The sequence below is a fragment of the Pseudomonas sp. NPDC086278 genome (assembly GCF_050280905.1).
In the GTDB taxonomy this organism is placed as follows: domain Bacteria; phylum Pseudomonadota; class Gammaproteobacteria; order Pseudomonadales; family Pseudomonadaceae; genus Aquipseudomonas.
In genome coordinates this window covers 1-57,195 of sequence record NZ_JBNNWE010000021.1, presented here as the reverse complement: position 1 = coordinate 57,195, position 57,195 = coordinate 1, and the positions used below count along the sequence as shown (strand labels likewise).

The 57,195-nt window shown below is 60.4% G+C and carries 47 protein-coding genes and 2 pseudogenes (1 of these 49 only partly in view); 28 read left to right on the top strand and 21 right to left on the bottom strand.

The annotated features are described in order from the left end of the window. Positions 1–118, top strand: the 3' portion of a protein-coding gene (locus ACQKP4_RS09220; RefSeq protein ID WP_427632407.1) for a hypothetical protein. Its footprint begins 68 nt before the window's first position; only the last 118 of its 186 coding nucleotides appear in the window; its start codon lies off the left edge, out of view; it ends in the stop codon at positions 116–118. Positions 119–229: 111 nt separating this feature from the next. Here the strand turns inward: ACQKP4_RS09220 and ACQKP4_RS09215 are convergent, their stop codons facing one another. The 8 genes from ACQKP4_RS09215 to ACQKP4_RS09180 all read right to left on the bottom strand — a co-directional run bounded on the left by ACQKP4_RS09215 (position 230) and on the right by ACQKP4_RS09180 (position 10,561). After that, complete coding sequence (locus tag ACQKP4_RS09215; protein ID WP_427632405.1) at positions 230–1,714, bottom strand: APC family permease; 1,485 nt, start codon at positions 1,712–1,714, stop codon at positions 230–232. Between the two features lie 262 nt (positions 1,715–1,976). Then, positions 1,977–3,401 (bottom strand): gamma-aminobutyraldehyde dehydrogenase, encoded by a 1,425-nt coding sequence (locus tag ACQKP4_RS09210; RefSeq protein ID WP_427632403.1) that lies wholly within the window; start codon positions 3,399–3,401, stop codon positions 1,977–1,979. A 160-nt stretch (positions 3,402–3,561) separates the two neighbouring features. Further along, complete coding sequence (locus tag ACQKP4_RS09205; protein WP_427632401.1) at positions 3,562–4,389, bottom strand: ABC transporter permease; 828 nt, start codon at positions 4,387–4,389, stop codon at positions 3,562–3,564. After that, entirely contained in the window at positions 4,379–5,326 is a 948-nt protein-coding gene (locus ACQKP4_RS09200) for an ABC transporter permease (RefSeq protein WP_427632399.1), read from the bottom strand. Before ACQKP4_RS09200 ends, ACQKP4_RS09205 begins: the two co-directional genes overlap by 11 nt. A 1-nt stretch (position 5,327) precedes the next feature. Next, entirely contained in the window at positions 5,328–6,365 is a 1,038-nt protein-coding gene (locus ACQKP4_RS09195) for an ABC transporter ATP-binding protein (RefSeq protein ID WP_427632397.1), read from the bottom strand. Between the two features lie 457 nt (positions 6,366–6,822). Next, the gene (gene ydcS / locus ACQKP4_RS09190) at positions 6,823–7,974 is read right to left on the bottom strand and encodes a putative ABC transporter substrate-binding protein YdcS (RefSeq protein ID WP_427632395.1); all 1,152 of its coding nucleotides are present in this window, start codon (positions 7,972–7,974) and stop codon (positions 6,823–6,825) included. A gap of 82 nt (positions 7,975–8,056) precedes the next feature. Continuing rightward, positions 8,057–9,544 (bottom strand): gamma-aminobutyraldehyde dehydrogenase, encoded by a 1,488-nt coding sequence (locus ACQKP4_RS09185; protein ID WP_427632393.1) that lies wholly within the window; start codon positions 9,542–9,544, stop codon positions 8,057–8,059. A gap of 102 nt (positions 9,545–9,646) precedes the next feature. Next, on the bottom strand, positions 9,647–10,561 hold the full coding sequence (locus ACQKP4_RS09180; protein ID WP_427632391.1) for a LysR family transcriptional regulator: 915 nt from the start codon (positions 10,559–10,561) through the stop codon (positions 9,647–9,649). Positions 10,562–10,748: 187 nt separating this feature from the next. On the opposite strand from ACQKP4_RS09180, the gene ACQKP4_RS09175 reads away from it, so the two are divergent. The 8 genes from ACQKP4_RS09175 to ACQKP4_RS09140 all read left to right on the top strand — a co-directional run bounded on the left by ACQKP4_RS09175 (position 10,749) and on the right by ACQKP4_RS09140 (position 20,157). After that, on the top strand, positions 10,749–11,471 hold the full coding sequence (locus ACQKP4_RS09175) for a tellurite resistance TerB family protein (RefSeq protein WP_427632389.1): 723 nt from the start codon (positions 10,749–10,751) through the stop codon (positions 11,469–11,471). A gap of 240 nt (positions 11,472–11,711) precedes the next feature. After that, positions 11,712–13,334 carry a methyl-accepting chemotaxis protein gene (locus tag ACQKP4_RS09170; protein ID WP_427632387.1) on the top strand — a complete coding sequence of 541 codons (1,623 nt, stop codon included), beginning with the start codon at positions 11,712–11,714 and terminating at the stop codon, positions 13,332–13,334. Further along, positions 13,334–13,870, top strand: a complete 537-nt coding sequence (locus ACQKP4_RS09165; RefSeq protein WP_427632385.1) for a chemotaxis protein CheW — start codon at positions 13,334–13,336, stop codon at positions 13,868–13,870. The genes ACQKP4_RS09170 and ACQKP4_RS09165 overlap by 1 nt, the downstream gene beginning before the upstream one ends. Continuing rightward, a complete protein-coding gene (locus tag ACQKP4_RS09160) occupies positions 13,867–15,132 on the top strand; it encodes a CheR family methyltransferase (RefSeq protein ID WP_427632383.1) in 1,266 nt (421 codons plus the stop codon). Before ACQKP4_RS09165 ends, ACQKP4_RS09160 begins: the two co-directional genes overlap by 4 nt. Then, the gene (locus ACQKP4_RS09155; protein WP_427632381.1) at positions 15,129–15,812 is read left to right on the top strand and encodes a chemotaxis protein CheW; all 684 of its coding nucleotides are present in this window, start codon (positions 15,129–15,131) and stop codon (positions 15,810–15,812) included. Before ACQKP4_RS09160 ends, ACQKP4_RS09155 begins: the two co-directional genes overlap by 4 nt. Next, positions 15,809–18,100 (top strand): hybrid sensor histidine kinase/response regulator, encoded by a 2,292-nt coding sequence (locus tag ACQKP4_RS09150; protein ID WP_427632379.1) that lies wholly within the window; start codon positions 15,809–15,811, stop codon positions 18,098–18,100. The genes ACQKP4_RS09155 and ACQKP4_RS09150 overlap by 4 nt, the downstream gene beginning before the upstream one ends. Further along, positions 18,097–19,107, top strand: a complete 1,011-nt coding sequence (locus tag ACQKP4_RS09145; RefSeq protein ID WP_427632377.1) for a chemotaxis response regulator protein-glutamate methylesterase — start codon at positions 18,097–18,099, stop codon at positions 19,105–19,107. The genes ACQKP4_RS09150 and ACQKP4_RS09145 overlap by 4 nt, the downstream gene beginning before the upstream one ends. A gap of 48 nt (positions 19,108–19,155) precedes the next feature. After that, the gene (locus ACQKP4_RS09140) at positions 19,156–20,157 is read left to right on the top strand and encodes a diguanylate cyclase domain-containing protein (protein ID WP_427632375.1); all 1,002 of its coding nucleotides are present in this window, start codon (positions 19,156–19,158) and stop codon (positions 20,155–20,157) included. Here the strand turns inward: ACQKP4_RS09140 and ACQKP4_RS09135 are convergent. The 6 genes from ACQKP4_RS09135 to ACQKP4_RS09110 form a co-directional block, all read right to left on the bottom strand. Next, entirely contained in the window at positions 20,048–20,788 is a 741-nt protein-coding gene (locus tag ACQKP4_RS09135) for an AP2/ERF family transcription factor (RefSeq protein WP_427632373.1), read from the bottom strand. The two genes, ACQKP4_RS09140 and ACQKP4_RS09135, sit on opposite strands and share 110 nt — an antisense overlap. Then, a complete protein-coding gene (locus ACQKP4_RS09130; RefSeq protein WP_427632371.1) occupies positions 20,778–21,842 on the bottom strand; it encodes a hypothetical protein in 1,065 nt (354 codons plus the stop codon). The genes ACQKP4_RS09135 and ACQKP4_RS09130 overlap by 11 nt, the downstream gene beginning before the upstream one ends. A gap of 132 nt (positions 21,843–21,974) precedes the next feature. Next, a complete protein-coding gene (locus tag ACQKP4_RS09125) occupies positions 21,975–23,036 on the bottom strand; it encodes a hypothetical protein (RefSeq protein ID WP_427632369.1) in 1,062 nt (353 codons plus the stop codon). Continuing rightward, complete coding sequence (locus ACQKP4_RS09120) at positions 23,036–26,773, bottom strand: toxin VasX (RefSeq protein WP_427632367.1); 3,738 nt, start codon at positions 26,771–26,773, stop codon at positions 23,036–23,038. The genes ACQKP4_RS09125 and ACQKP4_RS09120 overlap by 1 nt, the downstream gene beginning before the upstream one ends. Beyond that, positions 26,770–27,465 (bottom strand): DUF4123 domain-containing protein, encoded by a 696-nt coding sequence (locus ACQKP4_RS09115; RefSeq protein ID WP_427632365.1) that lies wholly within the window; start codon positions 27,463–27,465, stop codon positions 26,770–26,772. Before ACQKP4_RS09115 ends, ACQKP4_RS09120 begins: the two co-directional genes overlap by 4 nt. Continuing rightward, a complete protein-coding gene (locus tag ACQKP4_RS09110; protein WP_427632364.1) occupies positions 27,462–29,528 on the bottom strand; it encodes a type VI secretion system tip protein VgrG in 2,067 nt (688 codons plus the stop codon). The genes ACQKP4_RS09115 and ACQKP4_RS09110 overlap by 4 nt, the downstream gene beginning before the upstream one ends. A 253-nt stretch (positions 29,529–29,781) precedes the next feature. Between ACQKP4_RS09110 and prfB the strand changes: the two genes are divergently transcribed. The 7 genes from prfB (at position 29,782) to ACQKP4_RS09075 (ending at position 36,682) form a co-directional block, all read left to right on the top strand. Continuing rightward, a protein-coding gene (gene prfB / locus ACQKP4_RS09105) for a peptide chain release factor 2 (protein ID WP_150630852.1) occupies positions 29,782–30,877 on the top strand; the annotation gives its coding sequence in 2 pieces (ribosomal slippage) (positions 29,782–29,853 and positions 29,855–30,877; 1,095 coding nt in all). Between the two features lie 70 nt (positions 30,878–30,947). Continuing rightward, positions 30,948–32,450, top strand: coding sequence for a lysine--tRNA ligase (gene lysS / locus ACQKP4_RS09100; protein WP_427632362.1), 1,503 nt, complete (start codon positions 30,948–30,950; stop codon positions 32,448–32,450). A gap of 103 nt (positions 32,451–32,553) precedes the next feature. After that, a complete protein-coding gene (locus ACQKP4_RS09095; RefSeq protein ID WP_427632360.1) occupies positions 32,554–33,270 on the top strand; it encodes a TetR/AcrR family transcriptional regulator in 717 nt (238 codons plus the stop codon). A gap of 147 nt (positions 33,271–33,417) precedes the next feature. After that, positions 33,418–33,978, top strand: coding sequence for a hypothetical protein (locus ACQKP4_RS09090; RefSeq protein ID WP_427632358.1), 561 nt, complete (start codon positions 33,418–33,420; stop codon positions 33,976–33,978). Positions 33,979–34,014: 36 nt separating this feature from the next. Then, positions 34,015–35,292: a flavohemoglobin expression-modulating QEGLA motif protein gene (locus ACQKP4_RS09085; RefSeq protein WP_427632356.1), complete on the top strand. Its 1,278-nt coding sequence runs from the start codon at positions 34,015–34,017 to the stop codon at positions 35,290–35,292. Positions 35,293–35,441: 149 nt separating this feature from the next. Beyond that, on the top strand, positions 35,442–36,356 hold the full coding sequence (locus ACQKP4_RS09080; RefSeq protein WP_427632354.1) for an alpha/beta hydrolase: 915 nt from the start codon (positions 35,442–35,444) through the stop codon (positions 36,354–36,356). Further along, positions 36,353–36,682 (top strand): hypothetical protein, encoded by a 330-nt coding sequence (locus tag ACQKP4_RS09075; protein ID WP_427632352.1) that lies wholly within the window; start codon positions 36,353–36,355, stop codon positions 36,680–36,682. The genes ACQKP4_RS09080 and ACQKP4_RS09075 overlap by 4 nt, the downstream gene beginning before the upstream one ends. 213 nt (positions 36,683–36,895) lie before the next feature. Here ACQKP4_RS09075 and ACQKP4_RS09070 read toward each other — a convergent pair whose 3' ends face one another. Both ACQKP4_RS09070 and ACQKP4_RS09065 read right to left on the bottom strand, forming a co-directional pair. Next, positions 36,896–37,684, bottom strand: a complete 789-nt coding sequence (locus ACQKP4_RS09070) for an OmpA family protein (protein WP_427632350.1) — start codon at positions 37,682–37,684, stop codon at positions 36,896–36,898. A gap of 54 nt (positions 37,685–37,738) precedes the next feature. Beyond that, entirely contained in the window at positions 37,739–38,152 is a 414-nt protein-coding gene (locus ACQKP4_RS09065; RefSeq protein ID WP_427632348.1) for a DUF4398 domain-containing protein, read from the bottom strand. Here ACQKP4_RS09065 and ACQKP4_RS09060 point away from each other — a divergent pair. Further along, positions 38,124–38,351, top strand: coding sequence for a hypothetical protein (locus tag ACQKP4_RS09060; protein WP_427632427.1), 228 nt, complete (start codon positions 38,124–38,126; stop codon positions 38,349–38,351). The two genes, ACQKP4_RS09065 and ACQKP4_RS09060, sit on opposite strands and share 29 nt — an antisense overlap. A 189-nt stretch (positions 38,352–38,540) precedes the next feature. On the opposite strand, the gene ACQKP4_RS09055 is transcribed toward ACQKP4_RS09060, so the two are convergent. Next, positions 38,541–38,885: a pilin assembly protein gene (locus ACQKP4_RS09055; RefSeq protein WP_427632346.1), complete on the bottom strand. Its 345-nt coding sequence runs from the start codon at positions 38,883–38,885 to the stop codon at positions 38,541–38,543. Between the two features lie 216 nt (positions 38,886–39,101). Here ACQKP4_RS09055 and ppc point away from each other — a divergent pair, with 216 nt between their 5' ends. From ppc to ACQKP4_RS09020, 7 genes are all read left to right on the top strand, one after another. Further along, a complete protein-coding gene (ppc, locus tag ACQKP4_RS09050) occupies positions 39,102–41,732 on the top strand; it encodes a phosphoenolpyruvate carboxylase (RefSeq protein ID WP_427632344.1) in 2,631 nt (876 codons plus the stop codon). A gap of 288 nt (positions 41,733–42,020) precedes the next feature. Then, positions 42,021–42,668, top strand: coding sequence for an adenylate kinase (adk, locus tag ACQKP4_RS09045; protein ID WP_427632343.1), 648 nt, complete (start codon positions 42,021–42,023; stop codon positions 42,666–42,668). A gap of 108 nt (positions 42,669–42,776) precedes the next feature. Beyond that, positions 42,777–43,451, top strand: a complete 675-nt coding sequence (tsaB, locus tag ACQKP4_RS09040) for a tRNA (adenosine(37)-N6)-threonylcarbamoyltransferase complex dimerization subunit type 1 TsaB (RefSeq protein WP_427632341.1) — start codon at positions 42,777–42,779, stop codon at positions 43,449–43,451. 1,172 nt (positions 43,452–44,623) lie between these two features. Further along, complete coding sequence (locus ACQKP4_RS09035; protein ID WP_427632339.1) at positions 44,624–44,929, top strand: hypothetical protein; 306 nt, start codon at positions 44,624–44,626, stop codon at positions 44,927–44,929. Beyond that, positions 44,929–45,789 (top strand): DUF72 domain-containing protein, encoded by an 861-nt coding sequence (locus ACQKP4_RS09030; protein WP_427632337.1) that lies wholly within the window; start codon positions 44,929–44,931, stop codon positions 45,787–45,789. Before ACQKP4_RS09035 ends, ACQKP4_RS09030 begins: the two co-directional genes overlap by 1 nt. Before the next feature lie 30 nt (positions 45,790–45,819). Further along, positions 45,820–46,641 (top strand): isocitrate lyase/PEP mutase family protein, encoded by an 822-nt coding sequence (locus tag ACQKP4_RS09025; protein WP_427632335.1) that lies wholly within the window; start codon positions 45,820–45,822, stop codon positions 46,639–46,641. 2 nt (positions 46,642–46,643) lie between these two features. Next, positions 46,644–47,339, top strand: coding sequence for an extensin family protein (locus ACQKP4_RS09020; protein ID WP_427632333.1), 696 nt, complete (start codon positions 46,644–46,646; stop codon positions 47,337–47,339). A gap of 16 nt (positions 47,340–47,355) precedes the next feature. Here ACQKP4_RS09020 and ACQKP4_RS09015 read toward each other — a convergent pair whose 3' ends face one another. After that, positions 47,356–47,976 (bottom strand): energy transducer TonB, encoded by a 621-nt coding sequence (locus ACQKP4_RS09015; protein WP_427632331.1) that lies wholly within the window; start codon positions 47,974–47,976, stop codon positions 47,356–47,358. 93 nt (positions 47,977–48,069) lie between these two features. Here ACQKP4_RS09015 and ACQKP4_RS09010 point away from each other — a divergent pair, with 93 nt between their 5' ends. After that, positions 48,070–48,852, top strand: coding sequence for a class I SAM-dependent methyltransferase (locus ACQKP4_RS09010; protein ID WP_427632329.1), 783 nt, complete (start codon positions 48,070–48,072; stop codon positions 48,850–48,852). A 94-nt stretch (positions 48,853–48,946) separates the two neighbouring features. Here ACQKP4_RS09010 and ACQKP4_RS09005 read toward each other — a convergent pair whose 3' ends face one another. After that, positions 48,947–49,591 (bottom strand): TetR/AcrR family transcriptional regulator, encoded by a 645-nt coding sequence (locus ACQKP4_RS09005; protein WP_427632327.1) that lies wholly within the window; start codon positions 49,589–49,591, stop codon positions 48,947–48,949. Positions 49,592–49,685: 94 nt separating this feature from the next. On the opposite strand from ACQKP4_RS09005, the gene ACQKP4_RS09000 reads away from it, so the two are divergent. The 3 genes and pseudogenes from ACQKP4_RS09000 (at position 49,686) to ACQKP4_RS08990 (ending at position 55,281) form a co-directional block, all read left to right on the top strand. After that, positions 49,686–50,786, top strand: coding sequence for an efflux RND transporter periplasmic adaptor subunit (locus tag ACQKP4_RS09000; RefSeq protein WP_427632325.1), 1,101 nt, complete (start codon positions 49,686–49,688; stop codon positions 50,784–50,786). Between the two features lie 6 nt (positions 50,787–50,792). Continuing rightward, positions 50,793–53,864, top strand: a complete 3,072-nt coding sequence (locus tag ACQKP4_RS08995) for an efflux RND transporter permease subunit (protein ID WP_427632324.1) — start codon at positions 50,793–50,795, stop codon at positions 53,862–53,864. A 244-nt stretch (positions 53,865–54,108) separates the two neighbouring features. Then, a pseudogene (locus tag ACQKP4_RS08990) lies at positions 54,109–55,281 on the top strand (Fic family protein). Between the two features lie 133 nt (positions 55,282–55,414). On the opposite strand, the gene ACQKP4_RS08985 reads toward ACQKP4_RS08990, so the two are convergent. Together ACQKP4_RS08985 and ACQKP4_RS08980 are read right to left on the bottom strand one after the other, a co-directional pair. Next, complete coding sequence (locus tag ACQKP4_RS08985; protein ID WP_427632322.1) at positions 55,415–56,104, bottom strand: DUF4197 domain-containing protein; 690 nt, start codon at positions 56,102–56,104, stop codon at positions 55,415–55,417. 56 nt (positions 56,105–56,160) lie between these two features. Beyond that, positions 56,161–57,195 (bottom strand): annotated as a pseudogene (locus tag ACQKP4_RS08980) (glycerol-3-phosphate 1-O-acyltransferase PlsB); the annotation flags it as partial.

The following is a 57,195-nucleotide window of genomic DNA, read 5'->3' as shown; positions in this document are numbered from 1 at the left end:
ACGCCGGCTCAACCGGGAAGAAATGAAGTTGGTTGAGCGTTATCGCGAACTGTCGGAGAGCGACCGGATTGCGATGCGCTATCTGGTGGATGCGATGAGGAGTGTTTCGCGGTTTTGAGCGACAAAAAAGGGGCTGACTGTGAAGTCTGCCCCTTTGTCATTTACTCACCTGCGTTTTTGCTGCAAGTGCCGGCAACCCCAAATGCAGGGGATGGCGGGGCGATCTCGATTACCGACTAACCTTCCACGCATCCCCCGCCGGCGCGGTCCCGTGGTCGTAGGGTTTGGCCAGCCACATGTAGAGCAAGCCCAACCCAATCACGATGGCCGTGCTCAGCACCATTGCGTAGTTGATGTACCAAGCCGCATCCGGTGTACGCGGCCAGGCCATGTTGATGATTGCGCCAACGCCGTAAACCAGAGCGCCGATGTTGACCGGCAAGCCCCACGCGCCGAGGGTGAATTTGCCGCTGGGTTTCCAGCCTTTCATCCGGGCGTATAGGGCGGCCAGGACGATCATCTGGAACGCCAGGTAAATCCCGATGGCAGCGAAGCTGACGATAGTCGCGACCGCGTCTTGCAGGAAGAATCCGAGGGCGATGATCAATGCCGGCAGGACGCCGGACACGAACAGTGCGGCAACCGGCACTTGTGTCGTAGGAGAAATCTTTTTCAGCAAGGTGCTGCCGATGACCATTTCATCCCGCGCGTAGGAATACAGCAGACGACTCGCCGCCGCTTGCAGGCTGATGACGCAGGAGATGAAGGAAATCATGACCACGCCCATCACCACTTTCGAGCCGACCGGGCCGAAGGCGTTGTTGAGGATGGTGGTGACCGGGTCTTTGTCGGTGCCGTTGATCACGGCTTGCATGTCCGGCACGGCAAGGATCAGCGCCAGGCAGGCGAACATCGCCGAGATGCCGCCAATGTAAATGGTCATGCGCATGGCAATTGGAATCTGCTTGCTCGGGTTCGGGGTTTCTTCGGCCACATCGCCGCAGGCCTCGAAGCCGTAGTACAGGAACATCCCGGCCAACGAAGCGGTAAGGAACGCCGGCAGGTACGAGCCGTCGATGCGAATGTCGAAGGTGTTGAACAACACGCTGATCGGTTGATGACGCTCGAACAGCAGCAGGTAGACGCCGACGATCACCGCGCCGATCAGCTCGCAGAGGAAGCCGAACATGGCGATCCGTGCCAGCACTTTGGTGCCGCTGAGGTTGACCAGGGTGGCGAACAGCGTCAGCACCAGGGCGATGATGATGTTGGTGTTGTTGCTCGGTTCAAACCCCATCATTGCCGCGAGGTACGGGCCGGCACCGACGGCCACGGCGGCGATGGTCACGCACAGGGCGATGGAGTAGATCCAGCCGACCATCCACGCCCATTTCTTGCCCACCAGCCGGCGCGCCCACGGGTAGACGCCACCGGAAATCGGGAATTGCGAGACCACTTCGCCGAAGATCAGGCACACCAGCAACTGGCCGCAACCGACCAGCAGATAGGCCCAGAACATCGGCGGCCCGCCAGCGGCGAGGCACAGGCCGAACAGGGTATAAACCCCGACGACGGGGGAGAGGTAGGTGAAGCCCAGTGCGAAGTTTTCCCACAGGCTCATGCTGCGGTTGAAGTTCGAGGTGTAGCCCAGTTTGCGCAGTTGCTCGGCATCGCTGTCGGCAGCGGTTGTAGCGAGTTCGGGTGATGTACTCATGGTCTGTCAGCTCCGGAAAATCGGCAGATTTCGGATGTCCGAAACCGTGGCGGGCCGTGAAGGCGCTGCCCGGATCGGTGGTTATTGTTTTGGCGTGTTTGGGGTGCAGCCTGGTGGTGCCTGGTGCCTGGTGCCTGGTGCCTGGTGCCTGGTGCCGGTTTCTTCCTTGGATTTGCGGTGAGGCCTTCGCGAGCAAGCCCGCTCCCACAGGGGGATGCGGTCTAAATGTGGGAGCGGGCTTGCTCGCGAAGTTTTTAAGCTTTTAGTGCTTGAACATCACATGCCGAACGACGGTGTAGTCCTCCAGCCCGTACATCGACATGTCCTTGCCGTACCCGGACAATTTCTGACCGCCGTGGGGCATTTCGCTGACCAGCATGAAGTGCGTATTTACCCAGGTGCAGCCGTATTGCAAGCGTGCGGCCAGGCGATGAGCGCGACCCACGTCCGCCGTCCAGACCGACGACGCCAGGCCGTAGTCCGAATCGTTGGCCCAACCCAGCACCTGCGCTTCATCGGTGAATTGGGTCACGGAAACCACCGGCCCGAACACTTCGCGCCGGACGATCTCGTCGTCCTGCTGCGCGTCGGCCAACACCGTCGGTTCGAAGAAGAAGCCGTTGCCTTCCACCGCTTTGCCGCCGGTGATCAAGCGGATATGCGACTGCGCCACGGCCCGTTCGACAAACCCGGCGACACGGTCGCGATGTTGCGCAGTAATCAGCGGGCCCAGCTCGGTCGACGGGTCATCCTGCAAGCCGTACTTGATGGTGCTGACCGCTTCGCCCAACTTCTGGACAAATTTTTCGTAGATGCCTTGTTGCGCGTAGATGCGGCAGGCGGCGGTGCAATCCTGGCCCGCGTTGTAGAAACCGAAGGCGCGGATGCCTTCCACGGCGGCGTCGATGTCGGCGTCGTCGAAGATGATCACCGGAGCCTTGCCGCCCAGCTCCATGTGCATGCGTTTGACGCTGTCGGCGGTGCTGGAAATGATGTTCGCGCCGGTGGCAATGGAACCGGTCAGCGAGACCATGCGCACTTTCGGGTGCGTGACCAGTGGACTGCCGACCGTAGGACCGCGACCGAATACCAGGTTGAGCACGCCGGCCGGGAAGATTTCCGACGCCAATTGCGCCAAACGCAACGCGGTCAACGGGGTCTGTTCCGACGGCTTGAGCACCACGGTATTACCGGCAGCGAGGGCCGGGGCGATTTTCCAGGCAACCATCATCAACGGGTAGTTCCACGGCGCGATGGAGGCGACAACGCCGACCGGGTCGCGGCGGATCATCGAGGTGTGCCCGGCCAGGTATTCACCGCCCGCCGAACCGCTCATGCAACGGCTGGCGCCGGCGAAGAAACGGAACACGTCGGCAATCGCCGGGATCTCGTCGTTCAGCGCGGCGCTGTAGGGTTTGCCGCAGTTGTCCGATTCCAGTTTGGCCAACTCTTCGCCGTGGGCTTCGATGACGTCGGCCAGTTTGAGCAGCAGCAACGAGCGATCTTTCGGCGGCGTTTGCGACCAGGCTTCGAAGGCGTTGTCGGCAGCCCGCACCGCTGCATCGACCTGGGCTTCGCTGGCTTCGTTGATTTCCACCAGCACACGGCCGAGGGCCGGGTTGAACACCGGTTGGGCGGGGCCTTCGCCGTCGACCAGATGGCCGTTGATCAAGAGTTTGGTTTGCATGACGTTGTCCTCATCGAAACTATCGTTGTTCTTCTGTCGAAACCGCAAACCCTGTGGGAGCGGGCTTGCTCGCGAAAGCGGTGTGTCAGGCACCATCAATGCTGGAGGTGATGGCCTCTTCGCGAGCAAGCCCGCTCCCACAGGGAATAGTTGTTGTCAGTTATTTGCCGCCACTGCCCGCAACGCTTTCGCCGCCACGAGTCAGGTAGTAAGCGCCGAGAATCGGCAGCATGGTCACCATCATCACCAGCATCGCGACGACGTTGGTCACCGGCACGTCCCGTGGGCGGCTGAGCTGGTTGAGCAGCCACAGCGGCAGGGTGCGTTCATGGCCGGCGGTGAAGGTGGTGACGATGATTTCGTCGAACGACAGCGCAAATGCGAGCATGCCGCCGGCCAGCAACGCCGAGCCAAGATTCGGCAGGACGATGTAGCGGAAGGTCTGCCAGCCGTCGGCGCCGAGGTCCATCGAGGCTTCGATCAAACTGTGCGAAGTACGGCGCAAGCGGGCGATGACGTTGTTGTAGACGATCACCACGCAGAAGGTCGCGTGGCCGACGATGATGGTGAACATCCCCGGCTCGATCCCCAGCGACTTGAACGTGGCCAGCAACGCGATCCCGGTGATGATCCCCGGCAACGCAATCGGCAGGATCAGCATCAGCGAGATGCCTTGCTTGCCGAAGAACTCGCGGCGATACAGCGCGGCGGAAGCGAGGGTGCCGAGCACCATCGCAATCAACGTCGCGATGCCGGCGATCTGCGCCGAGAGCTTGATTGCTTCCAGCACGTCGGGGCGCGAAAACGCCACGCTGAACCAGTGCAGGGTGAAACCCTTGGGCGGAAAGCTGAACGCCGCTTCTTCGGTGTTGAAGGCGTACAGGAAGATGATCAGGATCGGGAAGTGCAGAAACACCAACCCGCCCCACGCGGCGATTTTCAGCCCCAGGGAGGCCTGGTCGCCCTGTTTGATTGGCTTAGAGCGCATCGAAGGCCCCCAGTCGTTTGACGATGGACAGGTAAATGGCGATCAGCACAATCGGCACCAGCGTGAACGCGGCCGCCATCGGCATGTTGCCGATTGCGCCTTGCTGGGAGTAGACCATGCTGCCGACGAAGTAGCCGGGCGGGCCCACCAGTTGCGGCACGATGAAGTCGCCCAAGGTCAGCGAAAAAGTGAAGATCGAACCGGCGGCGATACCCGGAATCGACAGCGGCAAAATCACCTGCATAAAGGTCTGGCGCGGCTTCGCGCCGAGGTCCGCCGAGGCTTGCAGAAGCGAGGGCGGCAGGCGTTCCAGCGAGGCCTGGATCGGCAGGATCATGAACGGCAGCCAGATGTAGACGAACACCATGAATCGGCCCAGGTGCGAGGTCGACAAGGTGCTGCCGCCCACGCCGGGAATCCCCAGGACGAATTGCAGCACCGGCTCCAGCCCCAAGTGCTGAACGAACCACTGCGCCACGCCGCCCTTGGCCAGCAGCAAAGTCCAGGCGTAGGCCTTGACGATGTAACTGGCCCACATCGGCAGCATCACCGCGATGTAGAAAAACGCCTTGGTCTTGCCCGTGGTGTAGCGCGCCATGTAGTAGGCAATCGGGAACGCGACGATGGCGCTGGCAATCGACACGACAATCGCCATGCTCAGGGTGCGCAGGATGATGTCGAAATTCGATGGCTGAAACAGCGCTGCAAAATTCGCCAGGGTCAGGTCGGGCGTGACCGCCATGGTGAAGTCATCGAAGGTGTAGAAACCTTGCCACAGCAGCACCAGCAGCGAGCCAAGGTAGATTGCGCCGAACCACAACAGCGGCGGCACCAGCAGCAGCGACAGGTAAAAGTTCGGCCGGCGATACAGCAGGTTGGAGAACCTGCGCAACGGCGAACCGCTGGCCGGGGTTTGAGGCAGTGCCACGCTGCTCATCTCACACCCCGCTCGCAACGGTGTCATGCAGCGGGATCATCGCCTCGCGCGCCCAGCGTGCGCTGATGCGTTGCCCGGTCTGACGTTGCGCGCTGATGTCCAGCCACTGAGTGTTGGCCTGGCTGATGTTCAGGGTCTGGCCGTTTTCCAGTTTCACTTCATAGCGGGTGGCGCTGCCCTGGTACTGAATGTCGTGCAGCAAACCGCTGACTTCGATCTCGTGGCTGGCCAGCGGGCCTTCAGCGAACCGCACGTGTTCCGGGCGGATCGAAAACGGCTGCGGGTTGCCGCTCAACTGTTTCGCCAGATCGCCACGAATCACGTTCGAGGTGCCGACGAATTCCGCGACGAAGGTGGTCGCCGGTTTCATGTAGAGATTGCGTGGGGTGTCGACCTGTTCGATGCGCCCCTTGTTGAACACGGCCACGCGATCAGACATCGACAGCGCTTCGGTCTGGTCGTGGGTGACGAAAATGAAGGTGATACCGAGTTGGCGTTGCAGCTTTTTCAGCTCGCTTTGCATCTGCTCGCGCAGCTTCAAGTCCAGCGCCCCGAGCGGCTCGTCGAGCAGCAACACGCGTGGGCGATTGACCAGGGCGCGGGCCAGGGCCACACGCTGGCGCTGACCGCCGGACAGTTGCACCGGCTTGCGCTCGCCGTAGCCGCCGAGAGCGACCATGTCGAGGGCTTCTTCGGCGCGCTTCTGGCGTTCGGCTTTGCCGACACCTTTGACCTTTAAACCGTAGGCGACGTTGTCGCGAACGTTCATGTGTGGGAACAGGGCGTAATCCTGAAACACCGTATTGACGTCACGCTCGTACGGCGGCAGGCCGGCGGCTTCTTCGCCGTGAATGCGGATCGAGCCTGCGCTCGGTTGTTCGAAACCGGCGATCAGGCGCAAACACGTGGTTTTTCCTGAGCCGGAAGGGCCCAGCATGGAGAAAAACTCGCCGTCCTGGATGTCGATGGAAACCCGGTCTACGGCTTTCACTTCGCCGAACAGACGGGAAACGTTGGTGAACTGGACTGCAAGCGTCATGGTGCGGTGCTCCAAAAAGGCGAAGGCCGTCGCAGCGGCCCTGCCTGGACTTCTGAAAAATCTGAATCGTGATCGCGGCTGTGCGGCTGTAACACTGACTGTGGGCTCATGTGGTGAGGGACGTTTGTGGCAAGGGGGCTTCTGTGGCAAGGGGGCTTTTGTGGTGAGGGGGGCTTTTGTGGCGAGGGGGCTTGCCCCCGTTGGAGTGCGCAGCACTCCCAAAAAAAGCTCATGCGGTTTACCCGTCAGACCTCAGTGGCTTGTTTTGGGGCGGCTTCGCCACCCAACGGGGGCAAGCCCCCTCGCCACAAAAGCCGCTGGCCACAAAAGCTCCCTTTGCCACAAAAGCCCCTGGCTACAAAAGCTCCCTTTGCCACAAAAGCCCTTGGCTACAAAAGCTCCCTTTGCCGCAAAAGCCCCTGGCCACAAAAGCTCTTCGCCACAGGCGGGCAGAGTGTCAGCGGCCGCCCATGATCGCGATGTAGTCCTGGGTCCAGCGGCTGTACGGCACGAACTTGCCGCCTTCAGCCTGCGGGGTTTTCCAGAAGGCGATCTTCTCGAACTGGTCGAAACCGTTGGTCTTGCAACCTTCGGCGCCGAGCAATTCGCTGCCCGTGCAAGCTGCCGGCACCGCCGGCAACGAGCCGAACCACGCGGCGACGTCACCCTGGACTTTCGGTTGCAGCGACCAGTCCATCCACTTGTAGGCGCAGTTCGGGTGCTTGGCCTCGGCGTGCAACATCGTGGTGTCGGCCCAACCGGTGGCGCCTTCTTTGGGGATGGTCGAGGCGATCGGCTGCTTCTCGTTGATCAGGCCGTTGACCTGATACGGCCAGGCGCTGGACGCGACCACGCCCTCGTTTTTGAAGTCGCTCATCTGCACGGTGGTGTCGTGCCAGTAGCGGTGAATCAACGGCTGCTGCGCACGCAACAGATCGAGCACGGCTTTGTACTGGGTTTCGGTGAGTTGATACGGGTCTTTGATGCCGAGTTCAGGCTTGGTGGTTTTCAAATACAGCGCCGCGTCGGCGATGTAGATCGGGCCGTCATAGGCTTGCACGCGACCCTTGTTCGGTTTGCCGTCCGGCAGATTTTGCGCCTCGAACACCACGCTCCAGCTGGTCGGCGCCGTCTTGAACACGTTGGTGTTGTACATCAGCACGTTCGGGCCCCACTGATACGGGGTGCCGTAGGTCTGCTTGTTGACCACGTACCACGGCGCGTCCTTGAGGCGCGGATCGATGCTTTTCCAGTTCGGGATCAGGTCGGTATTGATCGGTTGCACGCGCTTGCCGACGATCAGCCGCAGCGAGGCATCGCCCGACGCCGTCACCAGGTCGTAACCGCCCTTGGCCATCAGGCTGACCATTTCGTCGGAAGTGGCGGCGGTCTTGACGTTCACCTTGCAGCCGGTGTCTTTCTCGAAACCGGTCACCCAGTCATAAGCCTTGTCACTTTCTCCACGTTCGATGTAACCGGGCCACGCCACGATATCCAACTGACCTTCGCCGGCACCGACGGCTTTCAGCGGTTCGGCGGCCTGAATGCTGGCGCTGGCCAATAATGCCGTGGTGATTGCACTGAGCAGTGCGGTCTTGTGCACGAACATGGGAATTCCCTCTTCTTTAATTATGGTCGGGGCAGTGGTGAACGTGATGAAGCATGCCGTTGGCGGCTTGTTATTAGCGTAGTCAGAGATGCTGGCCGTGGCGCGCCATGATGTGCCGCACCACGCTGTAGTCCTGAAGCGAATCGCTGGATAAGTCTTTGCCGTAGCCCGAACGTTTGAGGCCGCCGTGGGGCATTTCGCTGACCAGCATGAAATGGCTGTTGATCCAGGTGCAGCCGTACTGCAAGCGGGCCGCGACCTGCATGGCTTTGTCGAGGTTCTGGGTCCAGATCGAGGAGGCGAGGCCATATTCCGAATCGTTGGCCCAGTCCACCGCTTGCTCCAGTTGATCGAAGCGGGTCACGGTGACCACCGGCCCGAACACTTCGCGCTGGACGATCTCATCGCTCTGCTTGCACCCGGCGAGCAAGGTCGGCTGGTAATAGAAGCCGGCACCGGAATGCACCGCCGCGCCGGTCACCCGTTCGATGTGTGGCTGGCCGAGGGCGCGCTCGACAAAACTGGCCACACGGTCGCGCTGGCGGGTACTGATCAACGGGCCGATTTCGTTATCGGCATCGCGTTTGCCGGCGAAGCGCAGGCTGCTGACTGCCGCGCCAAGTTCGGCCACCAGTCGGTCGTGAATTCCGGCCTGTGCGTAAATCCGGCACGCCGCCGTGCAGTCCTGGCCGGCGTTGTAATAGCCGTAAGTGCGCACGCCTTCGACCACGGCCTGAATGTCGGCATCGTTGCAGACGATCACCGGGGCCTTGCCACCGAGTTCGAGGTGCGTGCGTTTGAGGGTTTTGGCGGCGGCCTGGAGAATTTTCTGCCCGGTGACGATATCGCCGGTCAACGACACCATGCGTACCTTTGGATGGCTGACCAAGTGGCTGCCGACGCCTTCACCGCCGCCGCAGACAATGTTGATTACCCCGCGCGGCAGGATCTCCGCCAGCGCGGGTGCCAGCGCCAGGATCGACAACGGTGTGTGTTCGGACGGTTTGAACACCAGCGTGTTGCCGGCGGCGAGGGCCGGGGCGATTTTCCACGCGGCCATCATGATCGGGTAGTTCCAGGGTGCGATCGAGGCGACGACGCCAATCGGATCGCGGCGGACCATGCTGGTGTAGCCCGGCAGGTATTCGCCGCTGAGCTGACCGGTCTGGCAGCGCACGGCGCCGGCGAAGAAGCGGAACACGTCGACCGTGGCGTTCAAGTCGTCCTGGCGCGCCAGGTGCAACGGCTTGCCGCAGTTGAGGGACTCGAGGCGGGCCAGCAGGTCGGCGTTTTTTTCGATGGCGTTGGCGATGTCCAGCAACAGGTTCGAGCGTTGCTGCGGCGTGGTGCGTGACCAACTGGCAAACGCGCGGTGGGCGGCGAGAATGGCCGCTTCGACTTGCTCGGTGCTGGCTTCGGCGATGTGCGTCAACACCTCGCCGGTGGCCGGGTTGAGGATCGGTTCGACAAAGCCCTGGCCCGCGATCAATTCGCCATCGATCAACAATGCGGTGAACAGTGGGGTCTGCGCGCCAGCCATTTTTCGGGTTCTCTTTTCTTGTGTGGCCATGGTGCTCCCAGCGACTGGGGCGCGGCCGTCTTATATAGATGTAACAAGACTAGTCCGGGACCCCGAGGTCGACAAATACTAAATACTGAAGGTGGCGTTCGATTAAATAGATGGCTTGCGCCCGCCGTGGGGCTGCTCCCGCGCCACGGTCAGGAAAGGGTCGACCAGCGCCGGGCGCGCCGTGCCACGGCGCCAGGCCAGGCCGACGTCCAGGGTCTGGCTCAGGTCGGCAATTGGCCGCGCTTCGATGATGTCGCCTTCCAGCGACCAGGGGCGATAGGTCATGTCGGGCTGGATCGACACACCCAATCCCGCCGCAACCAGGCTTCGCACGGCTTCCGTCGACGCCGTTCTGAGGGTGATGCGCGGTTGCAACGAGGCCGCCGACCACATGCGCTGGGCATTGCGGTCCATCTCGTCGACGTTCAGTTGAATCAGCGGCTCGCGCGCCACGTCGGCGAGGTTGATGCTGTCGTGTTCCAACAGCGGGTGCTGCGCCGGCAGCCACAGCCGGTGGGGCGAGTGGGTCAGCACTTCAGTCTGCAAGGCGTGGCGGTCTTCGAGGTTGGAGAGGATCAACACGCCGACATCGATTTCGCCGCTGACCAGCAAATGCTCGATGTACGGGCGCTCGTCCTCCATCACGCGAATCTCGACATTGGGGTAGGCGCGCTGGAAACGGGTGAGCAGATCCGCAAGGTAATAACCGGCGACGAGGCTGGTCACGCCGATGATCAACTGGCCAGCCACCTGATCGGTGCTCTGTTGCAGGCTGCGTTTGGCGTTGTCCACGGTCGCCAGAATCAGGTGTGCCTGGCGCAGGAATTGATGCCCCTGGTGGGTCAGGGTCATGCCCTTGGCGTGGCGATTGAACAGGCTGACGCCGATTTCCTGCTCCAGTTGCTGGATCGCCAGGGTCAGTGTCGATTGGGAAATGAACGCGGTTTGTGCGGCGGCGGAGATCGAGCCCGTCTCGGCCACGGCGATGAAGTGACGAATCTGACGCAGGGTCATCATGGGAGCAGTACCCGGTGGGCGGTTTTTATAGATTCGCCGCAGTGTATATCTTTTTAATCGATGGGCTTTTTGGCGTTACAAAAAGTGCGCAACATCTGGAAGTACTCTCGCAGCAGGGGCTTGGGCACTTTCGGCCTAGGCTGTTGGCCTTATGTGTCCGGTCAACCCTTTTTCTGGAGGCGGCAAAATGAATACCCGTGGATTGCTCGATCAACTTCTCAAGTCCGGTCAGGATATGTTGCAAAACAAGGCCGGTGGCAATCACAAGAAAACCACCAGCGGTGGTTTGGGCGGCTTGCTCGGCGGCAGCGGTGGCGCGGGCGGTCTCGGTGGTCTGCTTTCCGGCGCGGGCGGCGGCGCACTGGCAGCGGGCGCGATGGGCCTGCTGCTTGGCAGCAAGAAGGCCCGCAATGTCGGCGGCAAAGTCGCCATTTACGGCGGTCTCGCGGCGCTTGGCGTCATTGCCTACAAGGCTTACGGCAACTGGCAGGCCCAGCAGGGTACCGCGCCGAAGACCGAGCCGCAGACCCTCGACCGCCTGCCACCGGCGCAAGTCGAGTTGCACAGCCAGGCCATTCTCAAGGCGCTGGTCGCCGCAGCCAAAGCCGACGGTCACGTCGATGATCGCGAGCGTGCATTGATAGAAGGCGAATTCACCAAACTCGACAATGATCAGGAATTACAGCGGTGGCTGCACGCCGAACTCAGCAAGCCACTGGACCCGGCCGAAGTCGCCCGCGCCGCCAGCACCCCGGAAATGGCCGCCGAGATGTACATCGCCAGCGTGATGCTGGTGGATGAGGAGAGCTTCATGGAGAAGTCCTACCTGGATGAACTGGCGCGGCAGTTGAAGCTGGAGCCGGGGTTGAAGATAGAGTTGGAGAAACAGGTTCGCCAGGCGTTGACCTGAATCCTGGTTTTTCTGCTGTACATCCTGGCGATGCTCGCACTGGCATGCATCAGTTACATTTTGTTGGAAAAACCTTGTGTCAGCCTGGGCAGAACAATCAACGGGAAACTGCACAGTGGTTTCACGCGGATCGTCCATTCGTAACGCCTCCAGTTTTCAGAGAACTGTCGTCACCGTCTTATAAATGAGACACCGCCCTCGGCTATACTCCCCAGCATTTGAACCGCCCGAGGACTGACTGTGAAGAACTGGACGTTGCGCCAACGCATCTTGGCGAGTTTTGCGGTGATCATCGCCATCATGTTGTTGATGGTCGTCGTCTCGTATTCGCGGCTGTTGAAGATCGAAGCCAGTGAACAAAGCGTGCGTGATGATGCGTTGCCCGGGGTGTATTACAGCTCGATGATTCGCGGTGCCTGGGTCGACAGTTTTCTGCAGATTCAGGAAATGCTCGGCCTGAAACAAGGACAGGGCATCAGCGCCGAAGACGCCGCCGACTTCAAGAGTTATGAAGTGCGTGTGCAGGATGCGATGAGTAATTACCGCACCACTGTCACAACGGCTGAAGACAGGACCGAATTCGCGACCTTCGAAAAAATGCATGAGGAGTACAGCAAACTCCTCACCGCGGTGCTCGATTTGTATACACGCAATCAAGAAGCCGAGGCCGTCAAATTGTTCAATGAACAACTGACCCCGGCGTGGACCGCAGGGCGCATGAAGCTCAACGATATCCAGCGTGAAAACAAGGCCGTCGCCGATCGGGACATGGCGAACATCGACGATTCCGTGGTCACCGCGAAAATCATCATGGGGATTTCCTTGCTGATCGCGGTGCTGGTCGCCGGCCTCTGTGGCCTGTTGCTGATGCGCGCGATCATGGCGCCGATGAATCGCATCGTGCGGATCCTCGAAATCATGCGCACAGGTGACCTCAGCGGCCGCCTGAACCTGGAGCGCAAGGACGAATTCGGCGCGGTTGAAACCGGCTTCAACGACATGATGGCCGAGCTGACCTCCCTCGTGTCCCAGGCTCAGCGCTCGTCGGTGCAAGTCACCACGTCGGTGACCGAAATCGCCGCCACCTCCAAGCAACAACAAGCCACTGCCACCGAAACGGCGGCCACCACCACTGAAATCGGTGCGACCTCTCGCGAGATCGCGGCGACCTCGCGGGATCTGGTGCGCACCATGACCGAAGTGTCGACCGCCGCCGATCAGGCTTCGGTGCTGGCCGGTTCCGGGCAACAAGGCCTGGCGCGCATGGAAGACACCATGCACTCGGTGATGGGCGCGGCTGATCTGGTCAACGCCAAATTGGCGATCCTCAACGAGAAGGCCGGCAACATCAACCAGGTCGTGGTGACCATCGTCAAAGTCGCCGACCAGACCAACCTGTTGTCGCTCAATGCCGCCATCGAAGCCGAGAAGGCCGGTGAATACGGTCGCGGATTTGCCGTGGTCGCCACCGAAGTGCGGCGCCTGGCGGATCAGACCGCCGTGGCCACTTACGACATCGAGCAGATGGTGCGCGAGATCCAGTCGGCGGTGTCGGCCGGGGTCATGGGCATGGACAAGTTCTCGGAAGAAGTGCGCCGTGGCATGTCCGAGGTGCAGCAGGTCGGCGAGCAGCTGTCGCAGATCATCCATCAGGTGCAGGCGCTGGCGCCACGGGTGTTGATGGTCAACGAAGGCATGCAGGCGCAGGCCACCGGCGCCGAACAGATCAACCATGCGCTGGTGCAGTTGGGCGATGCCAGCAGCCAGACCGTCGAGTCGTTGCGCCAGGCCAGTTTCGCCATCGACGAACTGAGCCAAGTGGCCGTGGGGCTGCGCAGCGGCGTCTCGCGATTCAAAGTCTGATGAACGAGCTCGCGACCAGACGTGGCGCGGCGATGCCGGCGAAACATGCGTTGTTCCTGGTGTTTCGCATCGGTGCCGAACGTTATGCCTTGCAAGCCGTCGAGGTGGCGGAAGTGCTGCCGCGCCTGCCATTGAAACCGATTGCCCGGGCGCCGCACTGGGTGGCGGGCGTGTTCGCCTATCGCGGCGCGGTCGTGCCGGTGATCGACCTCAGTGCGTTGACGTTCGGCCAACCGGCGCAGGCCCGCACCAGCACCCGGCTGGTGCTGGTCAACTACCGCCCCGATGACGCCACCCCGGCGCAATGGCTTGGGCTGATTCTGGAACAGGCCACCGACACCTTGCGCTGTAACCCGGCGGATTTTCAGCCCTATGGCCTCGACAATCGTCAGGCGCCGTACCTCGGGCCGGTGCGCGAAGATGCGCAAGGTTTGCTGCAATGGGTGCGGGTTGCCGATTTGCTCGACGAGCACGTTCGCGCCCTGCTGTTTCCATCGCCGCCGCTGGACCCGGCGCGGCTTGAGGAGCAGCCATGAGCAGCGATCAACGTTTTTTCGATTTCCTTAAAGCGCGCATCGGCCTCGATGTGACATCGGTCGGCCCGGCAATCATCGAGCGCGCGGTGCGTCAGCGCAGCACCGCGTCCAACGCGCTGACGGCCGATGAATATTGGCTCACGCTGCAAGGCTCGCCGGACGAACAACAAGCGCTGATCGAAGCGGTGATCGTCCCGGAAACCTGGTTTTTCCGTTACCCGGAATCCTTCGCCACCCTCGCCAGGCTGGCGGCCAAACGGCTGGCCGAGATCAACAACATGCGCGCGCTGCGGCTTCTCAGCCTGCCGTGTTCCACCGGCGAAGAACCGTACTCGATTGCCATGGCGCTGCTCGATGCCGGGCTCAAACCGCATCAATTCAAAGTCGACGGCATGGACGTCAGCCCGCTGTCGGTGGAAAAAGCCAGGCGAGCGCTGTACGGCAAGAACTCGTTTCGCGGTCAGGAGATTGCCTTTCGCGAGCGGCATTTCATTGCCGAGGGCGACGTCTATCGCCTGGGCGAGCGCGTGCTCGAACAGGTGCGATTGCAGGTCGGCAATCTGCTCGATCCGGCGTTGCTGGCGAGCGAACCGCCGTATGACTTTGTGTTCTGCCGCAACTTGCTGATCTATTTCGATCAGCCCACCCAGCAGCAAGTGTTCGAAGTGCTCAAGCGCCTGACCCACGTCGATGGCGTGCTGTTTATCGGCCCGGCCGAGGGCAGTTTGCTCGGGCGGTTTGGCATGCGCTCAATTGGTATCCCGCAGTCGTTTGCCTTCAGCCGCCACACCGCGCCAGAACCTGAGCCCATGCCTGCGCCGACGTATGTGCCGCCGCCGTTGCCCGTGCGCCAGCCGCTGCGCAATGTGACGCCGCCGGTGCGCCATCGCCCGTTCGCGACCCCCACGCCGCCCGCCGCCATCGCGAAAGCTTCAGGCGCCGCCGCGTTACTGGCCAACATTGCCGCACTGGCCAACGAAGGCAAAAGCGCCGACGCTCGCGCGGCCTGCGATGAGTATTTGCGCAATCACGAACCGGTCGCCCAAGTGTTTTACTGGCTGGGCTTGCTCAGTGATGTCGCCGGCAGCGCGCTCCAGGCCCAGGGCTTTTACCGCAAGGCGTTATACCTCGACCCGCAACACCTCGACGCGTTGATGCACCTCGCCGCCTTGCTGCAATCCCAGGGCGACACGGCGGGCGCCAGAAGATTGCAGGACCGCGCCGCCCGCAGCGAGCGCGCCGACAGTGAGCGCAAACGATGACCGCGTCTGACACCTTGAACGTCACCCATGAAGATGCCCAGGCCATCGACGACTGCTGGAACCGCATCGGTATCCACGGCGACAAGTCCTGCCCACTGCTGATCGAACACATTCATTGCCGCAATTGCGCGGTGTATTCCGCCGCCGCCACGCGCCTGCTCGACCGCTACGCGTTGCAGCAGGACGAGCGCGAGCAAGCGTCGACGACGGTGGAAAGCGACATCAAGACCCGCTCATTGCTGATGTTTCGTCTGGGCGAAGAATGGCTTGGGCTGGTGACGCGCAGCCTGGTGGAAGTGGCGCCGCTGCAAGCCATTCATTCGTTGCCGCACCAGCGCTCCCGGGCGTTGCTCGGCGTGGCGAACGTGCGCGGTGCGTTGGTTGCGTGTCTGTCGCTGGTGGAATTGCTCGGGCTCGACCCGACCAATGAGGTGCCCTCAGGCGCACGGGTTATGCCGAGGATGTTGATCATCGCCGCCCACGGTGGGCCGGTGGTGGTGCCCGTGGATGAGGTCGACGGCATTCATGCCATCGACCAGCGTCTCCTCGATGCGGCATCGCAATCCGGCACCCAGGCCAGCGCCAGGTACACCAAGGGTGTGCTGCCTTTCAAAGGTCGCAGCCTGCGTTGGCTGGATGAAGAACAGTTGCTGTCCGCCGTGACCCGGAGCCTCACATGACCCCCGAGCAAATGCGCGACGCCTCTTTGCTTGAGCTGTTCGGCCTCGAAGCCGAAGCCCAGACCCAAGTGCTGAACACTGGCCTGCTGGCGCTTGAGCGCGATCCGACCCAGGCCGCTCACCTCGAATCGTGCATGCGCGCGGCGCACTCGCTCAAAGGCGCGGCGCGGATTGTCGGCGTCGATGCCGGGGTCAGCGTCGCGCATGTGATGGAAGATTGCCTGGTCAGCGCGCAGGAAGGGCGCCTGTACCTGCGACCCGAACACATTGACGCGTTGCTGCAAGGCACCGATTTGCTGATGCGCATCGCCACGCCGAACAGTGCGCCAACGCCTGTGGACATCGAGGCATATGTGGCGCTGATGGCACGCTTGCTTGATCCGCTGGCGCTGGCCGCGCCGATCAGTACACCCATTGCGCCGTTCATGACCAAGCCTGAGCCGGACGAAGCGCCGATCGAGGTGCTGGTGCCGGTGCTCGACGCGCCATCTGCCGCGCTTGTCGAGCCACCGGCCAAGAACCGGCGCACCACGGAAAATGGCGAGCGGGTGCTGCGTGTCACCGCCGCGAGATTGAACAGCCTGCTCGATCTGTCGAGCAAATCGCTGGTGGAAACCCAGCGCCTCAAACCGCACCTGGCCACCATGCAGCGCCTCAAACGCCTGCAGAACAACGGTCTTCGAGCGCTGGAAAACCTCAACGTGCACCTCAAGGAGCATGCCTTGAGCCTGGAGGCGCAGGAATCGCTGGAAGATGCGCGGCGCTTGCTTGCGCAAGCCCAGCAGTTGCTAATCGAGAAAAATGCCGAGCTGGATGAGTTCGCCTGGCAGGCGAGTCAGCGTGCACAGGTGCTTTACGACACGGCGCTGGCCTGTCGTATGCGTCCGTTTGCCGACGTACTGAGCGGGCAAGTGCGCATGGTCCGCGACCTCGGCCGTGATTTGGGCAAACAGGTGCGCCTGGAGATCGAAGGCGAGAAGACTCAGGTCGACCGCGACGTGCTGGAAAAACTCGAAGCGCCGCTCACGCACTTGCTGCGCAATGCGGTGGATCACGGCATCGAGTCCCCGGAACAACGGCTGCTGGCCGGCAAACCGGCCGAAGGGCTGATTCGTCTGCGGGCTTCCCATCAGGCCGGGTTGCTCGTACTGGAGTTGAGTGACGATGGCCATGGCGTCGACCTGGAGAAGGTCCGCCGCAGCATCGTTGAACGCCAGTTATCCCCGGCCGACACCGCTGCGCAGTTGAGCGAAGAGGAGCTGCTGACGTTCCTGTTCCTGCCGGGGTTCAGCCTGCGGGACAAGGTCACCGAAGTCTCCGGGAGAGGCGTCGGCCTCGACGCGGTTCAGCACATGGTCCGGCAGTTGCGCGGCGCGGTGGTGCTGGAGCAGACGGCGGGCGAGGGCAGTCGCTTCCACCTCGAAGTGCCGCTGACGTTGTCAGTGGTGCGCAGCCTGGTGGTGGAGGTCGGTGACGAGGCGTACGCGTTTCCGCTGGCGCACATCGAGCGCATGTGCGACCTCCAGCCCGAGGACATCGTCCAGCTCGAAGGCCGCCAGCACTTCTGGCACGAAGGCCGGCACGTCGGGCTGGTCGCGGCCAGTCAGTTGCTGCAACGTCCGGCGAGCCAGAACAGCCAGCAAACCCTCAAAGTCGTGGTGATTCGCGAGCGTGAGGCGATTTACGGCGTGGCGGTCGAGCGTTTTATCGGCGAGCGGACCCTGGTTGTATTGCCCCTGGATGAACGTCTGGGCAAGGTGCAGGACATTTCCGCCGGGGCGTTGCTCGACGACGGTTCGGTGGTGTTGATTGTTGACGTTGAAGACATGCTGCGTTCGGTGGACAAGCTGCTGAACACCGGGCGGCTGGAGCGCATTGCGCGTCACAGCAGCCAGGCGCTCGAAGCCGCGCGCAAACGGATTCTGGTGGTCGACGATTCGCTGACCGTGCGTGAGTTGCAGCGCAAGCTGCTGCTCAATCGCGGTTACGACGTGGCCGTGGCGGTGGACGGTATGGATGGCTGGAACGCGCTGCGTTCGGAGGATTTCGATCTGCTGATTACCGACATTGATATGCCGCGCATGGATGGCATCGAACTGGTGTCACTGCTGCGCCGCGACAACCGCCTGCAATCGCTGCCGGTGATGGTGGTGTCCTACAAGGATCGCGAAGAAGATCGCCGCCGTGGACTGGACGCCGGAGCCGACTATTATCTAGCCAAGGCGAGTTTTCATGACGACGCCCTGCTTGATGCAGTGGTCGAGCTCATCGGAGGAGCGCGGGCATGAAAATCGCAATCGTCAACGACATGCCCATGGCGGTAGAGGCCCTGCGCCGCGCCTTGGCCTTCGAACCGGCGCATCAAGTGGTCTGGGTCGCGAGCAATGGCGCCGAAGCCGTGCAGCGTTGCGCCGAAAACACCCCGGACCTGATTTTGATGGACCTGATCATGCCGGTCATGGACGGCGTGGAGGCGACCCGGCGGATCATGGCCGAGACCCCGTGCGCGATTGTGATCGTCACCGTCGACCGCCAACAGAACGTCCATCGCGTGTTCGAGGCCATGGGCCACGGTGCGCTGGACGTCGTCGACACCCCGGCCGTCGGTGCCGGCAATGCTCGGGAGGCGGCCGCACCGTTGCTGCGCAAGATCATGAACATCGGTTGGTTGATCGGTGACAGCAGCAAACGCGAGCGTGCGGCGGCCAGTCCGCTGCGCAGTTCGGCGTCGCGCCAGCGCCTGATTGCAATTGGCTCGTCCGCGGGTGGCCCGGCGGCACTGGAAGTATTGCTCAAGGGTTTGCCGCGAGATTTCTCGGCAGCCATCGTATTGGTCCAGCATGTGGACCAGGTGTTCGCCGCCGGCATGGCCGAATGGCTCGGCAGCGCCAGCGGCTTGAATGTGCGCCTGGCCGTGGAAGGCGAGCCGCCGCAGGCCGGCACCGTGCTGTTGGCCGGCACCAACCACCACATCCGTTTGTTGAAAAACGGCACGCTCGCTTACACCGCTGAACCGGTCAACGAGATCTACCGGCCCTCTATCGATGTGTTTTTCGAGAGCGTGGCCAATTACTGGAACGGCGATGCGGTGGGCGTTTTGCTGACCGGCATGGGGCGCGATGGCGCGCAGGGGCTTAAACTCATGCGCCAGCAGGGTTACCTGACCATCGCTCAGGACCAGAACAGCAGCGCGGTGTATGGCATGCCGAAAGCGGCAGCAGCCATTGACGCCGCGGTGGAAATACGCCCGCTGGGCAAGATAGCGCCACGATTGCTGGAGATATTTGCCAAATGACGACAAATCGCAGCAATCCTGGCTCAGGCAGCACTCAGGTGACCGTACATGAATGATTTACAGCTCGACGACTTCAAGACCGACGAAAACGCCGCGATGGTGTTGCTGGTAGACGATCAGGCGATGATCGGCGAAGCGGTGCGGCGGGGCCTGTCGAATGAAGAAAACATCGACTTCCATTTCTGCGCCGACCCGCATCAGGCCATTGCCCAGGCGATCCGCATCAAGCCGACGGTGATCCTGCAAGACCTGGTGATGCCCGGTCTCGACGGCTTGAGTCTGGTGCGCGAATACCGCAACCACCCGGCGACCAAAGACATCCCGATCATCGTGCTGTCGACCAAGGAAGACCCGCTGATCAAGAGCGCGGCCTTCGCGGCCGGTGCCAACGATTACCTGGTCAAGCTGCCGGACACCATCGAACTGGTGGCGCGCATCCGTTATCACTCGCGCTCCTACATGACGTTGTTGCAGCGCGATGCGGCGTATCGCGCGTTGCGGGTCAGCCAGCAGCAGTTGCTCGACACCAACCTGGTGCTGCAACGCTTGATGAACTCCGACGGCCTGACCGGGCTGTCGAACCGTCGCCACTTCGACGAGCACCTGGAACTGGAATGGCGCCGTTCGCTGCGCGATCAGACGCAACTGTCGTTGTTGATGATCGACGTGGACTACTTCAAGTCGTTCAACGACAGCTTCGGGCATCTGGAAGGCGACGAAGCGTTGCGCAAAGTGGCCAGCGCCATTCGTGATGCCTGCGCTCGCCCGTCGGACCTGCCGGCCCGTTATGGCGGTGAAGAGTTCGCGCTGGTGCTGCCCAATACGTCACCGGGTGGCGCGCGGCTGGTGGCGGAAAAGCTGCGCCAGGCCGTGGCCGCGCTGAAGATTGCGCACATTGCACCCACTGAAGGCTCAAGTCTGACCGTCAGCATCGGGCTGTCTACCGTGATTCCACAGCAAGGCAGCGATTGCCGGCAGTTGATCTCGGCGGCGGACAAGGGGCTGTATCTGGCGAAGAACAATGGGCGCAATCAGGTGGGGATCGAGTAGCCGCCGACCTGATCAAGTTCTCCCCTGTGGCGAGGGCGCTTGCCCCCGTTGGGCCGCGAAGCGGCCCCTCGCACTCTCTAAGCTGTCGCCCCCCCAGCAGCAATTCACCATAGAGTTTCTCACCGCGCTTCCGACGAAAAGTCCGATGCTCAATGGTTGCCAATTGCTCCTTCCGCGCCTCGGCCGCCTTGAGTTTCGCCTGCTCCTCTCCGAACTTTTCCACATTGAATGAACGAGAAAGTTTTTTGCCGTCACGGGTCTTCGTTTGAGCGACCCAGTAAGTATTCTTGCCGTTCGTCTGTCGTGAAACACCCGCCAGGCCACTGGTGTTGGTCACCCGCAGTTTCTTACGGACGGTGCGACTGAGTTGCGGCGGGAAACGCAGCATCTGCTCATTGCGAAATCGCTCGGCAGCGGCACGCGCTGGACGCTCACCGCCATGGCTGATGAACGTAAATTCCTTGTGAACCTTCATGACGCCTTCCCGAAACAACGATACGCGCCACGCCAAAGCCCCCGACTTCTTGTGGCGCACTTTGATGATGGCGTAGTCGTTGCTGCTTGCGGCCGCGTCCGGATTATCAGAGCGCAGCAGTGCCACGTTCTCGGATGAGGTGTGATCAATCGACATACGTCACATACCCAGCCATCAAGTTCGGCCGTTGAAACGTGTCGATGCTGGCGACGCGTTGATGCATCTCCCTGACCACCTGCTTGAACGTCGCGTCGTCCATGTCGATCCAGAAACGCGGATTACGGCCGGTGAGGCGATCGTATTCGGCGGTGGTGGGGTCGAGGTGGCGGTATTCCTCGTATTGCGGCAGGTCCGGCAAGGGGCGACTGACATCCATGTAGTTCTGGATGAAATCCCACAGGGCGCACGCGGGTTGCGTTTCGGGGCCGGGGCAGAGCAGCGCGCCGAAGTTGATCATGATGTTGCGGTAGCGATGGGCGAGGTAGAGCACATTCATCGGCATGCCCTGGCTGTCCGGGGACGTGGCGATGTAGGCGTCGAACTCGTAAAACGGCGCGGTGAGTTCACCGATGGTGCCGTTCTTTTTATATTCACCGTTGTTTTTGTAGTCAAAGACGGTGACCAGACCGGTACGGCGGTTGAGTTCCCAGATGGGGCCGCGGGAGGGTTTTATCCAGAGGCTGGGGAAGTGTTTTATGACTATTGAACCGATTGCCCAGGATAGAAGTGGTACGCCGAGGAACCAAGAGTAGTACTCGATAAGGGAGTTTTTTGTGAACGCCCACCAAGATTCATCTACCAACGAGATTAATGAGATGTGACCGGGAATACTAAATATAAAACATATGTAAAAGATCCATTTCCCCAAAAGCCTCATGTATAGCCAGAAGTGGGAGCTCGTTGGGAGAAGTGAGTGCCTGAAGCGCTCATGGTCATCCCTTATGTGGAAATCAATAAGTTCATATGGGGTTGGGGTGTAGTTCTTAGTGGCTGTTTGTTCTTCGCGTTGCCTTTTGGCTTTTTCTTGATATCGAATGTCTGTTGGCGAGTAATCTTCCACAAAGCTAACCGGGCATACTTCATCTGCGTTGCCCCAAGGCAATCTAACTTTTGCGAAGCGCATGATCCAGGATCGTTCAGATGAGCGATCTTGTTGAGGTACCTCGCTCGCCCCATAGGCAGCTTCGGCGTAATACGATTCCTGAATCATTAGTTATTCCGGGATTTATTTGTAAATTCGTCGGCCCAATAAAGTTGGCCTACGTTGTCGAAGTCTGGCTTGTGGCCATGGAGTTTTACGTGGTTGGTTTGCGCGATTGAATCCGAAGAGTTTCTCTGTCGCTCAATCGACATACGTCACATACCCAGCCATCAAGTTCGGCCGTTGAAACGTATCGATGCTGGCGACGCGTTGGTGCATCTCCTTGACCACCTGCTTGAACGTCGCGTCGTCCATGTCGATCCAGAAACGCGGATTACGGCCGGTGAGGCGGTCGTATTCAGCGGTGGTGGGGTCGAGGTGGCGGTATTCCTCGTATTGCGGCAAGTCCGGCAAGGGGCGACTGACATCCATGTAGTTCTGGATGAAATCCCACAGGGCGCACGCGGGTTGCGTTTCGGGGCCGGGGCAAAGCAGCGCGCCGAAGTTGATCATGATGTTGCGGTAGCGATGGGCGAGGTAGAGCACATTCATCGGCATGCCCTGGCTGTCCGGGGACGTGGCGATGTAGGCGTCAAACTCGTAGAACGGCGCGGTGAGTTCACCGATGGTGCCGTTCTTTTTATATTCACCGTTGTTTTTGTAGTCAAAGACGGTGACCAGACCGGTACGGCGGTTGAGTTCCCAGATGGGGCCGCGGGAGGGTTTTATCCAGAGGTTGGGAAGTTTATGTATTACTAGCTTTCCAACTGTCCATGATATTAATGGAACTCCGAGAGCTATGGAGGAGAATTTTAATAGGTAATACGCTGTTTCTATCCGGTCCTCATCGGTGGTAATTAGTATTAGGAGAGAGGTTGCCGACATTATAAATAACAAAAACCAAAATATAAATCTGCCTATCGAATATAAGTGAATCCAGAACTGGGAGCTTACGGGAAGGAGTGCATATCTAAAGCGCTCGTGGTCATCCGTCATGTGAAAATCAATAAGCTCGTAAGGGCTCGAACAATAGGTTCCTCTGGCTATTTGATCATTGCGCTCTCTCTTGATTTGTTCTTGATGTCGAAGATCGTTTGGCGAGTAATCCTCAACAAAACTTACGGGGCATACATCATCTGGGTTCCCCCAAGGCAATCTGGCCTTAGCAAAGCGCATGATCCACGACCGTTCAGTTGATCGCTCTTGCTGAGGTGTTTCGCTAGCCCCGTAGGCAGTTTTGGCGTAATACGATTCCTGAATCATTAGTTACTATTCCGGGATTTATTTGTAAATTCGTCGGCCCAATAAAGTTTGCCTAGGCTTCCAAAATCCGGCTTTTTGTGCGGGGCATCAAATGGAGTGCCGTCCTTTGGCGGTGGAGCAGGAAAGTGCCAGAGTTGATTTCTTTGTTCAAGTACACATTGTGCTCTTACTTGCCATTGTTGTGAGACGCCAGAGGAGCCTGTCGCTAAATCGAAGGCGTAGTTTGGTGGGGTTTCGAAAAACAGTTCTAGGCCCTGTGGTAGCAATTTTTGTGCTTTAGGCGAGACGAGTTGACTATGGGTCAGCTTCTTAAACTGTACAGTTTCACTTTTTATGCGCCCGCCTTTGACTTCGAATGTGTTGAGTCGGCAATGAGCGTTAATGTTGAGTGTGCCCACGCTGGATATTAAGCCCGGCAAGTTACTTTCGATACGAATGCAGGTATTTGACGAGATTACTTGAAAAGGTGTCTTGGCATGAATGTCATGTTTGGCATTGGGTACAAATTCAGGATTGTTACCAATGTTTATGCGGATGTCTGCAAACAAACTGATCAGGTAGTAAAAGCCGCTCTGAGGATCTAGCAGATGGACATTGTCTGAATGGACTTGAGTGCCGAAAGGGCCGTTAACCAGCCATTCTTCGATGGGTTTGTCAGTGAGCCACCAAGCAATTCCGGCGCCGATTACGATCAAGATCAGCGCTACCCAACCCGCCGGGCCAAGACCAAGAAAGGTGGCGGTGGGGACAATCAGGCTACTGACCGCGCTGAGGGAGCCGCCTACAGCCATCATCAACTGGCCCCACATTGCATCGTCGCCCCACTTTCGTGCGTACCAAGCGTCGTAAAAATTAATAAAAGCGAAAACAGCCCCGCTTGTTATTTGCGCTATGAGGCGCGCGGTTAATTTTCTGACCAAGCGCTTTTCGAAGCGACGGAAGACTGTTTTTGCTGCGTCATCTGGAATAGTAAAAAAAACTTTTCGGCCAGCCATTAAAACTGAGTTGTTAGCGGCGAGTTTTACAGTCAACATTTCCAGCGCAATAGCCAGATCAATCAGTGTTCCCCCCGCCCCGACAACTGCTCTTCCAAGCCCTTTCTCTCTTGTGGTCTGTTTGAGTGAGTTAATCTCCGTCCTTACATTCCAAACCTCCAACATCAAAACCCCAGCCGCAAACGGCAATGAGCCCAACACGCGATGCACCCGGCTGTTCGCCAACCCCGAATGTTCATCCACACCCCGCTGCAACGCCCCTTTCACTTTCGCGTTATCCGCCCCCCGAGCCTCCACATCCTCTTTATGCACCGCATTAATCCGCCGATTCAGCACACTAAGATTCCGCGCCGTCGGATGCTCCACCGGCATCACCAGCAGTTTGTAGTTACCTGTGCGAGGAACGCTCGGTATCTCGAATGCATCAGCAGCATTCCCGACTTGCAACGGCCGCCCCTGAGCATCCAGATATTCCCCCATCACCCGCCGAGGCCGCTGATCCCCCGTCGGCACATCGGTCAAACCAAAGAGGTAATACCGCTGCGGATCCGCATCGCGGCGGTTGATGAAGTGCATCTCGCCGAAAGTGTTCGGCATCAAACTGCGCAACAGCCCCACGCCAAGCCCATGCAGATAGGCACTGGTGGGGGCGACATTCGCGCTCTGTGTCGCGGACGGTTTGTTCACCGCACCGCTGGCCGTTTCGACGGCGCCCGCCAGATTTTCGTAAATGCTGACCAGCGTCCCTACCGCCGCTTTCGATTGGCCGGTGAGGGTGCTGTTCAGGCTGCCGCTGGCCAGTAAACCTTCCAGCAAATGCCCGTCCAGGTGTTCGACCTGCGGGTAGTAAGGGCCGGGGTCGGTTTCGAATACGGCGAGGTGTTCGGCGCGCAGCCGACCATCGCCCTCGTTCGGTGATTTCTCGGTTGACGGCTGAAAAGGCGCGTCCAATTCACCTTCACTGACCGCAGGCCAGAGCATCCCGTGCAGCGGATGCGCCAGGTCATGAGCGATGTCGTTGAGCAACGTCTGGCCGACGCTGGCCTGCGGGCTGTAAAGGCTCAACCCGGTCAGCGCATTGGTGACATCGCCATTGCGGGCCAGCGGATCGAGTTGCGCGGGCACGGTGGCGAGGCTCGCGATAACCTGGCTCACGGCAAACAGCGCAGCCAGGTAATCAAAACCATCGAGGCTCAAATGATCGGCCAGGGTTTGCTGCGTGACCGGTTGTTGCAGGCACTCGGCAAGCAGCGCCTGCGCCATGTTCAGTTGTTGCCAGAGCAGGGCGCGTTCGGTGGTGGCGGTGAAGCGGTTGATGTCACGGCGCCCGGCCTCTTTCACTTTGTCGAAGCAGGCGTGTAACGGGTTTTTCTGGCCGCCGATGGTCGGCGGCACGATCAGTTGCTGAACCATGACCGCGCTGGCGTGATGCGGGTGAAGGCTGGCGCGCTCGGCATACTGCGTCAGCAATTGCTGTAGGTGCTGGATCTGCGAAACCAGATGCCGCACGCGGTGGCGCGGATCTTCCAGCAGCACGCCGCACACATGCCGTTGGCGAGCCGCCTCCAATACGTCGACGACGGTGGGTTGGGGTTGCCACAGATCGGCTTCATCGGTGGTGGGCGTTTTTCCACGCAATTGATTCAGCAACGTGGCGAGGCAATCGGCCCAGGCGCTGGTTTCGAAGGTGTCAGGCGGTGCGGGCGTGGCGCCGTGTTCCCATTGATCAAGGCAGGCCTGGGCTTCAGATTTACGCTGCGCCGCGAATTGCCCCGAGAGGTCGCACACATAACGGCCGGGATGCTCCAGCGCATATTCGAAACCGCTTTGACGTGCCCGTTGCGGGGCGACCAGCCCGACTGGAAAAGCCCGCGCGGCCAGGTTGCGCCAGGCGATGCTGGCTTTCGTCGCGGCATCGGACTTTTTTGCATCCCGCGCATCGAAGCGACCAAAGGCCTCGAGCATCGCCGACCCATCGGGCTGCTCGTCGAAAAGCCGCTCGAACGTCTGGTGCTCGCACTGCAACGCGGGGCTCTGACAGCGCTGGGCACGCAACGCCGCATCGGCCTCGAGACGTTTGATACGTGCAGCGCTGAGCTGGATTTCGCTGAAGCACAGTTGCACCGCTTCAGCAGGTCGGTTGTTCCAAGTGGCGGGCAGCCAGATGTCGCTAAGATCGACACCGCTGGCCTGTCGGTAGTCGTTGCTGAGTTGCTGATCCTGGCGGTATGCCTGCAGGTCGATATCGCGGTACGTCGTGAGCTCGCCGTTCTGCTGCACTTCCAGCTCACGCCACAGGCGTTCGCGGTAAAACACATAGACATAGCCGCTGCGGCACAGCACCGGCGTGCCGAGGTCGTACTTGCTGCGAGTCCCGGGCAGCGCGACGAACGGCAGCACCGGCACGATCTGATTCCACTGGGTTTGCAGTTGACGCGGGGTGACCCGCGCGTCCTCCAGCAACGGCAGGCGAATGGGCGGCCCTTGGCGGGTGGCGATTTCCAGCCACAGCTGATGCTTGAGCTGTGCCGACCAATCCCACACAAACAATTCGCTGTGCACGCGGGTCGAACGTTCGGTTTCGCACACCGCCTCATCGGTGAGGGCCTGGATGGGATCGAGGCCGGTCTGATCGACGATCAGCAGCCGCTGGTTTCTGGAGTGCCCCGTGCCGATCACTTGAACGATCAGCTTGTCGCGTTCGCAGCCGGGGCCAGCGGTCAATTTCCCGAGGCGCGTCATGACTGCGCCTGCGTGCAATGGGTGCTCAGGAATGCACTCATGGCGTCACTGTCGTCGATGCCCTGAGCCAGGGCTTGCGCCATCAACTGGTTGGCTTGCACGAATGAATGTTGGGGATGTTGTTGCCACCATTGATAGAGAAACTGCTCATTGCGCTGGCGCATCAAGGCTTGTTCCTGGGCGGCGCTCAGCACCATTTCCCGGTGTGTCCGTTCAAGGCTCCAGCCTGTCGCGTGGGGGTTGTCCAGTTGCTGCCAGCCGTTTTCACCGGTTGCCTGGGTGGCCCACGTCGCACCGAACCAGCGCAGATGAGTGATCGGGCCCAGCCACAGGCTGAGGTCCTGTGCCGTACAGGCGCCGAAAAAATAGCTGGCGACGGTCGGATTGCTGTAGCGCAGGACGCCTTTGCGTTGCAGGTCGAATTTGACGAATAGAATCTGGCGCAAATGCGCGAGTACCGAGGGCGTGTCACAGGCGCTTTCGATCAGCAGGCCGGGCCATTGCGTCGGGGTTTGCTCGATCGCCTGGGTGAGCGTCGGCTGGTGGTCCAGCCGGACCAGCAGCGGGCTGTGCTCGGCGCAACCGTTGAGTGACGTGCCGGCGAACAGCCTCTGGGTGTCCGGGTGTGTCGTCATGTTGTAAAGGGTTTTGAGCTGAGCGGCGGGTCGCTCCAACAGCATCCAGGCGTTCATGAGCGGTCTCCATGGCCCAGGGCTTTACGGCATTGGCAGTCGCTCAGCGGGCAGTCCATCGGCGTTCCACCACTGGGCATTTGGCAGAGTTCAATCAAGGCTTCATCGCCGAGTAGTTGTTTGAGTAGCGCGGTTGAAACCGTTTCGGGGAATAGTCGTTTGTGGGTGTCGAGCGTCACCGATGCCGCGGCCACGACCGGCATCGGCGCTCCCCCCGGCTCGATGGGCACACTGCTGAAAATCCCCGCCGCGTTGAGCGTGATCCATGCGTTGCCAGCCTGGATCGTGGCGCTGTCGCCGCCATCGATGACAATGTGTTCGCCGGCGCTGAAGTGGGCCCGCTGTTGCGCGCTAAACAGCTGGCTGGTGACGCGAATATGGCAGTCGCCATGCACGGTCAGATGGTCGTCCTGCCTGATTTCAGTCAGCCGGTTGCCGTGGGTGATGCGCTGTTCTTCGGCATGCAGCTCATGATGAGCGTTACCCGCGACCACGATGCTGCGCTGGTTGTCGACTTGAACCCGCTCGTCGTTCAGCACGTGCTGTACGTAATCGCGTTGCGCACGAATGGAGATTTCCTCGGCGCCCTTGCGATCTTCGATGCGCAGTTCGTTGAAACCGGCGCCGCCAGGGCTGCTTTGGGTCTTGAAGGTGCTGCGGGTTTTTTCGGCTGGGAGATCGAGCGGCGGGCGATTCGCCCCATTGGGCAGGCAGGCGACGATCATGGGTTTGTCCGGGTCGCCCTGATAGAAACTGACGATCACCTCCATGCCGACGCGGGGTATCAGCACGCTGCCATAACGGTCGTGAGCCCAGCCGCTGGCGACTCGCACCCAGCAACTGGAATGATCGTTCTGCTCGCCGTCGCGGTCCCAGGGAAACTGAATACGCACACGACCATATTCGTCGCAGTGAATCTCTTCGCCTGGCGGGCCACAGACCACCGCCTGCTGATAGCCGCCGATCGTGGTTTTGGGGTGGTTGAGCGCGGGCCTGAAAGGCGTGTCCCACGGTGTGGCGAGAAAGGTGTTGCTATAGCCCTGGGAAAAGTCATCGCCGGGGGCATCGGTGACCGACTCTTCCAGCACTTGCGGTTGTTTTCCGGTGTGGCGGACTTCCGTCAGCAACCACAAGTCGTTCCATTCCTGGCACGGGTGGCCGGTCAGGGGCAGGAAATGGCCACTGAGCAACATCGGCTGATCGCTACATCCAGTGGCTAGCCGATAATCGCTGCGGTGTCGTTCAAGTGCTCGCCGGGCGCGGTGTCTGCCGTGTTCGCGATCGGTGAATTGGCCCGCAAATCCGTAGTCTTCGAGTCGCAGCGCAGAAGGCTCTTTTGCGGCACTTTCCAATTGCAGCAGGGGCTTCTCGAAGTCGTAGTCGCGGCGCGTCACGGCAGTGGGGCGGGTTTCCACCACGACGGAGAAGGCGTTGACCACCGGTTCATCGGCGACCAGCCCGCTGTCTTGCAGGTAGGCGGTGGGGCGATGGAGCCTGGGGAAGACGGTCTGATCATCGCCGAACACCAGCACGTGCCCCTCGCGGCTGTGCTCGAAGTGATAGTGCAGGCCTTCTTCTTCGCAGAGTCGTTGCAGGAAATGCAGGCAACTCTCGTCGTGCTGAACGCAATAGTCCCGTGGGCGATATTCCGTGCCGAAGGCAAAACGGTAGCTATTACGCAGGATGCCGTGGCTTTCCAGTACCTGGGCGATGATCTGCGGCACGTTCAGCTTCTGGAATATTTTCTGGTCGAAACGGTGGCCGAGCCAGGCAAGGCTGGGCATCAGGCTGACTTGGTAGTGGGTCAGGCGCTTGCCCGTGTTGCCCTGGCCGATCCGGTAAACCTGGCCATGAATGCCGGCGCCGTGGCGGTCAAAACTGAGGAAAGCCGTCCGATGCAGCAGGCTTTCCAGATCCAGGTCGGGACGTTCGCTGACCAGTTTCAGATCGAAGCGAAAGGGTTGGCTGATGGCTTCCTTGCCGGTGAATTCGAGGACTTGCAAGTCGTGGGTAAGACCCTCGATGTCCAGGAGGAAAGAGGCTTGATTGGCAGGGCTGAACATCACACGTCCCTTGTGCTTGTTTGGAAGGGCGGGACTGTGACGGAGTGAAAGTCGGGTTTATGCCGGGCAATTCTGTTTCTGGTGTAGGAAGAGTTACTTTGTTTGTGGGGATTTTTCTTAGAGAAAGTTTCTTGCGTTTGAGGCTGTCAAAACGCAATTGGCCCGAATTCAGTCCGCCAGGCGGGCTGCCGTGACGGGCTGATTCCGGTATACTCGCCGGCTTTCAAAAGTTCGCCAACGAGTGCCGCCCGCCATGGAAATCAACCCGATCCTTAACAGCATCAAGGACCTGTCCGAGCGCTCCGAAACTATTCGGGGGTATCTTTGACTACGATCAAAAGCATGAGCGTCTGACTGAAGTCAATCGCGAGCTTGAAGATCCGAGTGTCTGGAACAACCCGTCGTACGCCCAGGAACTGGGCCGCGAGCGTTCGCTGCTGGCGCAGATCGTCGAAACCCTCGACGAAATGCACTCCGGCCTGGCCGACGCCAAAGACTTGCTGCTGATGTCCGCCGAAGAAGAAGACCAGGCCGCCGTCGATGACGTCGCCGCCGAAGTCGAGCGCCTGCGCGAGTCGCTGGAAAAACTCGAATTCCGTCGCATGTTCAGCGGTGAGATGGACGCCAACAACGCCTACCTGGACATCCAGGCCGGCTCCGGCGGTACCGAAGCCCAGGACTGGGCCAACATCCTGTTGCGCATGTACCTGCGCTGGGCTGACAAACGCGGTTTCGACGCGACCATCATGGAGCTGTCGGCCGGTGAAGTCGCCGGCATCAAAGGCGCCACGGTCCACATCAAGGGTGAATACGCCTTTGGCTGGTTGCGTACCGAGATCGGCGTGCACCGTCTGGTGCGCAAGAGCCCGTTCGACTCCGGCAACCGCCGCCACACCTCGTTCTCGGCGGTATTCGTGTCCCCGGAAATCGATGACAACATCGAAATCGACATCAACCCGTCGGACCTGCGGATCGATACCTATCGTTCCTCCGGCGCCGGTGGTCAGCACGTAAACACCACCGACTCGGCCGTACGGATCACCCACGTACCGTCCAACACCGTGGTCAGCTGCCAGAACGAACGCTCCCAGCACGCCAACAAAGACACCGCGATGAAAATGTTGCGGGCGCGCTTGTACGAGCAGGAAGTGCAGAAACGCAACGCCGCCTCCCAGGCCCTGGAAGACACCAAGTCGGACATCGGCTGGGGTCACCAGATTCGCTCTTATGTGCTCGATGCGTCGCGAATCAAGGATTTGCGCACTAACATCGAACGCAGCGACTGCGACAAGGTGCTCGACGGCGACATCGACGAATACCTGGTGGCCAGCCTGAAGCAAGGCCTGTAAACCGCCAGTCAGACCTTAAGTCCCCTGCCTCCGGTGGGGGCAACGAACCTGTGATGGAATTTTTAAAGACATGAGCGACCTAGAACTCGACCCGCAAGCCCTGCAACAGGAAGAAAACTCCCTGATCGCCCTGCGCAAGGAAAAGCTGGCTGCCGAGCGCGCCAAGGGCAATGCCTTCCCGAACGACTTCCGCCGCGACAACTACTGCGAAGACTTGCAGAAACAGTACGCGGACAAGACCAAGGAAGAGCTCGCCGAGGCTGCAATCCCGGTCAAGGTTGCCGGTCGTCTCATGCTCAACCGTGGCTCGTTCATGGTGATCCAGGACATGTCCGGGCGCATCCAGGTTTACGTCAACCGTAAAACCCTGTCCGAAGACACCCTGGCAGCGGTCAAGACCTGGGACCTGGGCGACATCATTGCCGCCGAAGGCACCCTGGCGCGTTCCGGCAAGGGCGACCTGTACGTCGAAATGACCCACGTGCGCCTGCTGACCAAATCCCTGCGCCCGCTGCCGGACAAGCACCACGGCCTGTCCGACACCGAGCAGCGTTATCGCCAGCGCTACGTTGACCTGATCGTCAACGAAGACGTGCGCCAGACGTTCCGCGTGCGTTCGCAAGTGATTGCGCACATCCGCAGCTTCCTGATGCAGCGCGACTTCCTCGAAGTCGAAACGCCGATGTTGCAGACCATCCCGGGTGGCGCGGCAGCCAAACCGTTCGAAACGCACCACAACGCGCTGGACATGGAAATGTTCCTGCGGATCGCGCCGGAGCTGTACCTCAAGCGCTTGGTGGTCGGCGGTTTCGAGAAAGTGTTCGAGATCAACCGCAACTTCCGTAACGAAGGCGTTTCGACCCGTCACAACCCTGAATTCACCATGTTGGAGTTCTACCAGGCGTACGCCGACTACGAAGACAACATGGACCTGACCGAAGAGCTGTTCCGCGAACTGGCGCAGCTTGTTCTCGGGACTACCGACGTGCCGTACGGCGACAAGGTGTTCCACTTCGGCGAACCGTTCGTGCGCCTGTCGGTGTTCGACTCGATCCTCAAGTACAACCCCGAGCTGACCGCTGACGACCTGACCGACATCGACAAGGCGCGCGCCATTGCCAAGAAGGCCGGCGCCAAGGTGCTGGGCTTCGAAGGTCTGGGCAAGCTGCAGGTGATGATTTTCGAAGAGCTGGTCGAGCACAAGCTGGAACAGCCGCACTTCATTACCCAGTACCCGTTCGAAGTGTCGCCGCTGGCCCGCCGCAACGACGACAACCCGAACGTCACCGACCGCTTCGAGCTGTTCATTGGCGGCCGTGAAATCGCCAACGCCTACTCCGAGTTGAACGACGCGGAAGACCAGGCCGAGCGCTTCATGGCGCAAGTGGCCGACAAGGACGCCGGCGACGACGAAGCCATGCACTACGACGCCGACTTCGTTCGCGCGCTGGAGTACGGCATGCCGCCAACGGCGGGTGAAGGGATCGGCATCGACCGTCTGGTGATGTTGCTGACCAATTCACCGTCGATCCGCGACGTGATCCTATTCCCGCACATGCGGCCGCAAGCGTAAGCGTTTCACTTAAAAAGCCGCCTAGAACAGGCGGCTTTTTATTGCCTGTCTGGTACAAACGTTTCAATTGGTTACTTTTGCAAACAAGAGAGGAAAACCTGTCGTGAACCGAGCAATGGCTCAAGAGGGCGCAGCGGGTATCGCCACTGCGGTCGCTGAAAGTGTTCAGTATCAGGGTCGCAAGGCCAGCCGTCAGGGCAGCGAGCAGCGTCGACAGGACATTCTCGACGCGGCGATGCGCATTGTCGTGCGCGATGGCGTGCGGGCCGTGCGTCACCGTGCGGTAGCGGCCGAGGCCGGCGTGCCGTTGTCGGCCACCACTTACTATTTCAAGGACATCGATGACTTGCTCACCGATACCTTCGCGCAATACGTGGAGCGCAGCGCGGCGTTCATGGCCAAGTTGTGGGTCAACAACGAGGGCCTGCTGCGCGAGATGGTGGTCAGCGGCGACGGCAGCCCCGAGTCGCGCTCGCAGTTGGCAGACGACATTGCGCGGTTGATGGCGGACTATGTGCACCGGCAACTGCTCAACCGTCGCGAGCATTTGATGGCTGAGCAGGCGTTCCGGCAGGAAGCGTTGCTGAACCCGCGATTGGCGCTGTTGGTGCGCTCGCACCAGCAGATTCTGTTGCAGGGCACCTGCCAGTTATTTCAGGTATTGGGTTCGCGCGAGCCACAGCAGGATGCCAAAGTGTTGACGGCGATTATCGGACGGATGGAATATCAGGGCCTGCTCAACGACGCCGAGCCGGTCGCCGAAGCTGAAATGCTCGGCATTCTGAACCGCTACATGCACTTGGTACTCGCGTCGGTGTAAATCCTCGGGGCTGGATACTCAACCCTGTGGGAGCGGGCTTGCCCGCGAAAGCGACCTGACATTCAACATCGATGTTGTCTGACTCAACGCCTTCGCGAGCGAGCCCGCTCCACATTGGACCTGCGTATGTTTCATAGGGAGTGTTGAATGAAAGCCTGGCGCGTCGTGGTGATCGCCTTGTCGTTCCTGCTGCTCAGTGGCTGTCTGGTGACCTTCAAGGACCCGCTGCCCGCCAGCGATCCCGCGCCTGCCGGGTTGCTCGGCAAATGGAGCAGCACCAACGCCTGGGGCGAGCCGATGAACCTGGAGCTGACGCGCATCGGCGACGATCGCTATCAGGCGGTCAGTTACTTCAAGGCCAAACCCAAGGAGCGTGAAGCCTATCCGTTCACCGTCTCGCGCCACGGCAGCCGCTGGTACTTGTCGGCGAAGGTGCCGGCGCAGTTCGGCGGTCATTTCATCATTGCCGGGTTCGAACTCACGGATAAGCATGAACTGGTGGTCTATAGCCTCGACCTGGAGCAGATCAACCAGGCGCTGGGGCAGAAAATCCTCAGTGGCGACGGCTTCCAGACCGACGACGGCGACGGCGTGTTGATCAACTCCGGCATGAATCAGGTATTCGCTTACCTCGACGATCCGGCCAATTCCGATGTATTCGTCGAAGCCGTGCGCTACCAGCGCCAGACCAAGGCGAGCGCCAAATAATTTCAGTACGTCAGCGTTTTTCTACAGGAGTTTCGGGTGGACGATTACCAGCAGACGATACGCATTTTGTCCGATCGCATTGTGCTGGCGCAGACGCCGATCCGCGTTCTGGACGCGGTCAAATGGGACGACAGCATCCGCAAGGGTTTTCTCAAGGCCAAAGGCAAGGAAATGCCGGCGGTGGACCGCGATTACTACCTCAATCGGCCACTGTCCTTCGATTCCAGCAAAGTGAAACTGGAATTCCAGAACATCGAGCGCGACATCACCCGCCAGCTCGGTCAGTTCAACCCGGTCGGCCAGATCATGCGGCGCATGTGCAAGGAATACCGGATGGTGGTGCGCATGCTCGAAGCACGCGGCACCGAGGATTTCGGTCTGATTTCCCAGGAGTTGTACGGTGCGGCGTCCGATGCGTTCCACGCTGGCGACCCGACCCTGGCTGATCTCGGTTTGATGCTGTCCGATTACCTGAACAACATCGATGGCCGCGGCGACCTCAAGGACGAACCGAAAATCCTCACCGCCAAGGACGCCGTGCATCTGTTGCAAACCCGGCTGAACAAGGTGTTTGGCGAAGCCGAAGAGACCATTCGGGTGTTCGAGTCCGACGGGATCGTCGCCGATGCGGCGGCGGGGGCCGACTACATCAAGATCCGCACCGATGCGATGTTCAACGACCGTGACGTGCGCGCGCTGGAAGTCCACGAAGGGCTGGTGCATGTCGGCACCACGCTCAACGGTTTGAACCAGCCGATCTGCACCTTCCTCTCCAAAGGTCCACCGTCGTCGACGGTGACGCAGGAAGGACTGGCGATCCTCATGGAAATCATCACCTTTGCCTCGTACCCGAGCCGCTTGCGCAAACTGACCAACCGCACCCGCGCCATTCACATGGTCGAGGAGGGCGCGGACTTTTTGCAGGTGTTCGAGTTTTTCCGCGAGCAAGGTTTTGAAATGGCCGAAAGCTACGGCAACGCCAGTCGGGTTTTCCGTGGTTCGGTGCCGAACGGCCTGCCATTTACCAAAGACTTGTCCTACCTCAAGGGCTTTATCATGGTTTACAACTACATTCAGTTGGCCGTGCGTAAAGGCAAGCTTGAGCAGGTGCCGTTGCTGTTTTGCGGCAAGACCACGTTGGAAGACATGCGAACGCTGCGTCAGTTGGTCGATGAAGGCTTGGTGGTGCCGCCGAAGTATCTGCCCGAGCAGTTCCGCGACATGAACGCGCTGGCGGCGTGGATGTGCTTCTCCAACTTCCTCAATCACCTGAGCCTGGACCGGATCGAAGCGGATTATTCAAATATCCTCTGACAATCGATGCGGTCGAAATGTGGGAGCGGGCTTGCTCGCGAAAGCAGTGTGTCAAACAACTGAAATGTTGAATGCCAGACCGCTTTCGCGAGCAAGCCCGCTCCTACAGTTGATCGGTGTTTCACCCCAACTCTGCGAGGTTTCACCGGATGAGAATCCTCGGCATCCTCTGCCTTCTTCTGACCCTCGGCGGTTGCAGCTCTTTGCTGTTCTACCCCGAGCCCGGCCAGTTGTTCACCCCGGCCAAAGCGCACCTCGAATTTCGCGACGTCACCCTGACCACCGCCGACGGCGTCAGGCTGCACGGCTGGTGGCTGCCGGCGAAAAAGGGTGTCGAGGTCAAAGGCACGGTGCTGCACTTGCATGGCAATGGCGGCAATCTGCCGATGCACCTCGGCGGCAGTTGGTGGCTCCCCGAGGAAGGCTACCAAGTGCTGCTGATTGACTATCGTGGCTACGGATTGTCTGAAGGCGAGCCAAGTTTGCCGGCGATTTATCAGGACATCGACGCCGCGTTCAAATGGCTCGATCAAGCGCCCGAGGTCAAAGGCAAACCGCTGATTCTGCTGGGGCAAAGCCTCGGCGGTTCGATGGCCGTGCATTACCTGGTTCAACATCCCGAGCGGCAAAAACAGCTCAAGGCCTTCGTCCTCGATGGCGTGCCTGCCAGTTATCGCAGCGTCGGCCAATTTGCCCTGAGCAATTCCTGGCTGTTATGGGCATTCCAGGTGCCGCTGTCGTGGCTGGTGCCGGACGGCGACAGCGCAATCAACTCAATGGCGCAGCTCAACGGCGTGCCGAAACTGATCTTTCACAGCATCGACGATCCGATCGTGCCCCTTTCCAACGGCATCCGACTGTATCAAGCTGCGCCGCCGCCACGGGTGTTGCAACTGACCCGTGGCGGCCACGTGCAGACGTTCGCCGACCCGGTCTGGCGCAAAGTCATGCTGCGCTACCTCGACGACCCGCAGCATTTCAACGGTCTGCGCCGTTTGGGTGAAATCCCCAATTACCCGGCACCCCCGAATTCAGAAGATGAACCACCAGAGAGTCCGCAATGAGTGAAGAACGTAACGCCATCCCGCTGATCATCACCGGTATCTGCAGCATCCTCGGCACGGTCGGTGCCCTGTGGTACTACGGTTACCTGCACTTCGCCAAACCCGAAGACGCGCTGTTGCTCAGCGACTTCACCATGCTCAAGACCGTGCCGGGCGAAGACTACAAAGTCTCCCTGGAACCGGCGTCGCAAGTGGCGCAGTGCATCGATGGCGTGCTGGTGCTGTTCGACACTCAGGAAAAAGGCCTGACCGGCGTGCTGGTCAACAGCAAGAAACAAGCGGTGCGCTGCATGGGCCAGGAAACCCCGCAGAAGCTGGAGCAATAACCGATTCGCGGTTGCAACAGAGCTCAACTGTGGGAGCGGGCTTGCTCGCGAAAGCGCTGTGTCAGACAACAGCGATGTTGAATGTGACGCCGCATTCGCGAGCAAGCCCGCTCCCACAGGGGCAGTCTGCTCCCACAGAGGGGCGCAGTGCACAGCCAATAAAAAGCCCCGCCTGATCAGATCAGGCGGGGCTTTTGCGTTACCGCGTGAAACTTAGTTCGCGCTGACCGCCGAACGTGGAATCACTGGCTGGTTGTCGTTGGAAATGGTCACTTCCACCCGACGGTTCATCGCCCGGCCCGACACGCTGCCGTTCTCTGCAACCGGGTATTCCTTGCCGTAACCCTGAGCAACGATGCGCGCCGGATCGACGCCCATTTTCACCAGCGCCGTGCGCACGGAGTCGGCGCGGCGCTCGGACAGCGACTGGTTGTGGCTCGCGGTGCCGGTGCTGTCGGTATAGCCCTCGACGATCACTTTGCGATCCGGGTTTTCCGCCAGGAATTGCGCCAGTTTGTTGATGTTCACCAGGCCGCTGGATTTCAGGTCGGCGCGGTCAGTGGCGAACAGCACATCACCGAATGTCACTACGGTGCCGCGATCGGTCTGCTTGGCGTTCAGACTGTCCTGCAACTGCTTGATCTGTGCGTCGCGGGCATCCAGACGCGCCTGGGCACGTTGCGCCGACGCGTTTTTCAGATTGGCTTCAGCGGTGCGCAGGGCGATGGTTTGCTTCGCCACTTCCACACGCTGATTGGTCAGGTACGCCAGTTGGTCAACCTTGGACGGGTCTTGCTTGTCCAGGTAAGCCTTGTCGGCCTTGTCCAGATAATCACTGGCGTCTTTGGTTTCCAGCGCCGCGACTTTGCTGGCTTGTGGGTTGGCCTGCAGGCCGCTGTAGTTGGTACGGGCGTTTTCCAGGTTCGCATTAGGCGGCGTGGAGCAGGCAGCCAGTGCAACACTTGCGGCCAGGAGAGCTGGGATCATCAATTGTTTACGCATAATCATTCGTCCTTTCTATCGGTAAGAGCTTCAGGTCCGGGGCTGGATGCGCGCTTATTGCACGGTGCGCTGACTTTCCTGACGCAGTTCCTGAACACCTTTCTCAGAGTCCTTCAGAGCCTGTTCGGCTTTCATCGCTTGCGCCTTGCGTTCGGCTACACGAGCGTCCCACTCGGCCTGTTCGGCGAGGGTTTTCGCTTCGTCATACTTTTTGTCGTGCATGGCAATTTCGGCTTGTTTGAGTTTGTCCTGCGCGGATTTCATTTCCACGGCCGCAAACTCGGTGCCGCCAGCGCTGACCGCGCCATTCACGGCCGATTGCGTCACGGCAAATTGCTCGGTCGGCGGGTTGCCGGCGCAACCGGTCAGAACGAAGCTGGTGCCGATCGCCAGGGCAGCCAGTTTCAGACCGCGCAGGTGGTTGAACGAGGACTTGGCAGTGCTGATCTTCATGGTCTTCAACTCCATTGGTAAAACTCCTGAAAAACTTAAAAATCCATCCTGGGTCAGGAGCCGCAACCATCTATTTTCGAGGCGTTTTGAAACGGCCGTACCAGGCGTGGTTACTGGGTACGACCCGAGGCATTTTTTAAAAGTTCAGAGAAAGTGGCCTATCGCCAAAAAAAACTTTGCCCGCATGGAAAAGGCTCTAGACCGGGAACTTTGACGGTGCGCAGCGGTATTCCCGGTCTTTTTCAGGCTCCGGAACACGCCAATTCGGAAGGGATATACAGAGCAAAATGTGGGAGCGGGCTTGCTCGCGAAAGCAGTGTGTCAGGCAACTAAGATGTTGAATGCCAGACCGCTTTCGCGAGCAAGCCCGCTCCCACATTTCCCGCATTTTCTGCATTCACACTCAGTGTTTCTGCTTGTCCTCACCGGCCGACAAATCGTGCAAATGCCGACGCGACAACGCGAGAAAACGTGGGGTCGGCCCGACGTCTTCGTAAAGTGGGTCGCCTTCTTCGTCAGTGGCGACAACCGTCGAACCTTTGACATACGGGAAGCTTTTTTCGAGTTCTTCCAAGGCGGCCCCGATTAGCTCGCCCAGCAATTCTTCGGGTTGGCGTTTGGGGTACATCTCGGTGATGGCTGCCAGGCGCGCGGCCGCTTCCACATCCAGATGAATCCGGTAGCCGGTGTCGGTCAGGCGACCCTTGGCGTTTTCTTCCCAATGTTGAGCTAACTCGCGAATTTTCATAAAGACCTCATGGCGCTCCTGCTCGTGGCAGGCAGGGTGAGTGTCCGGCGGTGGCCGGCGGCAAGCCGTTGTGCGGCTTACCGTTGAGACTAGCTTTAACGCCCAAGGTTTAAAGTCCCTTCGTCGTCTGCTTGTAAGAAGCGCTTGAGGGCGGCACTCTCTGTCTCCAAAGCATGTCATTTCAAGACACCCGGATTTTTCGCTGGAGAACGGCTGATGACCGATATTGATGCACGCTTGCGCGAGGATGTTCACCTGCTGGGTGAGCTGTTGGGCAACACCATTCGCGAGCAGTACGGGGATGGTTTTCTCGACAAGATCGAGCAAATTCGCAAGGGCGCCAAGGCCGACCGTCGCGGTTCGATGGACGCCGAACTGAGCGCCAGCCTCAATCAGTTGAGCGAACAGGAATTGCTGCCGGTGGCGCGAGCGTTCAACCAGTTTCTCAACCTGGCCAATATCGCCGAGCAATATCAGCTGATTCACCGCCGCGAAGCGTCGCAGCCCGCGCCGTTCGAGGCGCGCGTGTTGCCAGAGCTGCTCGCCCGACTGCGCGCCGAAGGCCATGGCGCCGAGTCCTTGGCCCGGCAATTGGGGCGCCTGGAGATCGAACTGGTGCTGACGGCGCACCCGACCGAAGTCGCGCGCCGCACGCTGATCCAGAAATACGACGCCATCGCCGCGCAACTCGCCGCCCAGGACCATCGCGACCTGACCCCCGCCGAGCGCGAGCAAATCCATGTGAAATTGCAGCGGCTGATTGCCGAAGCCTGGCACACCGAAGAAATCCGCCGCACGCGTCCCACGCCCGTGGACGAAGCCAAATGGGGCTTTGCGGTGATCGAGCATTCGCTGTGGCAAGCGATTCCGAATTACCTGCGCAAGGCCGACAAAGCCCTGCATGACGCCACCGGCCTGCACTTGCCCCTTGAAGCCGCGCCGATTCGTTTCGCCTCATGGATGGGCGGCGACCGCGACGGCAACCCGAATGTCACCGCCGCCGTCACCCGCGAAGTCTTGCTGCTGGCGCGCTGGATGGCCGCCGATTTGTACGTGCGCGATGTCGATCACCTGGCCGCCGAGTTGTCGATGCAGCAGGCCAGTGCCGCGTTGCAAGCCAAGGCTGGCGACAGCGCCGAGCCGTATCGCGCAGTGCTCAAGCAACTGCGTGAACGCCTGCGCGCAACGCGCAACTGGGCGCATGCCGCGTTGACGGCTTCCACCCCAGCACCCGCCGAGGTGCTGCAAAACAACCGTGATCTGCTCGATCCGCTGGAACTCTGCTACCACTCGCTGCACGAGTGCGGCATGGGCGTGATCGCTGACGGCCCATTGCTCGATTGCCTGCGCCGGGCGGTGACGTTCGGGCTGTTCCTGGTGCGCCTCGATGTGCGTCAGGATTCGTCGCGGCACACGGCGGCCATGACCGAAATCACCGATTACCTGGGCCTCGGTCGCTACGAAGACTGGAGCGAAGAGGAGCGCATCGCCTTCCTGATGCGCGAGCAGAACAACCGTCGGCCGTTGTTGCCGGCGTACTTCAAACCCTCCGCCGACACCGCCGAAGTGCTGGCGACCTGTCGCGAAATCGCTGCGGCGCCGGGGGCATCGCTCGGTTCGTACGTGATCTCCATGGCGGGTGCTGCTTCCGATGTGCTCGCCGTGCAACTGCTGCTCAAAGAGGCCGGCGTGTTGCGGCCGATGCGTGTGGTGCCGCTGTTCGAAACCCTGGCCGACCTCGACAACGCCGGGCCGGTGATCGAAAAACTGTTGCTGCTGCCGGGTTATCGCGCGCGCCTGCAAGGGCCGCAGGAAGTGATGATCGGCTATTCCGACTCGGCCAAGGACGCCGGCACCACGGCGGCGGCCTGGGCGCAATATCGGGCGCAGGAACGTTTGGTCGACATCTGCCGCGAGCAGCAAGTGGAGCTGCTGTTGTTCCACGGTCGCGGTGGCACCGTGGGCCGTGGCGGTGGTCCGGCGCACGCGGCGATTCTGTCGCAGCCACCGGGTTCGGTGGCGGGGCGGTTCCGTACCACCGAGCAGGGGGAAATGATTCGCTTCAAATTCGGCCTGCCGGACATCGCCGAACAAAATCTCAATCTGTACCTCGCCGCGGTACTGGAAGCGACCTTGCTGCCGCCACCGCCGCCGGAACCCGCCTGGCGCCATTTGATGGACGAATTGGCCGCCGACGGGGTCAAGGCCTACCGCGCCGTGGTGCGTGAGAATCCGCAGTTCGTCGAGTATTTCCGCCAATCCACGCCGGAGCAGGAGTTGGGACGCCTGCCGCTGGGCAGTCGCCCGGCCAAGCGCCGCGCCGGCGGGATCGAAAGCCTGCGGGCCATTCCGTGGATCTTCGGATGGACCCAGACGCGCCTGATGCTGCCGGCCTGGCTTGGCTGGGAAGCGGCGCTGAGCAAGGCGCTGGAACGTGGCGAAGGTGAGTTGCTGGGGCAGATGCGCGAGCAGTGGCCATTCTTCCGGACACGCATCGACATGCTGGAAATGGTCCTGGCCAAAGCCGACGCCGACATCGCGCAATCCTATGATGAGCGCTTGGTCGAGCCGAATTTGCTGCCGTTGGGCGCGCATTTACGCGACCTATTGTCGCAGGCCTGTTCGGTGGTGCTTGGGCTGACCGGGCAGTCGCAACTGCTGGCACATAGCCCCGACACCCTGGAATTCATCCGCCTGCGCAACACCTACCTCGACCCGCTTCATCTATTGCAGGCCGAGTTGCTGGCCCGTTCGCGGCAACAGGAAGTGGCGCAGGGCAGCCCGGTAGAACAGGCCCTGCTTGTGTCTGTGGCGGGGATTGCCGCCGGTTTGCGAAATACCGGCTAAGGTTTTCGCTGTGGGGTCAGGCACCTGCCGCAGGTATCGGGTGCCCGCCGACAACGACCGTCAGATGTCTGGCAGGCGACAGTTAATGATGGGGTTGCGACTTGGGGCACCCCGTCGCGGGGGCACGTCAGGGGCTGGTTTCTCCGACTTTCGGCGGCTTGTGTGGGCAGGGCCTGCTGTGTATCTTGATCAGCCTTTGGCCGTTTGGGCGGCCACGACCCTATTTTTGAGATTGGCCCCACGAGGCAAATCTGACGTTATCCATATAAAAAATTGAGGAGCACATCGATGCGCGTCATTCTGCTGGGAGCTCCCGGGGCCGGTAAAGGTACTCAGGCTAAGTTCATCACCGAGAAATTCGGCATTCCGCAAATCTCCACGGGCGACATGTTGCGTGCAGCGGTCAAGGCCGGCACCGAGCTGGGCCTGATCGCCAAGAGCGTCATGGACAGCGGCGGCCTGGTATCCGATGACCTGATCATCAATCTGGTCAAGGAACGCATCAGCCAGGCCGATTGCGCCAACGGTTTCCTGTTCGACGGTTTCCCGCGCACCATTCCCCAGGCTGAAGCCCTGGTGAAGGCCGGTGTCGAGCTGGACCACGTAGTCGAAATCGACGTAAAGGACGAAGACATCGTCCAGCGTATCGCCGGTCGCCGTGTGCACGAAGCGTCGGGTCGCGTTTACCACATCGTCTACAACCCGCCGAAAATTGCCGGTAAAGACGACATCACCGGTGAAGACCTGGTGCAGCGCAAAGACGATACCGAAGAAACCGTGCGTCATCGCCTGTCGGTCTACCACGCTCAGACCGAGCCGCTGGTGAAGTTTTACCAGGAGCTGTCGGTTGCTCAGGGCAAGCCGAAGTACAGCCACATCGAAGGTGTTGGCTCGGTTGAAGCGATCACCGGCAAGGTGCTTGAAGCGCTGAACTGAAAAGTCTGAACCGCTTCATCTGCTACGGCCCGCTTGCGGGCCGTAGTTGTTTATACTGGCGCACTTTTTCTGATCCCTCTTTTTCTACCCTTTCTTACGGAAACATCGATGAGCACCTTGCTGGCCCTGGACACCGCGACTGAAGCTTGCTCCGTTGCCTTGCTGCATGACGGCAAGGTCACGAGCCATTACGAGGTGATCCCGCGCCTGCATGCGCAGAAGCTGTTGCCGATGATTCAGCAGTTGCTGGCCGATGCCGGGACCACGTTGCAAGCGGTCGATGCCATCGCGTTCGGCCGTGGGCCGGGCGCTTTCACGGGGGTGCGGATTGCTATCGGCGTGGTGCAGGGTTTGGCGTTCGCGCTGGATCGCCCGGTGTTGCCGGTGTCGAATCTGGCGGTGCTGGCGCAGCGCGCGTATCGCGAACACGGCGTGAGCCAGGTTGCGGCGGCCATCGATGCGCGGATGGACGAGGTGTATTGGGGCTGCTACCGCGAGACGGCGGGGGAGATGCGCCTGGTCGGCAACGAAGCGGTATTGCCGCCGGAAGTGGCGGCGCTGCCGACCGATGCCAGCGGCGAGTGGTTTGGCGCGGGCACCGGTTGGGGCTATGCCGAACGCATTGCCGTCAACCTGTCCGGGCAAGACGCGGGCATGTTGCCGCACGCGCAAGACTTGCTGACGCTGGCGCGGTTTGCCTGGGCGCGCGGTGAGGCCATTGTCGCGGATGAGGCCCAGCCGGTTTATTTGCGCGATAAAGTCGCGACGCCCAAAGCGCGTTGATCAAGGAGGCTTTGTGGCAAGAGCCTTTGGTCACAAGGAGGCTTTTGTGGCAGGGAGTTTGGTCACAAGAGCGCTTTGTATGGTGAGGAAGGCCTTTGTGGCAAAGACGGCTTTGATCACACAAGGTGCTTTTGTGGCGAGGGGGCTTGCCCCCGTTGGGCTGCGCAGCAGCCCCATTCCCACCCCCCTGTCATACATGACACACCGAGTTGGCTGATTTACGACTGCTGCGCAGCCGAACGGGGGCAAGCCCCCTCACCACATACAATTGCGGCCAATCGTCAGTTTCTGCGCCCGGTTTTAAGCCTTTTTATATTTCTGTGTCCTGGTTATCACCAAGCGGTTTGCGCTTTTGTGGCGAGGAAGACTTTGGTCACAAAGGGGCTTTTGTGGCGAGGGGGCTTGCCCCCGTTGGGCTGCGCAGCAGCCCCACTTCCAGCCCCCTGTCATACCTGACACACCGAGTTGACTGATTTACGACTGCTGCGCAGCCGAACGGGGGCAAGCCCCCTCGCCACATGCAATTGCGGCCAATCGTCAGTTTTAACTCCCGGCTGTAAACCTTTTTGTATTTCTGTGTCCTGGTTATCACCAAGCAGTTTGCCCTTTTGTGGCAAGGAAGACTTTGCTCACAAAGGTGCTTTTGTGGCGAGGGGGCTTGCCCCCGTTGGGCTGCGCAGCAGCCCCATTCCCAGCCCCCTGTCATACCTACCTGACACACCGAGTTGGGTGATTTACGACTGCTGCGCAGCCGAACGGGGGCAAGCCCCCTCACCACATACAATTGCGGCCAATCGTCAGTTTGCGCCCCGGTTTTGAACCGTTTTGTATTTCTGTCTTCTGGTCATCACCAAGCGGTTTGCGCTTTTGTGGCAAGGAAGGCTTTGGTCACAAAGGGGCTTTTGTGGCGAGGGGGCTTGCCCCCGTTGGGCTGCGAAGCAGCCCCATTCCCAGCCCCCCGTCATACCTGACACACCGAGTTGGCTGGTTTACGACTGCTGCGCAGCCGAACGGGGGCAAGCCCCCTCGCCACATGCAATTGCGGCCAATCGTCAGTTTCTGTGCCCCGGTTTTAAACCTTTTTGTATTTCTGTGTTCTAGTTATCACCAAGCGGTTTGCGAAGTGCGCTATGCGCCACTAAACTGCCATCACTGATACCGGACATGTACTCATGCGTATAGACGGCCTTTCCTCTCATTCCTATCCCATCAAGCGCAAGGCTCGCAAAGGCCCTGTGGCGGAAGACGATTACGTCGATATCGACGGCGAGCTGGAATTTCCGTCCGAAGAGCAAATGGCCGCTCGCGCTGCCAAAGCCTCCGCGCAACGCCTGAGCAATCTGCCGGCCCGCCAGCAAGACATGATCTACCACCGCGCCATGAGCAAAAGTGTGGCCACGGCACTCGCCAGCTACCTGAGCACCGCCGGTTTTGTCGATTGGGATGCGGATGTGCTGGGCCTCGACCTGTACATCTGATGCTGTTGCCTTACTACCTCGGCTGCCCGTCCTGGAGTGAAAACGCCTGGCGCGATTATCTGTACCCGCCGGACGCCAAACCCGCCGAATTTCTGAACCTCTATTCCCAAGTGTTCAACGCCGTGGAAGGCAACACGACCTTCTACGCCAGCCCGGCGGCTAGTACTGTGCAGCGCTGGGCGCAAATCATGCCCGAACACTTTCGCTTCACCGCCAAGTTCCCCGGCGACATCAGCCACGGCGGTGACCTGCGCGAACACCTGAGCGCCGCCGACACCTTCCTGCAATTGCTCAGCCCGCTCGGTGAACGGGTGTCGCCGCTGTGGCTGCAACTGTCGAAAAGTTTCACCCCGCAACGGCTGCCTGAGCTGGCCGGTTTCATCGATGCGCTGGAGCGGCCGTTGGCGGTGGAAGTGCGCCACAGCGAGTTCTTCGCCAAGGGTGACAGCGAGCGGATGCTCAATCGTCTGTTGCTGGACCGTGGGGTTGAGCGCATTTGTCTCGATCCGCGCGCGTTGTTCAGTTGCACCTCGACCGAGCCCTCGGTGCTGCACGCCCAATCGAAAAAGCCCGACGTACCGCCTCGTCCGGCCGCGTTCACACAATGCCCGCAGGTACGTTTCATCGGCCATCCGCAGCTTGAGGCGAATGATCCGTTCCTGACGCCTTGGGTCGAGAAAATCGCCGAGTGGATCGAAGAAGGGCGCACGCCCTACATCTTCCTGCACACCGCCGATAACCTGCTGGCCGCCAAACTTGCACAACGCTTTCACGCAAGGCTGATGCTGCGTTTGCCTGGCTTGCCGCCGCTGCCTGAGCTATACAGAGAACCCGCCGCGGAGCAACTAGGCTTGCTCTGACGCGGGTTTTGCCTTTTCAGGAGCCTGCCAATGAATGCGCAAACCCTTCGCGCCCAGGCGTTCAAAGCACTGCATGAACGCGACGGCGCTTTTGTGATTCCCAACCCGTGGGACGCGGGCTCGGCGAAGATGCTCGCCAGCCTGGGGTTCGAGGCGCTGGCGACCACCAGTGCCGGTTATGCCTTTTCCCAAGGTCGCCCCGATGCTTCGTTGTCGCTGGAGGACACGCTGGCGAACGTTGAGGCGATTGTCGCGGCAACTGATCTGCCGGTCGCCGTCGATCTGGAAAACGGTTTCGCGGACGATCCCGCCGAATGTGCGCAGAGCATTTTGCGCGCGGCGGCAGCCGGTGCGGTTGGCGGTTCGATAGAAGACGCCACGGGCCGCGAAGACGCGCCGATCTACTGCTTCGAACACGCCGTGGCGCGGATCGAAGCGGCCGTCGCGGCGGCGCGCAGCTTGCCTTTCCCGTTCATGCTCACTGCCCGCGCCGAAAACTTTTTGCACGGCAATCCTGACCTCGCCGATACCATCCGCCGCTTGCAGGCATTCGCCGAGGCCGGCGCCGACGTGCTGTATGCGCCGGGTCTGCGCAGTGCCGACGATGTGCTGGCGGTGGTTCGCGCCGTGGCGCCCAAACCGGTCAATGTGTTGATGTCCGGCGGGCTCAAGTTGACGGTCGAGCAACTGCGCGAGATGGGCGTCAAGCGCATCAGTGTCGGTTCGGCGCTGGCCCTGGCGGCGTACGGCGAATTTTTCCGCGCGGCCGAAGAGATCAAGACGTCGGGCACGTTCAGCTTTACCTCGCGGTCGATGCCGTACGCGAAGGCCAATCAACTGTTCAAAGGCTGACGATGCGGTTTTTGCGTGGGCTGCTGATCGTGTTGCTGCTGGTCGGTGTGGTGGGCGTGAGTGTCTGGCGCGGCTGGGTCTCGCTGCCACCGCAGTGGAATCCGTGGGCACCGCTGGACGTCAACGCCACACCGAATCTGCTGACCCGCTACAAACTGCTGCGCCTGCGGGATGATCCGCAATTGTGCGATCAGGCCTTGAGCAGTTCCGGCTTGCGCGTTGCGCGTCAGGCCGACAGCCCCGACGCGACCTGTCCGCTGAGCAACACGCTGCGTGTGCAAGGTGGTGACGTCGCCCTGAGCAGCAGCTTCCTCGCCAGTTGTCGTCTTGCCGTCTCGTTTGCGCTGTTTGAACGTCATGCCCTGCAACCGGCGGCCCAGGCGGTTTATGGGCAAGCGGTGACGCGGGTTGACCACCTCGGCAGCTTCGCCTGTCGCAACATCTATGGCCGCGAAAACGCCCGGCGCAGTCAGCACGCCAGCGCAGATGCGCTAGACATCGCCGGGTTTCGGTTGGCGGACGGAAGGACCATCAGCGTGCTCAAGGATTGGCCGAAAGATAATCAGGACGCACGGTTTCTGCGCCAGGTCCGCGATGGCGCCTGCGCGATGTTCAGTGTGGTGTTGAGCCCTGACTACAATGCCGCCCATCGCAATCACTTTCATGTCGATGTCGGGCCGTGGTGGGTTTGTCGCTGAGGGCTGTCGTCGCGGGTCAGGCGGCGATGCGCAGGTTCTGCAGTACGATCGGGCGCGCCCAGCCGTTATCGAAATCGAGTTGTTTCTGCTGCTCAGCCAGCTCTTCGGGCGAGAACGGCGGGAACGGTTTGTCCAGCAAGTCCATCTCGAACTCGGCGATCGGCAAATGCAGCGGACGCGGTTGCGGCGCGGGGCCGGCTTCAGGCAGCGGTTGACCGGCGGTGAGCACGATCGGGCGGACCCAGCCACTGTCGAAGTTCTGCTGCTTCTGCTGCGCGGCGATTTCTTCGGGCGGGAACGGTGGGAATGGCTTGTCGGCCAGGTCCATTTCGAACTCGGCAATCGGCAGGAACAGCGGTTCTGGTGGCTTGACCTGGGTTTCCGTTACATCGCATTCACGCTGGGAAACGATGTGTGCCAGCAGCTCGCTGCCGACGGTCGGCTCGACCGGGCTGTCGAGGTCAACCGGTGGGAAGGTGCCGGACGCGGGCGCAACATCACTCGACTGCTCGGCCATCGCCTGGGCAAAAAAATCCTGCCACAGGTGGCTGACGCCGCTCAGTGCTTGGGAGTTTCGCAGGCCAAAATCGCCGTGGGGCGAGATGTAACCTATCGATGTGCGTTGAATGTCTGACATTTCTCTCGGTCGACGCTCAGCTCTGGCAAAATGCCCGTCACCTTTGTTATCGGCCGTTTTTGCCGATCATTAATTTTTTGAGCGTGTTTTCCCATGATCGAGCAACCTGCGGCCTGCCGTATCCATGTCCAAGCCCTAGGCGCGACTTTTCAGGCGCAGGCCGAGCAATGGGCCGAGCGCCTGGGCCTGCCGTTGCAGGTGGATGACGGCGAGTTCGCCTTGCAGGTGGGCGAACAGGGTCTGCAACTGCAACAGTTGGGTGCCGACGCGCCCGGCCCGGTGCGGGTGGACTTCGTCGAAGGCGGGGCGGCGCATCGCCGATTGTTCGGTGGCGGCACGGGCCAGATGATTGCCAAGGCTGTTGGCGTCGCGCAGGGCGTGCGTCCGCGTGTTCTCGATGCGACGGCGGGGCTGGGCAAGGATGCGTTCGTCCTGGCGAGCCTGGGTTGCGAGATGAGCCTGATCGAACGCCAGCCGCTGATTGGCGCACTGCTGGAGGATGGACTGGCGCGTGGCGCGGAAGATTTCGACGTCGCGCCGATTGTGGCGCGGATGAAATTGCTCAAGGGCAACTCGATCGAGGTGATGCGCAACTGGGAAGGGGAGCCGCCGCAGGTGATCTACCTGGACCCGATGTTCCCGCACCGTGAGAAAACCGCGTTGGTGAAAAAGGAAATGCGCCTGTTCCGGCCGCTGGTTGGCGATGACCCGGATGCACCCGCGTTGCTGGAAGCGGCGCTGGCCCTGGCCAGCCATCGGGTGGTGGTCAAACGCCCGCGCAAGGCACCGTGTATCGCGGGGCCCAAGCCGAGTCATGCGCTGGACGGCAAATCCAGCCGTTATGACATTTATCCGAAGAAAGCGCTGAAGCCGTAAGACCAAGTCGCTCCCACAGCGGACCTATGCAACACCCTGGATCCAATGTGGGAGCGGGCTTGCTCGCGAAGGCATCCGAAACACTGCAAAACGATCAGGCTGGCTCAGGCCGATAAGCCCGCATAAACAACCCCACCACTTCCCGCACATGCGCCTCGGCCATATCCCCGGTCAACGGTTCACCGCAGCCAGACAACAAGCGAAAATTCCCCGCACCCTTGAGCAGGCAGAAGAAATGCTCGGCGGCATTGCGCGGTTTGTCGATGGTCAATGCGCCGCTCTGATCCACCTTGCTCAGCAAGCGCTCCATGCCGTGCAGCATGCGCTGCGGCCCGGCCTCGAAGAAGATCAGCGAGAGTTTCGGGTCCTGGCTGCCGAGCGTCATCATCAAGCGATGCAGGTTCACCGATTCATCGCTGTTGATCAGTTGATGAAAGCCGCGTGCGATGTTCAGCAGCACGGTTTCTACCGCGACGCCGTCGGGCAATTCGAAAAACAGCGTGGGCAATTGCTCTTCGCACTTGGCGACCACGGCGGCGGAGAACAGCGTCTCCTTGTCGTTGAAATGGCTGTAGACGGTCAGTTTTGACACGCCGGCCTCAGACGCCACGGCATCCATGCTGGTGCTGGCGTAGCCATTGCTCAAAAACAGAGTTTTCGCCGCATCGAGGATGGCCTGCCGCTTGGCCAGATCTTTGGGACGACCCGGGCCGTTGGGTGCTGAAAGATTGTTCGACATTCTTCGCTTTTAATACTGGACTGGTGAGTTTGCTATTAATAACATACCGGCCAGTATAATTATTCCAAGCACCATTAGCGAAAGGTCGTTCACCATGTTCCGCTATGCCTTGCCCCTCGCGTTGCCAGTCAGTCTGGCTTTTTTATTGTCTGCGTGTGGCCAGGAAGAGGCGCCGCAAGTGACGTTGAGACCCGCGATGGTGGTGCAGCCAGAGCCTTCGGCCCAGGCGATGGAAAGTTATCCGGGGGAAGTGCGGGCTCGCTACGAACCGGACCTGGCGTTCCGCATCGGCGGCAAAGTCAGCCGACGACTGGTCGAGGAAGGGCAGCGGGTCAAGGCTGATCAGCCGCTGGCCGAGCTCGATCCGCAAGACGTGCGCCTGCAACTGGAAGCCACCCGCGCCCAGGTCGCCGCCGCCGAGGCCAATCTGAACATGGTGCGTGCCGAACGTGACCGCTACAAAACCCTGATGGACCGGCAGATGGTCAGCCGCTCGCAGTACGACAACGCCGAAAACCTTTACCGCTCCGGTGAAGCCCGCCTCAAACAAATCAAGGCCGAATTCAACGTATCGACCAATCAGGCCAGTTACGCGGTGTTGCGTGCGCCTCAGGATGGCGTCGTGGCGAAACGCGCGGTTGAAGTCGGGCAGGTCGTTGCCGCCGGACAAACCGTGTTCACCCTTGCCACCGATGGCGAACGTGAAGTGTTGATCAGCCTGCCGGAGCAGAGTTTCGGCCGCTTCAAGGTCGGCCAACCGGTGTCGGTGGAACTGTGGAGCCAACCCGATCAACGCTTCGCCGGGCGCATCCGCGAGCTGTCGCCGTCGGCCGATCCCAAATCACGCACCTTCGCTGCCCGTATCGCGTTCACGGCCGGCAAAGTCCCGGCCGAACTGGGCCAGAGTGCCCGGGTATTTATCCAGAGCGCCGAAACCGTGGCCCTGTCGGTGCCGTTGTCGGCCGTCACCGCCGAAAACGGTGCGACTTACGTGTGGGTGCTCGGCGCCAACAACACCTTGAAAAAAGCCCCGGTGCGGGTCGGCGCGTTCGGCGAGAAAACCGTGCCGGTGCTCGAAGGCCTGAACGCCGATGACTGGGTGGTGGCTGCCGGCGTTCATGTGCTGCATGACGGGCAACAAGTGCGCCCGGTGGATCGCTCCAACCGCGTGGTCAATCTGGCGGACAAGGAGTAATTCCCGATGGGTTTCAATCTTTCCGAATGGGCGTTGCGCAACCGCCAGATCGTCCTGTTCCTGATGATCCTGCTGGCCGTCGTCGGCGCGCTGTCCTACACCAAGCTTGGCCAAAGTGAAGACCCGCCGTTTACGTTCAAAGCCATGGTGGTTCGCACCAACTGGCCCGGCGCCACGGCGCAGGAAGTCTCGCGTCAGGTCACCGAGCGCATTGAAAAGAAGCTGATGGAAACCGGCGAATTCGAACGCATCGTGTCGTTCTCGCGTCCCGGCGAATCGCAGGTGACGTTCGTGGCCCGCGACTCCATGCATTCGGAGCAAATCCCCGACCTTTGGTACCAGGTTCGCAAGAAAATCAGCGACATCCGCCAAACCCTGCCACCGGGCATTCAAGGGCCGTTTTTCAACGATGAATTCGGCACTACCTTCGGCAATATCTACGCGCTGACCGGTGACGGTTTTGATTACGCGGTGCTCAAGGATTACGCCGACCGCATCCAGATTCAGCTGCAACGGGTCAAGGACGTGGGCAAGGTCGACTTGCTCGGCTTGCAGGACGAGAAAATCTGGATCGAGCTGTCGAACGTCAAGCTCGCCACCCTCGGTCTGCCGCTGGCCGCCGTGCAGCAAGCGCTTGAAGAGCAGAACGCGGTGTCCACGGCCGGGTTTTTCGAAACGCCCAGCGAGCGCTTGCAGCTACGGGTCTCGGGGAGTTTCCAGAGCGTCGAGCAGATCAGGAACTTTCCGATCCGCGTGGGTGATCGTACGTTCCGCATCTCCGATGTCGCCGACGTGCGCCGTGGATTCAACGACCCGCCGGCACCGCGCATGCGCTTCATGGCGCAAGACGCCATCGGCCTCGCCGTGGCAATGAAGGACGGCGGCGACATTCTGGTGCTGGGCAAGGCATTGGAAGTCGAATTCGACCATATCCAGAAAAACCTCCCGGCCGGCATGCAGCTGCGCAAGGTGTCCGATCAGCCCGCCGCAGTGAAAACCGGTGTCGGCGAGTTCGTCCAGGTGTTGGTGGAAGCGCTGGCGATTGTGTTGCTGGTGAGTTTCTTCTCCCTCGGTGTGCGCACCGGCATGGTGGTGGCGCTGACCATTCCGCTGGTGCTGGCGATGACGTTTGCCTGCATGTATTACCTCGGTATCGGCCTGCACAAGATTTCCCTCGGCGCGCTGGTCCTCGCGCTGGGATTGCTGGTGGACGACGCGATCATCGCCGTGGAAATGATGGCGATCAAAATGGAGCAGGGCTTCGACCGGATCAAAGCGGCGAGCTATGCCTGGACCAGCACCGCGTTCCCGATGCTCACCGGTACCTTGATCACCGCCGCCGGGTTCCTGCCGATTGCCACCGCCCAGTCGGGCACAGGCGAATACACCCGCTCGATCTTCCAGGTGGTCACCATCGCGCTGCTCGCCTCATGGGTCGCGGCGGTGCTGTTCGTGCCATACCTCGGCGAGAAACTGCTGCCGGACCTGGCGAAAATTCATGCCGCCAGACACGGCACCGGTGACGGTCAGCCCGACCCTTACGGCACGCCGTTCTATCAGCGTGTCAGGCGCCTGGTGGAAGGGTGTGTGCGCTGGCGAAAAACCGTCATCGTGCTGACGGTGCTGCTGTTCATCGCGTCCATCCTGTTGTTCCGTTTTGTGCCGCAACAGTTCTTCCCGGCCTCGGGCCGCCTGGAACTGATGGTCGATCTGAAACTGGCCGAAGGCGCGTCCCTGAGCAACACCACCGACGAAGTTAAACGCCTTGAAGCCTTGTTGAAGGATCACGCCGGCATCGACAACTACGTGACCTACGTCGGCACCGGTTCGCCGCGCTTTTATTTGCCGCTGGACCAGCAACTGCCGGCGGCGAGCTTCGCCCAGTTTGTTGTGTTGGCGAAAACCATCGAGGAGCGCGAAACCCTGCGCACCTGGCTGATCGAAACCCTCAACGAACAATTTCCGATGCTGCGCTCGCGGGTGACGCGCCTGGAAAACGGTCCGCCAGTGGGTTATCCGGTGCAATTCCGGGTCTCCGGCGAACACATCGACGAAGTCCGCGCGCTGGCGCGCAAAGTGGCCGACAAGGTGCGCGAGAACCCGCACGTTGTGAACGTGCATCTGGACTGGGAAGAACCGAGCAAAGTCGTGTACCTGAACGTCGACCAGGACCGGGCCCGGGCGCTCGGTGTGAGCACCGCCAACCTGTCGAAGTTTCTGCAAAGTTCACTCACCGGTTCCAGCGTCAGCCAGTACCGCGAAGACAACGAGTTGATCGAAATCCTGCTGCGCGGCACGGTGCACGAGCGCACCGAACTGTCGTTGCTGCCGAGCCTGGCGGTGCCGACCGACAACGGCCGCAGCGTTGCGCTGTCGCAGATCGCAACGCTCGAATATGGCTTCGAAGAAGGCATCATCTGGCACCGCAACCGCCTGCCGAACGTGACCATCCGCGCCGACATTTATGGCAAGGAACAACCCGCGACGTTGGTGCAACAAATCATGCCGACCCTCGACCCGGTCCGCGCCGAATTGCCCGACGGTTACTTGCTGGAAGTGGGCGGCACCGTCGAGGAGTCGGCCCGTGGCCAGAACTCGGTGAAGGCAGGCGTGCCGCTGTTCATCGTCGTCGTGCTGACCTTGCTGATGCTGCAACTGCGCAGCTTCTCGCGCACGGCCATGGTGTTCCTGACCGCGCCGCTGGGCTTGATCGGGGTGACGCTGTTCTTGATGGTGTTCCGCCAGCCGTTCGGTTTCGTGGCCATGCTCGGGACCATCGCGCTGTCGGGGATGATCATGCGCAACTCGGTGATTCTGGTGGACCAGATCGAGCAAGACATCGCCGCCGGGCTCAAACCCTGGCAAGCGATTATCGAAGCCACGGTGCGACGTTTCCGGCCGATTGTGTTGACGGCGCTCGCGGCCGTGCTGGCGATGATTCCGCTGTCACGCAGCGTGTTCTTCGGCCCGATGGCGGTGGCAATCATGGGCGGGTTGATCGTAGCGACGGCGTTGACGTTGCTGTTCCTGCCGGCGCTGTATGCCGCGTGGTTCCGGATCAAGAAAGAGCCCGCGTAACGTCTCCCGTTAAACACCGTTCAAAACGGTGGGAGCGGGCTTGCTCCGGGCGGCGTTCCGACGAAGGCGGTGTGTCAGTTGAATGAATGTTGACTGACACACCGCCTTCGTCGGAACGCCGCCCGGAGCAAGCCCGCTCCCACAGTCGATTTCCTACAAACATTTCAGAACGCTCCGATATGGAGTCGCAGGGCTCTGAATGCTGTACTCCGGACCCGATTTGACGAGTTTTGAGACAGCCGCAATGAAAAAGCCCCCCGCACTGAAGGGCCGGTCCAGCCCGGTGTTTGAGCTGTTGGCGCAATCACCCCACAAAGAGCGCCTCGGTGAATATCTTGCTCTGCTCAAGCCGCTGGATGATCAAGGGCGTTACCTTCCATTCAACAAACTGCGCTATCGCTGGCCGTCGGGGCTGAATGCCGGTGTGTGCTGGGCGTTGGTGAAGAAAGCACGGAGGGCACAGTATTCAAGCCTTCTGCCACTGGGTGAACCCGCCCAGTGGGGCAATTTCGTACTGACGCCGCTGGCGCAAAAAGCTATTTCCGCCGTTGACCGCCAAGCCACCACCGCCGCGCTGGAGTACATGACCAGCCAGATTGGCGAGCATGCGCATTTCAGTTACCTGCTCAATGATCTGATCGAAGACGAAGCCATCAGCAGCAGTCAACTGGAAGGCGCGGCGACCACCACCCGCGTTGCCAAGGACATGCTCAAACGCAAACGCTTGCCCCGCACGCCGGACGAGCGAATGGTGGTCGGCAATTTCAAGATGATGAACTTCGCCTGGGACCAGCGTAACGAACCCCTGAGTGTCGAACTGATTACGGCGATGCACCGTATCGGTGTCGAGGGCATTGACGATACGCAGTATTCACCGGGGGCATTCAGAGACAACGACGAGGTGGTGGTGCAAGACGGCGAGGGCAACACCGTGCATACACCGCCGCCTGCTGCGGGTCTGGTGTCGCGACTCAAGGTGCTGTGTGAATGGGTCAACTTGTCCCACAACGATCCCGACCGTTGCGGCTACCTTCATCCGCTGATCAAAGCCATCGCGCTGCATTTTGCGCTGGGCTATGAACATCCTTTTCGCGATGGCAACGGTCGCGTCGCCAGAGCACTGTTTTACTGGTTCATGTTCAAGAATGATTTTTCGGCCTTGCGCTACATTGCGATCAGCATTTTGCTGCGCGCCGCGCCAGTGAAGTATGGCCGGTCATATCTCAATACCGAGGCCGATGAACTGGACCTGACCTATTTCATCGATTTTCAGTGCTCGGTAATCCTGCGGGCGGTCAGTGGTTTTACCGAGGTCCTACAACACTCGCTTCGGCGACGCTGAACGGGTTGGTCGAATTGAGTATTTGAGAGCAGAAAAATTGGGCGCGAATGGGTGTTCTTTCTGCGGGGCGTATAGACGATCTGATCTTTTGTGGGAGCGGGCTTGCTCGCGAAGGCAGTCTGACAGTCGCATACATGTTGAACGTACTGGCGCTTTCTTCGGAACTCCCCCGGAGTAACCCAGCTCCCACACGGTTTTGTGTTCGGGCTTAAAGCGTGCCGAACACTTTTTTCGCCAGGCTGGTCGCGGCCGCGGCCGGGTTCTGACGGAGGGTTTCTTCCTGTTTGCCGATCATCTCGAACAAACCATTCAGGGCCTGTTCGGTGACGTAGCTTTCGATGTTGGCGTTCTTGGTATCGATCACGCCCATGGTCGCGGCCTGGCCGGCGAACGAGTTGTACTGTTTGGCCAGGCCGACTTGATCGGTAGCTTGTTTGACGATGGGCAGGAACCTGGCGCGGATCTGTTCGCGGCTGGTTTTGTTCAGGTATTGCGTGGCGGAATCATTGCCGCCGCTGAGAATCCCTTTGGCGTCCTCGACGCTCATTTTCTTTACCGCATCGACCAGGATCGGCTGGGCCTGGGTCACGGCGGTTTCCGCCGCTTTGTTCATGCTGACTTCCAGTTGCTCGACCTGATCGCCCATGCCGAACTGTTTCATCTTGCTGGCGACTTTACCCAGTTTGCCCGGCAGTCCGATTTTCACGTCCGGGTTGTTGCTGAAACCACCCGGCGTGCCGAGTTGCTTGACCGCCAGTTGCGCGCCCTGGGTCAGGGCATCCTTGAGGCCGCCGGTGGCGTCTTTTTGCGACAGGTCGCTGAGCGACAGGGCCATTGCGCTGGCGCAGAACATCAAACCAGCGCACAGGCCGGCGAAGCGAAGGGTAGGGCGGAGCATGGCGGCTTCCTTGTTCAATAGAGGTTTTTAGCCGACAGCGTCGACGCGGATTTTCATCAAGCTTCAGGCGGCGTGGTGATCTGATCCGCCGCATCTTCACTGCGATGCAACGCGACCTGACGGATCGACAAACGAATCTCCGCCGACAACACCCGCTTGGCCGCGCCTTCGGCCAGTTCGCCGAGCAGTTCGTGATAGCCCAGCTTGCCGGCCTCGTCACGCTTGAGCACATGCAGGTCGAGCAAGGTCTGGATGAAGTGGCGGAACAGGCTTTTGTCGAAGAACTCGGGCGCATTCAGGCCATGCAGGATCGACAGGCGCTGGGCCATGACCGTGCACAGGTCTTCCAGTTCTTCGGCGCTGATGCTGTGCTGGCCGCTGTTGAGCAGCAGGGACACGGTCATGTAGAAGCGCTGCAACGTCTGGGCGATGCTCTTCGACAGCAAGGTCAGCAACACGAAGTGCCGCGAACTCGGTGCCGGGCGCAGGTACACATTGTTCTCGAAACGCAGCAGGCCTTGTTCGACGAACGCTTCGAGCCATTGATCGACCACCGCTTCCAGTTCATCCATCGACCAGCGAATGAACAACTCCGATTGCAGGTACGGATACAGCGCGCGGGTATAGCGCAGGATCTGTTCGCGGCTCATGCGCGACGCACTCTGGAAGAAACTCGCGAGCAACGCCGGCAAGGCGAAGATGTGCAGCACGTTGTTGCGGTAGTAGGTCATCAGGACGGCGTTTTGCTCGTCCAGGTACAGAATCTTGCCCAAGGCATCGCTCTGTTCCGACAGCAGGTCCATGGCTTTTACGTGCTCGATCAGCGCGCGGCCGTCACCTTCGGGTAGCGTGGTGTGCGGCGAGTACGGGACCTTGCGCAACAGCGCCAGATACAAGTCCAGCACCCGCGCCATGGCGCGATCGTCCAGTGCCAATCGGCTGGTGGACAGCAATGCCAGCGCCACCAGGTTCACCGGGTTGATCGCCGCCGCTTCGTTCAGATGCTGCGCGACTTTCTCGCCAAGACGGTGGGTGGTTTCGTTGAGCCACGCCGGTTTGAACTGCGGGCCGAGTTCCTGCTGGCGCCAGTC

What these genes read in the sequence shown, in the direction of transcription:
- ACQKP4_RS09215 (WP_427632405.1), bottom strand. Translation starts at nt 1,714, where the DNA reads ATGAGTACATCACCCGAACTCGCTACAACCGCTGCCGACAGCGATGCC.
- ACQKP4_RS09210 (WP_427632403.1), bottom strand. Translation starts at nt 3,401, where the DNA reads ATGCAAACCAAACTCTTGATCAACGGCCATCTGGTCGACGGCGAAGGC.
- ACQKP4_RS09205 (WP_427632401.1), bottom strand. Translation starts at nt 4,389, where the DNA reads ATGCGCTCTAAGCCAATCAAACAGGGCGACCAGGCCTCCCTGGGGCTG.
- ACQKP4_RS09200 (WP_427632399.1), bottom strand. Translation starts at nt 5,326, where the DNA reads ATGAGCAGCGTGGCACTGCCTCAAACCCCGGCCAGCGGTTCGCCGTTG.
- ACQKP4_RS09195 (WP_427632397.1), bottom strand. Translation starts at nt 6,365, where the DNA reads ATGACGCTTGCAGTCCAGTTCACCAACGTTTCCCGTCTGTTCGGCGAA.
- ydcS (WP_427632395.1), bottom strand. Translation starts at nt 7,974, where the DNA reads ATGTTCGTGCACAAGACCGCACTGCTCAGTGCAATCACCACGGCATTA.
- ACQKP4_RS09185 (WP_427632393.1), bottom strand. Translation starts at nt 9,544, where the DNA reads ATGGCCACACAAGAAAAGAGAACCCGAAAAATGGCTGGCGCGCAGACC.
- ACQKP4_RS09180 (WP_427632391.1), bottom strand. Translation starts at nt 10,561, where the DNA reads ATGATGACCCTGCGTCAGATTCGTCACTTCATCGCCGTGGCCGAGACG.
- ACQKP4_RS09175 (WP_427632389.1), top strand. Translation starts at nt 10,749, where the DNA reads ATGAATACCCGTGGATTGCTCGATCAACTTCTCAAGTCCGGTCAGGAT.
- ACQKP4_RS09165 (WP_427632385.1), top strand. Translation starts at nt 13,334, where the DNA reads ATGAACGAGCTCGCGACCAGACGTGGCGCGGCGATGCCGGCGAAACAT.
- ACQKP4_RS09160 (WP_427632383.1), top strand. Translation starts at nt 13,867, where the DNA reads ATGAGCAGCGATCAACGTTTTTTCGATTTCCTTAAAGCGCGCATCGGC.
- ACQKP4_RS09155 (WP_427632381.1), top strand. Translation starts at nt 15,129, where the DNA reads ATGACCGCGTCTGACACCTTGAACGTCACCCATGAAGATGCCCAGGCC.
- ACQKP4_RS09150 (WP_427632379.1), top strand. Translation starts at nt 15,809, where the DNA reads ATGACCCCCGAGCAAATGCGCGACGCCTCTTTGCTTGAGCTGTTCGGC.
- ACQKP4_RS09145 (WP_427632377.1), top strand. Translation starts at nt 18,097, where the DNA reads ATGAAAATCGCAATCGTCAACGACATGCCCATGGCGGTAGAGGCCCTG.
- ACQKP4_RS09140 (WP_427632375.1), top strand. Translation starts at nt 19,156, where the DNA reads ATGAATGATTTACAGCTCGACGACTTCAAGACCGACGAAAACGCCGCG.
- ACQKP4_RS09135 (WP_427632373.1), bottom strand. Translation starts at nt 20,788, where the DNA reads ATGTCGATTGATCACACCTCATCCGAGAACGTGGCACTGCTGCGCTCT.
- ACQKP4_RS09130 (WP_427632371.1), bottom strand. Translation starts at nt 21,842, where the DNA reads ATGATTCAGGAATCGTATTACGCCGAAGCTGCCTATGGGGCGAGCGAG.
- ACQKP4_RS09125 (WP_427632369.1), bottom strand. Translation starts at nt 23,036, where the DNA reads ATGATTCAGGAATCGTATTACGCCAAAACTGCCTACGGGGCTAGCGAA.
- ACQKP4_RS09120 (WP_427632367.1), bottom strand. Translation starts at nt 26,773, where the DNA reads ATGACGCGCCTCGGGAAATTGACCGCTGGCCCCGGCTGCGAACGCGAC.
- ACQKP4_RS09115 (WP_427632365.1), bottom strand. Translation starts at nt 27,465, where the DNA reads ATGAACGCCTGGATGCTGTTGGAGCGACCCGCCGCTCAGCTCAAAACC.
- ACQKP4_RS09110 (WP_427632364.1), bottom strand. Translation starts at nt 29,528, where the DNA reads ATGTTCAGCCCTGCCAATCAAGCCTCTTTCCTCCTGGACATCGAGGGT.
- lysS (WP_427632362.1), top strand. Translation starts at nt 30,948, where the DNA reads ATGAGCGACCTAGAACTCGACCCGCAAGCCCTGCAACAGGAAGAAAAC.
- ACQKP4_RS09090 (WP_427632358.1), top strand. Translation starts at nt 33,418, where the DNA reads ATGAAAGCCTGGCGCGTCGTGGTGATCGCCTTGTCGTTCCTGCTGCTC.
- ACQKP4_RS09080 (WP_427632354.1), top strand. Translation starts at nt 35,442, where the DNA reads ATGAGAATCCTCGGCATCCTCTGCCTTCTTCTGACCCTCGGCGGTTGC.
- ACQKP4_RS09075 (WP_427632352.1), top strand. Translation starts at nt 36,353, where the DNA reads ATGAGTGAAGAACGTAACGCCATCCCGCTGATCATCACCGGTATCTGC.
- ACQKP4_RS09070 (WP_427632350.1), bottom strand. Translation starts at nt 37,684, where the DNA reads ATGCGTAAACAATTGATGATCCCAGCTCTCCTGGCCGCAAGTGTTGCA.
- ACQKP4_RS09065 (WP_427632348.1), bottom strand. Translation starts at nt 38,152, where the DNA reads ATGGAGTTGAAGACCATGAAGATCAGCACTGCCAAGTCCTCGTTCAAC.
- ACQKP4_RS09055 (WP_427632346.1), bottom strand. Translation starts at nt 38,885, where the DNA reads ATGAAAATTCGCGAGTTAGCTCAACATTGGGAAGAAAACGCCAAGGGT.
- ppc (WP_427632344.1), top strand. Translation starts at nt 39,102, where the DNA reads ATGACCGATATTGATGCACGCTTGCGCGAGGATGTTCACCTGCTGGGT.
- adk (WP_427632343.1), top strand. Translation starts at nt 42,021, where the DNA reads ATGCGCGTCATTCTGCTGGGAGCTCCCGGGGCCGGTAAAGGTACTCAG.
- tsaB (WP_427632341.1), top strand. Translation starts at nt 42,777, where the DNA reads ATGAGCACCTTGCTGGCCCTGGACACCGCGACTGAAGCTTGCTCCGTT.
- ACQKP4_RS09035 (WP_427632339.1), top strand. Translation starts at nt 44,624, where the DNA reads ATGCGTATAGACGGCCTTTCCTCTCATTCCTATCCCATCAAGCGCAAG.
- ACQKP4_RS09030 (WP_427632337.1), top strand. Translation starts at nt 44,929, where the DNA reads ATGCTGTTGCCTTACTACCTCGGCTGCCCGTCCTGGAGTGAAAACGCC.
- ACQKP4_RS09025 (WP_427632335.1), top strand. Translation starts at nt 45,820, where the DNA reads ATGAATGCGCAAACCCTTCGCGCCCAGGCGTTCAAAGCACTGCATGAA.
- ACQKP4_RS09020 (WP_427632333.1), top strand. Translation starts at nt 46,644, where the DNA reads ATGCGGTTTTTGCGTGGGCTGCTGATCGTGTTGCTGCTGGTCGGTGTG.
- ACQKP4_RS09015 (WP_427632331.1), bottom strand. Translation starts at nt 47,976, where the DNA reads ATGTCAGACATTCAACGCACATCGATAGGTTACATCTCGCCCCACGGC.
- ACQKP4_RS09010 (WP_427632329.1), top strand. Translation starts at nt 48,070, where the DNA reads ATGATCGAGCAACCTGCGGCCTGCCGTATCCATGTCCAAGCCCTAGGC.
- ACQKP4_RS09005 (WP_427632327.1), bottom strand. Translation starts at nt 49,591, where the DNA reads ATGTCGAACAATCTTTCAGCACCCAACGGCCCGGGTCGTCCCAAAGAT.
- ACQKP4_RS09000 (WP_427632325.1), top strand. Translation starts at nt 49,686, where the DNA reads ATGTTCCGCTATGCCTTGCCCCTCGCGTTGCCAGTCAGTCTGGCTTTT.
- ACQKP4_RS08995 (WP_427632324.1), top strand. Translation starts at nt 50,793, where the DNA reads ATGGGTTTCAATCTTTCCGAATGGGCGTTGCGCAACCGCCAGATCGTC.
- ACQKP4_RS08985 (WP_427632322.1), bottom strand. Translation starts at nt 56,104, where the DNA reads ATGCTCCGCCCTACCCTTCGCTTCGCCGGCCTGTGCGCTGGTTTGATG.